This is a genomic window from Bacteroides pyogenes, from assembly GCF_014196225.1.
Classification (GTDB): domain Bacteria; phylum Bacteroidota; class Bacteroidia; order Bacteroidales; family Bacteroidaceae; genus Bacteroides; species Bacteroides pyogenes_A.
The window spans coordinates 1-57,671 of the sequence record NZ_JACIDI010000003.1 but is presented as its reverse complement, the minus strand read 5'-3'; the positions used below and the strand labels follow the sequence as shown (position 1 = coordinate 57,671).

Annotated in this window: 50 protein-coding genes and 2 tRNA genes (1 of these 52 running past the window's edge); 29 read left to right on the top strand and 23 right to left on the bottom strand. The window is 44.9% G+C overall.

Annotated features, from left to right (window positions below):
• From GGR07_RS02605 to GGR07_RS02575, 7 genes are all read left to right on the top strand, one after another.
• Positions 1–432: the 3' portion of a porin family protein gene (locus GGR07_RS02605; protein ID WP_172545195.1), read on the top strand. 141 nt of this gene lie to the left of the window's left edge; only the last 432 of its 573 coding nucleotides appear in the window; its start codon lies beyond the left edge, outside the window; the stop codon is at positions 430–432.
• 537 nt (positions 433–969) lie between these two features.
• A complete protein-coding gene (locus GGR07_RS02600; RefSeq protein ID WP_122056634.1) occupies positions 970–2,292 on the top strand; it encodes an MATE family efflux transporter in 1,323 nt (440 codons plus the stop codon).
• Between the two features lie 61 nt (positions 2,293–2,353).
• Entirely contained in the window at positions 2,354–3,676 is a 1,323-nt protein-coding gene (gene ffh / locus GGR07_RS02595; RefSeq protein WP_027326338.1) for a signal recognition particle protein, read from the top strand.
• A gap of 43 nt (positions 3,677–3,719) precedes the next feature.
• Positions 3,720–4,601, top strand: a complete 882-nt coding sequence (gene folD, locus GGR07_RS02590) for a bifunctional methylenetetrahydrofolate dehydrogenase/methenyltetrahydrofolate cyclohydrolase FolD (RefSeq protein ID WP_122056635.1) — start codon at positions 3,720–3,722, stop codon at positions 4,599–4,601.
• On the top strand, positions 4,598–5,737 hold the full coding sequence (locus GGR07_RS02585; RefSeq protein ID WP_034543201.1) for a CapA family protein: 1,140 nt from the start codon (positions 4,598–4,600) through the stop codon (positions 5,735–5,737). The genes folD and GGR07_RS02585 overlap by 4 nt, the downstream gene beginning before the upstream one ends.
• A gap of 45 nt (positions 5,738–5,782) precedes the next feature.
• Positions 5,783–5,856, top strand: a tRNA-His gene (locus GGR07_RS02580).
• Positions 5,857–5,947: 91 nt separating this feature from the next.
• Positions 5,948–6,181, top strand: a complete 234-nt coding sequence (locus GGR07_RS02575) for a PspC domain-containing protein (protein WP_021644384.1) — start codon at positions 5,948–5,950, stop codon at positions 6,179–6,181.
• 4 nt (positions 6,182–6,185) lie between these two features.
• On the opposite strand, the gene GGR07_RS02570 is transcribed toward GGR07_RS02575, so the two are convergent.
• Positions 6,186–8,201 carry a DNA polymerase III subunit gamma/tau gene (locus GGR07_RS02570; RefSeq protein WP_039972394.1) on the bottom strand — a complete coding sequence of 672 codons (2,016 nt, stop codon included), beginning with the start codon at positions 8,199–8,201 and terminating at the stop codon, positions 6,186–6,188.
• Between the two features lie 148 nt (positions 8,202–8,349).
• Between GGR07_RS02570 and GGR07_RS02565 the strand changes: the two genes are divergently transcribed.
• Entirely contained in the window at positions 8,350–8,652 is a 303-nt protein-coding gene (locus GGR07_RS02565) for an FtsB family cell division protein (RefSeq protein WP_021644382.1), read from the top strand.
• Complete coding sequence (locus tag GGR07_RS02560; protein WP_021644381.1) at positions 8,649–8,993, top strand: hypothetical protein; 345 nt, start codon at positions 8,649–8,651, stop codon at positions 8,991–8,993. Before GGR07_RS02565 ends, GGR07_RS02560 begins: the two co-directional genes overlap by 4 nt.
• A gap of 398 nt (positions 8,994–9,391) precedes the next feature.
• On the opposite strand, the gene GGR07_RS02555 is transcribed toward GGR07_RS02560, so the two are convergent.
• Both GGR07_RS02555 and GGR07_RS02550 read right to left on the bottom strand, forming a co-directional pair.
• On the bottom strand, positions 9,392–9,997 hold the full coding sequence (locus GGR07_RS02555) for an OmpH/Skp family outer membrane protein (RefSeq protein WP_034543200.1): 606 nt from the start codon (positions 9,995–9,997) through the stop codon (positions 9,392–9,394).
• Positions 9,998–10,025: 28 nt separating this feature from the next.
• Positions 10,026–10,259, bottom strand: a complete 234-nt coding sequence (locus GGR07_RS02550; RefSeq protein ID WP_034543199.1) for a hypothetical protein — start codon at positions 10,257–10,259, stop codon at positions 10,026–10,028.
• A gap of 132 nt (positions 10,260–10,391) precedes the next feature.
• Here GGR07_RS02550 and GGR07_RS02545 point away from each other — a divergent pair, with 132 nt between their 5' ends.
• The 4 genes from GGR07_RS02545 (at position 10,392) to GGR07_RS02530 (ending at position 16,318) form a co-directional block, all read left to right on the top strand.
• Positions 10,392–11,852: an aminoacyl-histidine dipeptidase gene (locus GGR07_RS02545; protein WP_122056636.1), complete on the top strand. Its 1,461-nt coding sequence runs from the start codon at positions 10,392–10,394 to the stop codon at positions 11,850–11,852.
• Between the two features lie 138 nt (positions 11,853–11,990).
• Complete coding sequence (locus GGR07_RS02540) at positions 11,991–13,025, top strand: endonuclease/exonuclease/phosphatase family protein (RefSeq protein WP_081724030.1); 1,035 nt, start codon at positions 11,991–11,993, stop codon at positions 13,023–13,025.
• A 739-nt stretch (positions 13,026–13,764) separates the two neighbouring features.
• Positions 13,765–15,582 carry an alpha-L-fucosidase gene (locus GGR07_RS02535; protein WP_034543198.1) on the top strand — a complete coding sequence of 606 codons (1,818 nt, stop codon included), beginning with the start codon at positions 13,765–13,767 and terminating at the stop codon, positions 15,580–15,582.
• A gap of 178 nt (positions 15,583–15,760) precedes the next feature.
• A complete protein-coding gene (locus GGR07_RS02530; RefSeq protein ID WP_147298162.1) occupies positions 15,761–16,318 on the top strand; it encodes a hypothetical protein in 558 nt (185 codons plus the stop codon).
• 44 nt (positions 16,319–16,362) lie between these two features.
• Here the strand turns inward: GGR07_RS02530 and GGR07_RS02525 are convergent, their stop codons facing one another.
• Both GGR07_RS02525 and GGR07_RS02520 read right to left on the bottom strand, forming a co-directional pair.
• Positions 16,363–17,097, bottom strand: coding sequence for a nucleotidyltransferase family protein (locus GGR07_RS02525; RefSeq protein ID WP_021644372.1), 735 nt, complete (start codon positions 17,095–17,097; stop codon positions 16,363–16,365).
• A gap of 2 nt (positions 17,098–17,099) precedes the next feature.
• Positions 17,100–18,530, bottom strand: a complete 1,431-nt coding sequence (locus tag GGR07_RS02520; protein WP_034543197.1) for a RapZ C-terminal domain-containing protein — start codon at positions 18,528–18,530, stop codon at positions 17,100–17,102.
• A gap of 185 nt (positions 18,531–18,715) precedes the next feature.
• On the opposite strand from GGR07_RS02520, the gene GGR07_RS02515 reads away from it, so the two are divergent.
• Positions 18,716–20,239 carry an arylsulfatase gene (locus GGR07_RS02515; protein WP_034543196.1) on the top strand — a complete coding sequence of 508 codons (1,524 nt, stop codon included), beginning with the start codon at positions 18,716–18,718 and terminating at the stop codon, positions 20,237–20,239.
• A 158-nt stretch (positions 20,240–20,397) separates the two neighbouring features.
• Here GGR07_RS02515 and fsa read toward each other — a convergent pair whose 3' ends face one another.
• The 4 genes from fsa to GGR07_RS02495 form a co-directional block, all read right to left on the bottom strand.
• Positions 20,398–21,054, bottom strand: a complete 657-nt coding sequence (fsa, locus tag GGR07_RS02510; protein ID WP_021644368.1) for a fructose-6-phosphate aldolase — start codon at positions 21,052–21,054, stop codon at positions 20,398–20,400.
• 42 nt (positions 21,055–21,096) lie between these two features.
• Positions 21,097–23,103, bottom strand: a complete 2,007-nt coding sequence (pulA, locus tag GGR07_RS02505; RefSeq protein ID WP_034543195.1) for a type I pullulanase — start codon at positions 23,101–23,103, stop codon at positions 21,097–21,099.
• A 117-nt stretch (positions 23,104–23,220) separates the two neighbouring features.
• Positions 23,221–23,787: a crossover junction endodeoxyribonuclease RuvC gene (gene ruvC, locus GGR07_RS02500; RefSeq protein WP_021644366.1), complete on the bottom strand. Its 567-nt coding sequence runs from the start codon at positions 23,785–23,787 to the stop codon at positions 23,221–23,223.
• Entirely contained in the window at positions 23,784–24,086 is a 303-nt protein-coding gene (locus GGR07_RS02495) for a DUF4286 family protein (RefSeq protein ID WP_021644365.1), read from the bottom strand. Before GGR07_RS02495 ends, ruvC begins: the two co-directional genes overlap by 4 nt.
• A gap of 84 nt (positions 24,087–24,170) precedes the next feature.
• On the opposite strand from GGR07_RS02495, the gene GGR07_RS02490 reads away from it, so the two are divergent.
• Positions 24,171–24,244 (top strand) — tRNA-Ala (locus GGR07_RS02490).
• A gap of 1,259 nt (positions 24,245–25,503) precedes the next feature.
• Here GGR07_RS02490 and GGR07_RS02485 read toward each other — a convergent pair.
• The 5 genes from GGR07_RS02485 to nusB are packed head-to-tail and all read right to left on the bottom strand — an operon-like array spanning position 25,504 to position 28,897.
• Positions 25,504–25,941, bottom strand: a complete 438-nt coding sequence (locus GGR07_RS02485; RefSeq protein WP_021644362.1) for a DUF5606 family protein — start codon at positions 25,939–25,941, stop codon at positions 25,504–25,506.
• 24 nt (positions 25,942–25,965) lie between these two features.
• Entirely contained in the window at positions 25,966–26,583 is a 618-nt protein-coding gene (gene coaE, locus GGR07_RS02480; protein WP_021644361.1) for a dephospho-CoA kinase, read from the bottom strand.
• A complete protein-coding gene (locus tag GGR07_RS02475; RefSeq protein WP_021644360.1) occupies positions 26,573–27,586 on the bottom strand; it encodes a CdaR family protein in 1,014 nt (337 codons plus the stop codon). Before GGR07_RS02475 ends, coaE begins: the two co-directional genes overlap by 11 nt.
• A gap of 24 nt (positions 27,587–27,610) precedes the next feature.
• A complete protein-coding gene (gene yajC, locus GGR07_RS02470) occupies positions 27,611–27,931 on the bottom strand; it encodes a preprotein translocase subunit YajC (protein ID WP_021644359.1) in 321 nt (106 codons plus the stop codon).
• Between the two features lie 39 nt (positions 27,932–27,970).
• On the bottom strand, positions 27,971–28,897 hold the full coding sequence (gene nusB / locus GGR07_RS02465; RefSeq protein WP_021644358.1) for a transcription antitermination factor NusB: 927 nt from the start codon (positions 28,895–28,897) through the stop codon (positions 27,971–27,973).
• Positions 28,898–29,064: 167 nt separating this feature from the next.
• Between nusB and GGR07_RS02460 the strand changes: the two genes are divergently transcribed.
• The 4 genes from GGR07_RS02460 to GGR07_RS02445 all read left to right on the top strand — a co-directional run bounded on the left by GGR07_RS02460 (position 29,065) and on the right by GGR07_RS02445 (position 31,397).
• Positions 29,065–29,436 carry a DUF3276 family protein gene (locus GGR07_RS02460; RefSeq protein WP_021644357.1) on the top strand — a complete coding sequence of 124 codons (372 nt, stop codon included), beginning with the start codon at positions 29,065–29,067 and terminating at the stop codon, positions 29,434–29,436.
• A gap of 134 nt (positions 29,437–29,570) precedes the next feature.
• On the top strand, positions 29,571–30,161 hold the full coding sequence (locus GGR07_RS02455; RefSeq protein ID WP_021644356.1) for a 50S ribosomal protein L25/general stress protein Ctc: 591 nt from the start codon (positions 29,571–29,573) through the stop codon (positions 30,159–30,161).
• Between the two features lie 130 nt (positions 30,162–30,291).
• Positions 30,292–30,858, top strand: coding sequence for an aminoacyl-tRNA hydrolase (gene pth / locus GGR07_RS02450; RefSeq protein ID WP_034543211.1), 567 nt, complete (start codon positions 30,292–30,294; stop codon positions 30,856–30,858).
• A 122-nt stretch (positions 30,859–30,980) separates the two neighbouring features.
• On the top strand, positions 30,981–31,397 hold the full coding sequence (locus tag GGR07_RS02445) for an RNA-binding S4 domain-containing protein (protein ID WP_021644354.1): 417 nt from the start codon (positions 30,981–30,983) through the stop codon (positions 31,395–31,397).
• 295 nt (positions 31,398–31,692) lie between these two features.
• Here the strand turns inward: GGR07_RS02445 and GGR07_RS02440 are convergent, their stop codons facing one another.
• From GGR07_RS02440 to GGR07_RS02425, 4 genes are all read right to left on the bottom strand, one after another.
• On the bottom strand, positions 31,693–33,945 hold the full coding sequence (locus GGR07_RS02440; RefSeq protein WP_021644353.1) for a cation:proton antiporter: 2,253 nt from the start codon (positions 33,943–33,945) through the stop codon (positions 31,693–31,695).
• A 6-nt stretch (positions 33,946–33,951) separates the two neighbouring features.
• A complete protein-coding gene (gene gcvT / locus GGR07_RS02435) occupies positions 33,952–35,037 on the bottom strand; it encodes a glycine cleavage system aminomethyltransferase GcvT (protein ID WP_021644352.1) in 1,086 nt (361 codons plus the stop codon).
• Between the two features lie 126 nt (positions 35,038–35,163).
• Entirely contained in the window at positions 35,164–36,387 is a 1,224-nt protein-coding gene (pepT, locus tag GGR07_RS02430; RefSeq protein WP_021644351.1) for a peptidase T, read from the bottom strand.
• A 116-nt stretch (positions 36,388–36,503) separates the two neighbouring features.
• Complete coding sequence (locus GGR07_RS02425; RefSeq protein ID WP_021644350.1) at positions 36,504–37,913, bottom strand: amidophosphoribosyltransferase; 1,410 nt, start codon at positions 37,911–37,913, stop codon at positions 36,504–36,506.
• A gap of 542 nt (positions 37,914–38,455) precedes the next feature.
• Between GGR07_RS02425 and GGR07_RS02415 the strand changes: the two genes are divergently transcribed.
• From GGR07_RS02415 to rsgA, 10 genes are all read left to right on the top strand, one after another.
• Positions 38,456–38,893, top strand: a complete 438-nt coding sequence (locus tag GGR07_RS02415) for a hypothetical protein (RefSeq protein ID WP_021644348.1) — start codon at positions 38,456–38,458, stop codon at positions 38,891–38,893.
• A 32-nt stretch (positions 38,894–38,925) separates the two neighbouring features.
• Positions 38,926–39,120, top strand: a complete 195-nt coding sequence (locus GGR07_RS02410) for a hypothetical protein (RefSeq protein WP_147298164.1) — start codon at positions 38,926–38,928, stop codon at positions 39,118–39,120.
• Between the two features lie 1,007 nt (positions 39,121–40,127).
• The gene (gene eno / locus GGR07_RS02405; RefSeq protein ID WP_021644344.1) at positions 40,128–41,408 is read left to right on the top strand and encodes a phosphopyruvate hydratase; all 1,281 of its coding nucleotides are present in this window, start codon (positions 40,128–40,130) and stop codon (positions 41,406–41,408) included.
• A 173-nt stretch (positions 41,409–41,581) separates the two neighbouring features.
• Positions 41,582–42,142: an RNA polymerase sigma factor gene (locus GGR07_RS02400; protein WP_021644343.1), complete on the top strand. Its 561-nt coding sequence runs from the start codon at positions 41,582–41,584 to the stop codon at positions 42,140–42,142.
• Positions 42,139–42,567: a hypothetical protein gene (locus tag GGR07_RS02395; RefSeq protein WP_021644342.1), complete on the top strand. Its 429-nt coding sequence runs from the start codon at positions 42,139–42,141 to the stop codon at positions 42,565–42,567. The genes GGR07_RS02400 and GGR07_RS02395 overlap by 4 nt, the downstream gene beginning before the upstream one ends.
• The gene (locus GGR07_RS02390; protein ID WP_021644341.1) at positions 42,564–43,643 is read left to right on the top strand and encodes a hypothetical protein; all 1,080 of its coding nucleotides are present in this window, start codon (positions 42,564–42,566) and stop codon (positions 43,641–43,643) included. The genes GGR07_RS02395 and GGR07_RS02390 overlap by 4 nt, the downstream gene beginning before the upstream one ends.
• Positions 43,644–43,827: 184 nt before the next feature.
• A complete protein-coding gene (locus tag GGR07_RS02385) occupies positions 43,828–44,352 on the top strand; it encodes a ClbS/DfsB family four-helix bundle protein (RefSeq protein WP_021644340.1) in 525 nt (174 codons plus the stop codon).
• A gap of 247 nt (positions 44,353–44,599) precedes the next feature.
• A complete protein-coding gene (locus GGR07_RS02380) occupies positions 44,600–45,511 on the top strand; it encodes a DMT family transporter (RefSeq protein ID WP_021644339.1) in 912 nt (303 codons plus the stop codon).
• Between the two features lie 53 nt (positions 45,512–45,564).
• Positions 45,565–46,125, top strand: coding sequence for a ribosome recycling factor (gene frr / locus GGR07_RS02375; protein ID WP_021644338.1), 561 nt, complete (start codon positions 45,565–45,567; stop codon positions 46,123–46,125).
• A 362-nt stretch (positions 46,126–46,487) separates the two neighbouring features.
• The gene (gene rsgA, locus GGR07_RS02370) at positions 46,488–47,420 is read left to right on the top strand and encodes a ribosome small subunit-dependent GTPase A (protein WP_021644337.1); all 933 of its coding nucleotides are present in this window, start codon (positions 46,488–46,490) and stop codon (positions 47,418–47,420) included.
• 140 nt (positions 47,421–47,560) lie between these two features.
• Here rsgA and GGR07_RS02365 read toward each other — a convergent pair whose 3' ends face one another.
• From GGR07_RS02365 to GGR07_RS02345, 5 genes are all read right to left on the bottom strand, one after another.
• Positions 47,561–49,198, bottom strand: a complete 1,638-nt coding sequence (locus tag GGR07_RS02365; RefSeq protein ID WP_021644336.1) for a fumarate hydratase — start codon at positions 49,196–49,198, stop codon at positions 47,561–47,563.
• Between the two features lie 82 nt (positions 49,199–49,280).
• Positions 49,281–51,275, bottom strand: a complete 1,995-nt coding sequence (locus tag GGR07_RS02360) for a DUF4954 family protein (RefSeq protein WP_021644335.1) — start codon at positions 51,273–51,275, stop codon at positions 49,281–49,283.
• A 60-nt stretch (positions 51,276–51,335) separates the two neighbouring features.
• The gene (gene hflX, locus GGR07_RS02355) at positions 51,336–52,595 is read right to left on the bottom strand and encodes a GTPase HflX (protein ID WP_034543194.1); all 1,260 of its coding nucleotides are present in this window, start codon (positions 52,593–52,595) and stop codon (positions 51,336–51,338) included.
• A gap of 212 nt (positions 52,596–52,807) precedes the next feature.
• On the bottom strand, positions 52,808–53,998 hold the full coding sequence (locus tag GGR07_RS02350; protein WP_021644333.1) for a RagB/SusD family nutrient uptake outer membrane protein: 1,191 nt from the start codon (positions 53,996–53,998) through the stop codon (positions 52,808–52,810).
• A 12-nt stretch (positions 53,999–54,010) separates the two neighbouring features.
• Complete coding sequence (locus GGR07_RS02345) at positions 54,011–57,085, bottom strand: SusC/RagA family TonB-linked outer membrane protein (RefSeq protein WP_183200468.1); 3,075 nt, start codon at positions 57,083–57,085, stop codon at positions 54,011–54,013.
• Positions 57,086–57,671: the final 586 nt, after the last annotated feature.

The following is a 57,671-nucleotide window of genomic DNA, read 5'->3' as shown; positions in this document are numbered from 1 at the left end:
GCAGGCATTACGATAGACTATGCGTTCACAAACGAGATCTACCTACTTGCGGGATTGGAATATACTATCAAAGGCCCTATCGTAGAGCTTAGTCCTGACGATCAACACATCAATGCGAACTACATTCAGCTTCCTCTCACCGTAGGTTATAAACTCCAGATGACAGACGAACTGGCTCTCATCATTGATGCAGGCCCTTATCTGTCTTATGGTGTGAATGGCCAAATTACTGAGGGAGACCATAAGCAGGACACATTTAGCAGCATCGCTCTGAAACGGTTCGATTGTGGAATGGTTGTCGGTGCGGCTGTCGACTTCCGGCAATTCCGTTTCGGTATGCACTGCGATTTCGGACTCATCAACATCATGCAAAAAGGCAACGATAAAGCACAGAACTGGAATCTTGGGCTTTCGACTGGTATCCGGTTTTAATCATTCACTAATATTGTTTTTGTCGACGAAAAGAGAATGCTATTCCTAAATTCGGAAAGCGACAGGGTTGACATTCGTCTACACTTTCGCCTTCAATCCGTATTGACACATTCATTCGAAACTTGAAACATCTCTGAAAGGGTTCACCACCGACATGACGGCAACAGCTGCACATTGACGATATATGCCATTCGGTTTATGTGCCGCACAACAGAAAATTGCTCTTCGACATCGGTGGGAAGGTAGAACCGACAGAAACTAACGGCAAGAAGTTCACTGTGCCGGGTAGCACGTTTACATACATAACTTTCTTCAATGCAGCCCACTTGTTCTGAACTAAAATGCCTGAAGTATAAAGGAGTGTACGGAAACCGCAGTAAAGCGGTTTCTATGCGCTCCTCTTTTAATAATACCGTCTTTGACATTGCGGATATATTCTCAGAATAAGGCAAAACAAAAAGTCAAATCGTTTTAAGGGAAACTATAATTTGAAATAAAGAGCTATCTTTGCGCATTGCCAAATAACGCTTTATACACATGTATACCAACAAACAGATCTGGAATGTCAGTTTCCCTATCTTATTGAGCCTGCTGGCCCAAAACATCATTAATGTCACCGACACCGCCTTTCTCGGACACGTAGGAGAAGTAGCCCTTGGAGCTTCGGCCATGGGAGGTCTGTTTTATATATGCGTATTTACCGTGGCTTTCGGTTTCAGCACCGGCTCGCAGATCGTCATAGCCCGGCGTAACGGAGAAGAGCGTTACACGGATGTAGGCCCGGTCATGATACAAGGCTCTATGTTCTTACTGGCGGTAGCCTTATTTCTATTCGGTTTTACCCAAGCGTTCGGAGGGGACATCATGCGCCTGCTTATCTCTTCGGAACCCATTTACGAAGGAACGATGGAATTCCTCGAGTGGCGTATCTATGGATTCTTTTTCGCGGCTGTCAACGTCATGTTTCGCGCTTTATACATCGGCATCACCCGTACCAAAGTACTTACCATCAATGCCGCAGTGATGGCGCTCATCAATGTGATACTCGACTATGCCCTGATATTCGGCAACTTCGGACTGCCCGAAATGGGCATCAAGGGAGCGGCTATTGCCTCTGTTCTGGCAGAAGCCGGCTCAGTGTGCTTCTTTCTTATGTATACTTACGCTACCGTCGATCTGAAAAGATATGGACTGAACCACCTGCGTTCGTTCAATTGGGATCTCTTGAAGAGGGTACTAAGCATCTCCTCCTTCACCATGCTCCAATATTTCTTGTCAATGGCTATCTGGTTCGTCTTTTTCGTCGCTGTGGAGCGGTTGGGACAACGCGAACTGGCTATCGCAAACATCGTGCGAAGCATTTATCTGATTCTCCTGATCCCGGTTCATGCGCTGGGCACCACCAGCAACAGTCTCGTCAGCAACACCATCGGTGCGGGAGGTGCGCAATACGTGATTCCGTTAATCAACAAAATCGGGCGGCTCTCATTCTTCATCATGCTCGGACTGGTTACGGTATCGGTTCTTTTCACACAACCGCTGCTTTCCATCTACACCAACGAGCAGGCGCTCATTGCAGAATCCGTTCCTTCGGTCTACGTCATTTGCTTTGCCATGCTCATCGCGTCGGTAGCCGGCATCGCGTTCAACGGGATTTCCGGTACAGGCAACACGCAGGCCGCTCTACTGCTCGAAGTGATTACACTGGTTGCTTATGGCGCCTACATACTCATTGTCGGCATTTGGCTCAAGGCTCCGGTGGAAATCTGCTTTACGATTGAGATATTGTACTATACGCTGTTACTGATAACCAGCTATATTTATCTCAAAAAAGCAAAATGGCAACACAAAAGGATATGAAATACAGGAGAATTTTGTACTTTTGCAGCCTGTAATTCGTCTAATTCGTAATTAAATAACTATGTTCGATAATTTAAGTGAAAGACTGGAACGGTCGTTCAAGATTCTGAAAGGTGAAGGAAAAATCACCGAGATTAACGTAGCGGAAACGCTGAAAGACGTACGCAAGGCATTGCTCGATGCCGACGTCAACTATAAGGTTGCAAAAAACTTCACCGATACGGTAAAGGAAAAAGCTCTCGGGCAGAATGTGCTTACAGCCGTGAAACCAAGCCAGCTGATGGTGAAAATCGTTCACGACGAACTGACACAACTGATGGGCGGGGAAACTGCGGAAATCAATATCGACGCGCGCCCGGCAGTCATTCTGATGTCCGGATTGCAAGGCTCGGGTAAGACCACTTTCTCGGGTAAACTGGCACGCATGTTGAAGACCAAGAAGAACCGTAAGCCGTTACTTGTAGCTTGCGACGTTTACCGTCCTGCGGCAATCGAACAGTTGCGCGTATTGTCGGAACAGATCGGTGTACCTATGTACTCGGAACCCGACAGCAAAAACCCCGTAGAAATCGCCCGGCACGCCATTCAGGAGGCAAAAGCCAAAGGATACGACCTTGTGATTGTCGATACCGCCGGACGTCTGGCTATCGACGAGCTGATGATGAACGAGATCGCCGCCATCAAACAAGCCATTAATCCCAACGAAATTCTGTTCGTGGTAGACTCCATGACCGGTCAGGATGCCGTGAATACAGCCAAAGAGTTCAATGAACGTCTCGACTTCAACGGTGTGGTATTGACGAAGCTCGACGGTGACACACGCGGCGGTGCGGCTCTTTCTATCCGCTCGGTTGTCAACAAACCGATTAAGTTTGTAGGTACGGGCGAGAAACTCGATGCCATCGACCAATTCCATCCGGCACGTATGGCCGACCGTATCTTAGGAATGGGCGACATCGTTTCACTGGTAGAACGCGCTCAGGAACAATACGATGAAGAAGAAGCGAAACGGCTGCAAAAGAAAATAGCCAAGAATCAGTTCGACTTCAACGATTTCCTCAGCCAAATCGCTCAAATCAAGAAGATGGGTAACCTGAAAGAGCTTGCATCCATGATTCCGGGTGTAGGAAAAGCCATCAAAGACATCGACATCGACGACAACGCTTTCAAGAGCATCGAAGCCATCATTCACTCCATGACTCCGTCAGAACGTTCCAATCCGGAAATACTGAACGGATCGCGTCGCGCACGTATTGCCAAAGGTAGCGGAACAAGTATTCAAGAAGTGAACCGCCTATTGAAACAGTTCGAGCAAACCCGTAAGATGATGAAGATGGTGACTGGCAGCAAAATGGGCAAAATGATGCCCAAGATGAGAAGATAACCGTACCGCAAAAAATATCCATCAACAATAAATACCTTAAAAAATGACCCTGATAGACGGAAAAGCCATTTCGGAACAAGTGAAGCGGGAAATTGCCGCCGAAGTGGCTGAAATCGTAGCACACGGCGGAAAACGTCCGCATCTGGCAGCCATCCTCGTAGGACACGACGGTGGTAGCGAAACCTATGTAGCGGCTAAGGTCAAAGCATGCGAAGCATGCGGTTTCAAGTCTTCGCTCATCCGCTACGAAAGCGATGTGACTGAAGAAGAGCTTCTTGCCAAAGTACGCGAACTGAACAAAGACAACGATGTGGACGGATTCATCGTGCAACTCCCTCTGCCCAAACACATCTCCGAGCAAAAGGTGATCGAAACCATCGATTACCGTAAAGACGTGGACGGCTTCCACCCGATCAATGTGGGACGAATGTCGATCGGATTGCCTTGTTACGTTTCGGCTACTCCGAACGGAATCCTCGAACTGCTGAAACGCTATAAGATAGAGACTTCCGGCAAGAAGTGCGTTGTGCTCGGACGCAGCAACATCGTAGGCAAACCGATGGCTGCCTTGATGATGCAAAAAACGTATCCGGGCGATGCCACGGTAACCGTATGCCACAGCCGGAGCAAAGACCTGATGAAAGAATGCCGGGAAGCAGACATCATCATCGCCGCTTTGGGACAGCCCGAATTTGTGAAAGCCGACATGGTGAAACAGGGTGCCGTAGTAATCGATGTGGGAACCACACGCGTTCCGGACACTTCCAGAAAGTCCGGATTCAAACTGACAGGCGACGTGAAGTTCGACGAAGTATCTCCGAAATGCTCATACATAACTCCGGTTCCCGGCGGTGTAGGTCCGATGACTATCGTTTCATTGATGAAGAATACACTCTTGGCCGGAAAGAAAGCCATCTACCCATGAGACATTTTTTGTTTCCGGTCCTTATACTCCTCTCCTTATCCTGCACTTCGCAATCGCAGATAAGGGGAGGTGTCGAAAATATCATCTCTTCGGATACGCTGCGACTCCTTTTTGCGGGAGACCTCATGCAGCATCAGGCTCAAATCGACGCCGCGCTTACCGATTCATCTACATACGATTATTCCCCTTGCTTTGAATATATCAAAGAAGAAGCGCACCGGGCAGACTTTGCCATCGCAAATCTGGAGGTAACCTTAGGAGGCAAGCCATACAAAGGATATCCTGCGTTCAGCGCCCCCGACGAGTTTCTACAAGCAATCCGCAATGCCGGATTCAATGTACTGGTTACCGCCAACAATCATTGTCTCGACCGCGGCAGGAAAGGATTGGAGCGGACGATACGGCAACTCGATTCTTGCGGCATACAGCATACAGGCACTTACACCGATAGGGAAGATCGCAACAAACGATCCCCTCTCCTTCTCGAAAAAAACGGTTTTCGTATCGCTTTACTCAGCTACACGTATGACACCAACGGAATTGCCGTCACATCGCCCAACATGGTGAACTATATAGACACCACGCTCATTGCCGAAGATATAGAAGCAAGCAAAACACTTAAACCGGATATAATCATTGCTTATATGCATTGGGGAACCGAATACCGATCGCTCCCCGATCCGGAACAAATCCGTCTGGCCGACTGGCTAATAGAAAAAGGAGTAAACCATGTCATCGGTTCTCATCCGCATGTCGTACAGCCGATGGAAGTGCGCACAGACAGCCTGACCAATGAGAAACATTTGATAGCTTACTCACTGGGCAATTATATCTCGAACATGTCGTTGCGAGGCACAGACGGAGGCGTGATGCTTAGAATGGAATTTATAAAAAGCGGAACCGTCCGGCTTCACGATTGCGCTTACAGTCTGGTATGGACTGCCCGTCCTGCTCTTTCAGGAAAGAAAAACTACCGGATACTCCCCGTCAATCTACCCGAAGATTCAATCCCCATGGAAGCACGTAAATCATTGAAAATCTTTGTCAATGACACTCAATCGCTTTTCAGAAGGCACAATCAGGGAATAAAAGAGTATGATTTCTATAAAAAAGTAGCAAAATCTTTTGGAGATTGAAAGAGAATAGCTATCTTTGCACCGCATTAGAGAAATGCAAACATGGTGGCTGTAGTTCAGTTGGTTAGAGCGTCAGATTGTGGTTCTGAATGTCGCCGGTTCGAGTCCGGTCTGCCACCCGATAAAGAAGTCCTGTAAACAAAAGATTTACAGGACTTTCTTGTTTTAAATAAAAAACATCCAATTAGAAATAAAAATAAGGATACCGCCATGAAAGGAAACAAGAAATTGACTCGTTCGCGAAAAGAACGCATGATAGCCGGAGTATGCGGAGGGCTGGCAGAATATTTCGGATGGGACATCAGCCTTTTAAGGGTTGTGTATGTACTGGCTACTATCTTTACCGCATTTGCAGGAACCATCGTTTATATCATTCTGTGGATCGTAATGCCTGATGAAAGATATAGCGACGGATATGGCAGCCGGATAAACGACCGTCAATGATTAATTAATACAGCTCCAGTCCGAACTCCTCTTTCAGTTGCATCAGCGACTGATTCTTCCGGGCCATCATCTGGAATTTCTCCACACGCCCTACGGGAAGAATATTTTCGGTAGAGGCGCTGACCCGTACCGTCATCACCACTTTACTGTTCTTCAGGCGTCCGCGAAGATAAGTTTGCAGTTCAGGAATCAATGCCGTAAAGTCTTTTGCGGCAATTTCATTATCCACCACCACCTCGAATGTCGTGGAATTATGAAGCAATACGGGACGGAGTACCTGCATGCGCTTCGCAATAGCTACCTGTTCCATAGGAAGACTGCCGGCATACTCCTGCCAATAGTAATTCAAATCCCTTTCATTGAAAATAAAGTCTTCTTCAGGTCCCAAATTAACTTTCTGAGCATTGACAGGAGCAACATTCACTTCCTGCTCGCGTTGCGGATTCTTGATAGACATGCCCAGACTGGATATTCTCATCTTCGGAACTTTTCGTTCTTCCTTTGCCACAGGAGAATCGATCTCTCCGACAGGAGAGGCTGCACCGGAACGGTAAACTTCCCTCCGAGGTTCCCCTACTACGGCGGGGGAGCTGTCTACGGGTATCACAACAGCCTGTACGGAAGATGCCATATGCTGTGAATCACCGGGGTGCGGTTGTTCAGAAGATGTAGAAACAGGCACTTGCGATTGAACGGGAGTTGCCTGTGCAGACATCGTAGCGGCTTGCGGACTACCGGAAGCTGCTTTCGCAGGAGACGGAGAAGCAACCTGAGATTGCCGGGAAATTACCTGATCCGATGACTCAACCGTTGTTGTCTGCTGAGCGGAAGCCGTTTGCGGCTGACCGGAACCTGTGGATCGGGATTGTGAGAATACGGGTTTTAATTGTTGCTTAGGGCTATGCCCGGCACCTGCATCGTCCCCCTCGGCGGTAAGCTGCGCAACCTGTATCAAAGTCAGTTCCACCAGCAATCGCTTATTCTTGCTGGCACGGTAATTCAAATCGCAGTCATTGCATAGCTTCATCGCACGATAAAGGAAAGGCAACGGGCATTTCCGGGCTTGCACCTGATAACGTTCGCGAATGCTCGCCCCCACTTGCAGTAAAGAAAGAGTAACAGCATCTCTGCTGACCAGCAAATCGCGAAAATGAGCTGAAAGACCGGTTATGAAATGTCCTCCGTCGAATCCCTTGTTCAACACATCGTTGAAAAGCAACAACGCACCGCTTACGTTATTCGACAAGAAACAATCGGTTAACCGGAAATAGTAGTCGTAGTCCAATACGTTCAGGTTCTCTATAACGCCTTGATACGTAATATTCCCTCCGGTAAAGCTCACTACCTGATCGAAAATAGACAATGCGTCGCGCATCCCTCCGTCAGCCTTCAGGGCAATGACATTCAACGCTTCGGGCTCGGCTGATATTCCTTCTTTCGCGGCGACATACGAAAGATGTTCCACAGTATCCTCCACGCCGATACGGTTAAAATCGTAAATCTGGCAGCGTGAAAGGATGGTCGGGAGTATCTTATGTTTCTCCGTCGTAGCAAGAATAAAAATAGCATGATGAGGCGGTTCCTCCAATGTCTTCAGAAAAGCGTTGAAAGCCGAAGTGGACAGCATATGCACCTCATCGATAATGTATACTTTGTACTTCCCGATCTGCGGCGGAATACGCACCTGCTCCACCAGCTGCCGGATATCGTCTACCGAATTGTTCGAAGCGGCATCGAGTTCATGGATGTTGTACGACCGCTGCTCGTTGAAGGATACGCACGACTCGCATTCGTTACAAGCCTCTCCTTCGGCGGTAGGGTTCATGCAGTTTATCGTTTTGGCGAAGATACGCGCGCAAGTTGTTTTTCCTACACCGCGAGGCCCGCAGAACAGATAGGCGTGAGCCAGTTTTCGGGTTGCGATCGCATTTTTCAATGTGGTAGTCAGCGCCCGCTGCCCTACCACCGATTCGAAGGTAGAGGGGCGATACTTACGGGCTGATACGATATAGTTTTCCATGTCCGGGATTCTCTCTGTTTTTTCGACTTTCTGCAAAAATACACAAAAAAGCGATAACTAATCAATGATGGAGCGATAAGTTTTAGGGTGCAAGCGATAAGTTTTTGAGTTATTAGTTTTATCTTTGCAATTAAATGAAGAAGGAATTATGGGTACATTAGTCAGCATCTGGAGTTACATACGCAGGCATAAGTATATGATTACCATCGGCATATTTGTCTGTATCATCGGGTTTCTCGATGAGAACAGCCTGTATCGCCGCCTCAAATACGAGCGGGAAATCAGCCAGCTCAAAAAGGAAATCGAAAAATACAAAGCCGAGTACGAGGAGAGCACCGAAAAGCTCAATGAGTTGCAGACCAACCCTGAGGCGATAGAGCAGATAGCCCGTGAGAAATACCTGATGAAAAAGCCGAACGAAGATATTTACGTTTTTGAGGAAACAGAATGAAACAACTTATACCCGCACTTTTTGCCGCAGGCGCCGTGATGATTCTTGTCGGAGCTGCCAGTTATATCACCCGATGGAGCTATTCACCCTACATATACACCATAGGAGCCGGGTGTTTCGCTTTAGCCCAGCTGAATACGCCCGTTAAAGGAAAAAGCGGCACACTCCGCCGGCTGCGCATCCAACAGATATTCGGAGCTTTAGCATTGCTACTGACAGGAGTATTCATGTTCTTCACGCGTGGGAACGAATGGATCGTCAGCCTCACCATTGCCGCCATACTTCAACTTTACACCGCTTTCCGCATCCCGCAAGAAGAGGAGAAAGAACGAAAAAAATAACCTTCAACCCGGAAAGACATAGGGTGGACAACCCGGAAACATCAGCCGCCGGATTTCAGCTCATGTACGCACGGTAAAGTACGCTATATATCCGCTGTATTAACCATATATACCCATCACCCATGACTATATATACTCATCACCCATGACCATATATACTCATCACCCATGACCATATATACTCATCACCCATGACCATATATACTCATCACCCATGACCATATATACTCACCACCCATGACCATATATACTCACCGCACGAGGTATATATACCCGGTGAATGATGCCTCTATAATAAGCGGATAAACGATATTCCGACTTACAGATACAATTAGAGCTGCCTCATTTTCTTGAGCCAGCTCCATGTTATTGTAAAAAAAACGTTTCTAATCCGCTTCTTATTTCTTGGCGGGCGATGAATATCTTGCGTTCAATCCGTCTACAATTTCCTGAGTAATGTTGAAAGCGCTATCGGCATATAGCAGGTTGTCGAAACCTGTATTGCTGAAAATCAGGCTGTATCCGCGAGTTTTGTTGTATTCTTTCAGAAATGCGTTGATAGAGTCGCGGAATTGCAGACTGTTCTTATTGTTCTCCTCCATCAGACCCGATTGAAGTTTGTTGCTCAATTCCTGCAAGTCCTGCTCCATTTTAGCCAGACGGTTGTATTCCTGCTGCGCCCTTTCCTGCGAAAGGAAAGCGTTATTCTCATATTTCTTTTGGAACTCCTGTTTGGCCTGTGCCAATGCATTCGCTTTCTGGTTCAGGGTCAAACGAACGTTTTCGCTCTTCTTAACCATCGCTTCATTCAGGTCGATACAGAAATTGTATTTAGCCAGCAAGCTATCCACTTCTACATAAGCAATCTTCATTCCCGAAAGACCGGTAGCAGACTGAGCCGGAGCATCTGAGGCCTGATCGCCTGCTTTGCCGGCACATTGTGAAAATAAAACGATAAACGCAAGAGCAGCCAAACCGTTCATGAGGTAGTTCATTCTATTCATAACTGTGTAAAATATTGTTTTTAATTAATTAGTTCATACTATCGTTCAAGGTCTTTTCCAACTCATCAATAGAAAAGCGCGGCTTTGTTCGTGCCTCACGATCTTGCGATTGTGCACAGCCCACTCCCTCCTTACGCAAAGCCTTGTTGCCGCTCACATGCCCGTTGGGAAACCTACCGTTCTTCGTAAAAAAGACTTTCACTCCCAGCAAAAGCAGGGAAATAGCAACTATTAACAAAGTTATCAGTATAGTCTCAAGCATTTCTATTAATTTTGTGAATGCAAAGATAGACTTTAAAGATAAATCAGTTCAGATAAGTCAATCAAATTAACCATATTTAGCAATAGGAGAAAGCCGAAAAGCTCCCTGTGGCTATAGATAAAAGAAAACTGCATGGAAAAAAAAGAATTAAAGCCGGCCGGCATATTCAAGTACTTTGAAGAGATTTGCCAAGTGCCGCGTCCTTCGAAGAAGGAAGAAAGAATGATCGCCTACCTGAAGGCGTTCGGAGTGAAACACAACCTTGAAACCAAGGTAGACGAAGCGGGCAATGTGCTGATTAAAAAGCCTGCCACTCCGGGGAAAGAGCATTTGCAAACAGTCATTATGCAATCGCATGTCGACATGGTATGCGAGAAGAACAATAATGTGGAACACGATTTCCTGACCGACCCCATTGAAACGGAGATAGACGGAGAATGGCTGAAAGCCAAAGGAACGACGCTGGGTGCCGACAACGGTATCGGTGTGGCTACGGAGCTGGCTGTTCTGGCAGACGACAGCATCGAGCATGGCCCGTTGGAATGCTTGTTTACGGTAGACGAAGAAACCGGACTGACCGGCGCCTTCGCTCTGAAAGAGGGTTTCCTGAGCGGCGATATCCTGTTGAATCTGGATTCGGAAGATGAAGGAGAACTCTTCATCGGTTGCGCAGGAGGCATCGACTCCGTAGCGGAATTCACCTATAAGGAAGTGGAGGTTCCCGCCGGATACTTCTTTTTCAAAGTAGAAGTGAAAGGTCTCAAAGGCGGTCACTCCGGAGGAGACATTCATTTGGGAAGAGGAAATGCCAACAAGATACTGAACCGCTTCCTGACGCGTGTAAGCGAAAAGCATGATTTCTACCTTTGCGAAATCAACGGAGGCAACCTGCGAAACGCCATCCCGCGCGAAGCATACGCCATCTGTGCCGTTCCGGAAGGCGCCAAGCACGACGTACGTACGGAACTGAATCTTTTCACGAGCGAAGTGGAAAACGAACTGGCGGTGACGGAACCCGACTTGAAACTGTTGTTGGAATCGGAGGCTCCCCGTCAAACAGCTATCGACCAAGACACTACCGCCCGCTTGCTGAAAGCTCTTTATGCGGTACATCACGGCGTATACGCCATGAGTCAGGATATTCCGGGACTGGTGGAAACTTCTACCAATCTGGCTTCCGTCAAAATGAAACCCGACCACACGATCCGCATCGAAACGAGTCAACGCAGCTCTATTCTCTCGGCACGCGACGATATGGCGAATACCGTACGCGCCACTTTCCGGCTGGCGGGAGCCAAAGTAACTTTCGGCGACGGATATCCGGGGTGGAAACCCAATCCGCACTCTGCCATCCTTCAGGTGGCAGCCGAATCGTACAAACGCCTGTTCGGAGAGGAAGCGAAAGTAAAAGCCATCCATGCCGGACTGGAATGCGGACTGTTCCTCGACAAATATCCTACGCTGGACATGGTTTCTTTCGGCCCGACAATGACCGGAGTACACTCTCCCGATGAGCGGTTGCACATTCCGTCGGTAGAGAAATTCTGGAAACACTTGCTGGATATTCTGGCCAATGTTCCCGCTAAGAAATAAGTAAGCAGAGAGCAATCATCAAAAAGAGAGAGAGTGTCCGGAAGGTTCTTTAACACCAAATTTACCCTTGCTACGGTTATCCGCCACAGGGTAAAATCGTTAAAAGCAGACTTTCCGCGCGCTCTTTCTTTCTTTTTTATCGCATGCTGTTGTCTTTCCCTGCCGCTGAAAGGACAAATCAAAATTCCCTTCCGGGTGATGAGTTGGAATGTGGAGAATCTTTTCGACACCCGCCATGACATGATGAAGAACGACCGTGAGTTTCTGCCCGACGCGCTTCGGAGATGGCACTACGGAAGATACAAGAAGAAACTGACGGACGTAGCCCGTACGATAACAGCTGTCGGGCAATGGAATCCGCCGGCATTGGTCGCTCTCTGCGAAGTGGAGAACGACACGGTACTGCGCGACCTGACCCGGCGCTCTCCGCTAAGGAAGTCGGGGTATCGTTACGTAATGACCCAATCGCCCGATGCACGAGGCATTGATGTAGCCCTGCTCTATCAGCGGGACAGGTTCAAACTGCTTGCTTCACGCGCCATCACCGTACCGCCTTCCAAAGGCTATCAGCCGACAAGAGACATATTGCATGTTTCCGGTTTGGTGTTGACGAACGACACGTTGGATCTGCTCATCGCACATTTTCCGTCCCGTTCGGGAGGAGTCAAAGAGTCCGAATCCTACCGGCTTCAGGTCGCCCGGAGATTGCGAAAAGAAGCCGACAGCATTCTGCGCGCACGCCAACATCCCCAACTCATAATCATGGGGGACTTCAACGACTACCCTACCGACAAGTCGATCCGGCTTATATTAGATGCCCAAGCCCCTCCGCTTGGAACGGATAACACATCCGGCACTCTTCCCTCTCCACTCAAGCTGTACCACCTGCTGGCACGTAAAGCAAAATCGCGGGACTTCGGTTCTTACAAACATCAAGGCAAGTGGGGATTGCTCGACCACATCATCGTGTCGGGAAGGCTACTCAACTCCTCTGCCGATTTCCACACAAGCGAGGAGAAAGCGGATGTTGCCCGTCTTCCTTTTCTGCTGATAAAAGACGAGAAGTACGGTGGGAAAGAACCCTACCGCACCTACAAAGGGGTGAAATATCAGGGTGGCATCAGCGACCATCTTCCTGTTTTTGCCGACTTCGAACTTATTCTTCGGGATTGATTCGCAATCAATCTCCGGCTACATGTGGAAGGCGGTATGTCCAAGCTAATACGTCTGCTCTGAAAAACATCGAATTCATTTGAGCTTTAGCATATCTTCGGGCTATTTGCATAACGGTTGGTATAGCGTTTGAAAAGGACTGGACGAGAGAAAAATACACCTGCAAAGAAGCCGTGAAAGAAGCTATAAGTGATACGTAAAGAAGTCCTAAAAGAAACTTGCTAAAGCTATAAGTGACGCAAATACAAGCTGTAAATGAAGTAAGTGCAAGCTGTAAATCAGGCAAACAGAGACTGCAAATGAGGCAAGTGAAAGCTGTAAATCAGGTAAATGAAGGCTGCAAATGAGGCAAGTGCAAGCTGTAAGTCAGGCAAACGGAGACTGTAAATGAAGCAAATGCAAGCTGTAAGTCAGGCAAACGGAGACTGTAAATGAAGCAAATGCAAGCTGTAAACGAAGCAGATGGAAGCCGTAAATGAAGCAAGTGCAAACTGTAAATCAGGCAAGTGCAAGTCGTAAGTCAGGCAAACGGAGACTGCAAATGAGGCAAGTGCAAGCTGTAAATCATCCAAACGGAGGCTGTAAACGAAGCAAGTGCAAGTTGTAAACGAAGCAGACGAAAGCTGCGAATGGAGCAAATAAAAGCTGTAAAAAGAAAAAATCAAGTAGCTCTTCCCTTCACCATGTAAATAAAAGTTTTATATTTGCGGCATCAGTAAAACCAAATAAAAATAGAATCATGAAAAAACTACTCATCGCTCTCTTTCTGTTAAGTGCTGTATCATGGATCGCACAAGCTCAAAAGAAAGAAAATTACTTCGTAAAACACGTAGAATTTCCGGCAGGGGCCACACTTCAACAAAAAGTAGACATAGCTGCCCGCCTTATTCCCACCTCTCAGCAGCTTGCCTGGCAACGTCTGGAACTGACGGCTTTCCTGCACTTCGGTATCAATACCTTTACAGGACGTGAATGGGGAAACGGGAAAGAAGATCCGGCACTTTTCAATCCTTCCGAACTGGATGCGGAACAATGGGTGCGCAGCCTGAAAGAATCGGGGTTTAAAATGGTAATTCTTACAGCGAAACATCATGATGGTTTCTGCCTTTGGCCCACCGCAACGACCCGTCACTCCGTAGCTTCATCGCCTTGGCGTGACGGCAAGGGAGACGTTGTGAAAGAACTTCGTGCGGCTTGCGATAAATATGGAATGAAGTTCGGGGTCTACCTTTCGCCGTGGGACCGGAACGCGGAATGTTACGGCGACTCCCCCCGATACAACGAATTCTTTATCCGGCAACTGACGGAGTTGCTTACCAATTACGGCGAAGTGCACGAGGTTTGGTTCGACGGAGCCAACGGCGAAGGACCGAACGGCAAGAAGCAGATCTATGATTGGGACGCTTTTTACAGAACCATCCAGCGTTTGCAACCGAAAGCCGTAATGGCGATCATGGGCGATGATGTGCGCTGGGTAGGTAATGAAAGAGGACTGGGACGTGAGACGGAGTGGAGCGCCACAGTACTGGCTCCCGGTGTGTATGCCCGTTCGGAAGAAAGCAACAAACGATTGGGCGTTTTCAGTCAGGCGAAAGATCTTGGAAGCCGCGCTATGCTTGAAAAAGCCACCGAGTTGTTCTGGTATCCTTCGGAGGTCGACGTGTCCATTCGCCCGGGATGGTTCTACCATGCCGAAGAAGATAATAAGGTGAAGTCGCTAAAGCAGTTGAACGATATTTATTTTCAGTCGGTGGGCTACAACTCTGTGCTTTTGCTGAATATACCGCCCGACCGTCGCGGATTGATTCATGAGACGGATGTGCACCGATTGAAGGAATTTGCCGCTTATCGGGACAAAGTGTTTGCCGACAATCGGGTGAAGAAAGGCAACCGCTATTGGAATGCCGAGCCCGGCAGTGAAGCGGTTTACTCTTTAAAATCGGGATCAAAAATCAATGTAGTGATGCTTCAGGAGGATATTGCCAAAGGGCAGCGTGTGGAAGCCTTTACTGTAGAAGCGTTGACTGAAGACGGATGGAAAGAAGTCGGTAGAGGTACGACGATAGGCTACAAGCGTCTGCTTCGTTTTCCGGAAGTAACGGCAACTAAATTGCGTGTGAAAATACCGGAATGCCGTTTGACTGCACACATCGAGCAAGTAGGGGCTTTCTATGCCGCACCGTTGGAAGAGGCGGCTAAACGTGAGGAGTGGAACAACTTACCGCGTGCGGAATGGAAAAAGATTACCGACTCGCCATTGACAATCGACTTGGGAAAGATTGTAGCTCTCGCCGCTTTTACATACGCTCCTTCGAATGCGGAGGCAAAACCGACGATGGCTTTCCGGTATAAATTCTATGTGAGCGTGGATGGAAGCAGTTGGACGGAAGTTCCTACGAGCGGAGAGTTTAGCAATATTATGCACAATCCGCTACCGCAAACAGTTGCTTTCGGCAAGAATGTAAAGGCGCGTTTCATCCGTTTGCAAGCCATTTCGCCCGATGCTATGCCTGCCAAGGTAGAGATGAATGAAGTCGGAGTGACATTGGCGCAGTAGATGAAGGCAAGTGAAAAGGGAATGAGTTGTCCGGAAGCTGCTTACGCAAGAATTCCTTCGCTACGGTTAAATCTTCGCAAAGTAGAATGTTAGGTATAGGCGCTTTCGGCTTCTCCTATTATCATCTTATTTTTATTTCTGATAATCATATTTTTAGTAAATATAAACAATAATGAAGATGAAGCTACTTCCTGTTGTTCTATTTTTTAGCTTAAGCAGCCTGATGTATGGACAGAACAAATACAGTCATATTCATTTTGATAAGCTGACCGAGATACAAGGAACGGAGTATGTCGTTGCGAGAGTTGAAGAACAGGGGAAACTACCGAAAGTTACCGAGAAATCTCTGCTTTTTATCAATACGAAGAATGGGGATTCGCACCATGTCATTTTTGATAAGAAAGCCTATATTGGAGAAGCTATTCAGGTCAAAATAGACAGCTTGGGAATTAATTTAATTCTCATTCCGACCAAAACCGTCGATTTAGACGGGAAAAAAGGTATAGGATGGAATGACCCTATGCAAATAATAGCTTTATCAACCGATGGAAAAAAGAAGAAACAACTAACGGATGATAACTTCTTTGTCAGAAATTGGACTGTAAACAAGGAAACCGGAAGGGCTGTTATTGTTGGATATAAAGACACGAACAACAATAAGAAGTATGATAAGACCGATCAAAGTGAGATTCAAATCTATGATTTACACACATTGGAGTTGGTACACAATCTCTGAACGTTTAGGTAAAGACCGTCTCTATATGGGTTTTGGAGATAAAATTACATAAAACTTTCAGCCTGCAATAAAGTTTCCGGTTTACCGATATCCAACAGCCGCAGATTATTCATCAAGCAACCCCGATAATCAGCCTGCCGACAAGTAGAAAGATAGAAGTCTATGATTGAAAACTTCCCTTCCCAACGAGGATCATCCATCAGTGAAAAGACAGAAGGGGAAAGGATATGAATGCCGCTGAAAGCGTACTCCCGATATATGCCGGAATCATAACAGATTCCCTCCGGCTTCAATTCGCCGGTGTTTTTGTTTGTCCAGCCACAGAGACGGTCTTCAGCATCGAAAAGCAGATAACGGGATGTTTTGCGGCTGCTGGCAAGCAAAGTGGCCTCTCCTCCATGCTTCAGATGAAAGCCGTAAAGTTCCTGCAAATCGATATCCGACAGAATATCTACATTATGAACCAGAAACGGTTCATCGGAATGTCCGAAGAAACGGCGCGCTTTCTTGATTCCTCCACCCGTATCGAGCAAGAAATCCCGTTCGTCGGATATATGGATGGTGATACCGAAATTCCTGTTGGCACGAAGAAAGTCTATAATTTGTTCGCCGAAATGATGGATATTCACAACTTGTTCGGTAAAACCCGCCGCTTTCAGTTTTAAGATAACATGTTCGAGCATAGGGCGACCGGCAACAGGAACAAGCGCCTTGGGCATCGTATTCGTGAGCGGTTTAAGCCGCGTTCCCATGCCGGCGGCAAAAATCATGGCTTTCATAATCAGACGGCGGCTTCAAAAGTTTGTTCTATATTCTGCTCACGATGCATCAGTTCCACCTTCACCCCGAATTTACGGTTCAGATGTTCCGCCAAATGTTGGGCAGAATATACAGAACGGTGCTGTCCGCCCGTGCAACCGAAGCAAATGGAAAGATGTGTAAATCCGCGCTCCATGTAGCGTTTTACCGAAGCGTCGACCAGTGCACAAGCGTGTTCGAGGAAGCCGACAATCTCTCCGTCTTCTTCGAGAAAGCGGATAACAGGCTCGTCCAAACCGGTAAACGGTTTGTAGCGTTCATACTTGCCGGGATTGTTCACCGCGCGACAATCGAACACAAAGCCTCCGCCGTTGCCTGTGGGATCGTTCGGAATCCCCTTTTTGTAAGCAAAGCTCATCACTCTTACCGTAAGCTGGCGTTTCTTTAAATCATCGGTAAACTGTTTCAGCCAGGTCAGTTCCCTAAGCACCCGGCAAAGGTAAGGATATTCGGGATACTCCTCTTTCAACAGTTCCCGCAAATTCTCGATAGCGTATGGCACACTCTGAATAAAGTGGGGCTTCTTCTCGAAATACCCTCTAAAGCCGTAAGCTCCCAACACCTGCAATGTACGGAAAAGGACAAAATGACGGAGCTGACTGTAAAAATAGGCCTCATCGATCGGTTTATATTTACGCAGCGCTTCCAGATATTCTTCCAACAATTCACGACGGAGACTTTCGGGATAACGTGCCTTGGCCTGCCACAAAAAAGAGGCTACATCATAATAAAACGGCCCTTTGCGCCCTCCCTGAAAGTCGATGAGCCAAGGCTCTCCTTCCCTCAACATCACGTTTCGGCTTTGAAAGTCGCGATACATGAATGTGGCGGAAGAACTGCGCAACAGCACATCGCTCATCTTCTGAAAGTCGTCTTCGAGCCTGTCTTCCTGAAACTCCATCCCGGTAGCCTTGAGGAAACAGTATTTGAAATAATTCAAATCCCACAGAATGGAACGTTGGTTGAATTCCGGCTGAGGATAGCAACGGGAAAAGTCGAAACCATCGGCCCCGACAAACTGGATGACAGGAAGGAGGCGAACGGTTTTACGCAGCATTTCTTTCTCTTCTTCGGAGAAAACACTGGTCAGACGCCCTTTTTCGATAGCGTTGAAAAGCAACACATCGCCCAAGTCTTCTTGCAGATAGCAGAACTTGTCGTCCGACATGCAATAGACCTCAGGGACAGGGATGCCCGCCTTACGAAAATGGTCTGCCATATACAGAAAAGAGTCGTTCTCTTCGATAGAGGTTCCATAAACCCCGATCAGCGTACGGTCGCCTTTCAGGCGGAAGTAGCGACGGTTGGAGCCGGACGAGGGCAACTCGGTGATGGTTTCGGCAGACGCGCCCGTGTATGTTTGATATAACTTTTGCAAATCTTCGGTAATCATTCTTTTGTCTTTTTTTACGATTTCACCATATTTCTTACAAAGAAAACCATTTATATTTAAAATTCATACCCTTTCGAGCAAAGAAAAAGTAAATAACCCGCCAAGGTTGTGAATAATTCAACGGAGAATCGTATTTTTGTCGCAGACAACCTGAAAAGGAATCACACTTTAAAAACACAAATAACATGAATTACCAATCAATCTGTCTTACGGGAAGCACGCTGCTTCTCTCATCGCTCTTCGCCTACGGACAAACCAAAGAGAAACCCAACATCATTTTTATTCTTTGCGACGACATGGGTTACGGAGACTTGGGGTGTTACGGACAACCATTCATCCGGACACCGCATTTGGACAACATGGCAAAAGAAGGGATGCTATTCACCCAGGCTTATGCCGGAAGCCCGGTCAGCGCGCCATCACGGGCAGCTTTCATGACAGGGCAACACATCGGTCATTGCGAAGTGAGAGGCAACAAGGAGTATTGGACGAACTCACCTACCGTAATGTATGGTGAAAACAAAGAATACGCTGTAGTGGGGCAACACCCCTACGACCCCGATCACATCGTGTTACCCGAAATCATGAAAGACAACGGATATACCACCGGGATGTTCGGCAAATGGGCAGGAGGCTACGAAGGTTCTGTCTCCACTCCCGACAAACGGGGAATCGACGAGTATTACGGATACATCTGCCAGTTTCAGGCTCACTCCTATTATCCCAATTTTCTGAACAGATACAGCAAAGCTCTGGGCGATACGGGTGTGGTTCGTGTTGTAATGGATGAAAACATCCGTTATCCGATGACGGGTCCCGATTATTTCAAACGTACGCAATATTCGGCGGACCTGATCCACCAAAAAGCCTTGGAGTGGTTGGACAGCCAAAACGGCGAACAACCGTTTTTCGGCATATTTACTTACACCTTACCCCATGCGGAGCTGGTGCAACCGGAAGACTCCATTCTGAACGAATATAAAGCGAAGTTCCATCCGGACAAGGACTTTAAAGGAGCCGAAGCCTCGAGATACCACGCCGTCACGCATACGCATGCGCAATTCGCCGGAATGATTACCCGCCTCGATTATTACGTAGGCGAAGTATTGAAAAAGCTGAAAGAAAAAGGGTTGGATGAAAACACATTGGTTATCTTTTCGAGCGATAACGGACCTCATGAAGAAGGAGGAGCCGATCCGGAGTTCTTCGGCAGAGACGGCAAGCTGAGAGGACTTAAACGCCAATGCCACGAAGGAGGTATCCGTGTTCCTTTCATTGCCCGCTGGCCGGGACGTGTGCCCGAAGGCACGGTAAACGACCATATCTGTGCTTTCTACGACCTGATGCCCACATTCTGCGAATTGGCGGGAGTGAAAGATTATCAAAAGAAGTACGCAAACAAAAAAGGCGGAAAGACATACTTCGACGGCATCTCTTTCGCACCGACCTTGCAAGGAAAGAAAAAGCAGAAGAAACACGACTTTCTGTATTGGGAATTCAACGAAACAGATCAGATAGCCGTCAGGATGGGTGATTGGAAATTATTGGTAAAGAAAGGCAAGCCTTCGCTTTACAACTTGGCTACAGACATCCACGAAGATTCCGATGTGGCCGCGCGGTATCCGAAAATGGTAAAGAAAATGATAAAGATTGTTTTCGAACAACACACGCCTAATCCGCACTTCCACGTAACTTTGCCGAAGATGTAAGAAAAGCCCTTTTCTACGGCATCAAAAAAAGAAATATCGGCATCGAAGAACAAACGCGCCGGGAATCCGCATTCGACATATCGAATCTCTTTTTTCCCAGTCTGCCGGCTCTTCGATGCCGATGTTTTGAATAAAGACGCTGTAAAAAAGCAACCGTCTTATCCGTTCACTTTCTTATAGTCTTCCAAAAACTTCTTCAGTCCGGAATCCGTCAACGGATGATTCAGCAGACCCTTGATTGCACTTAGCGGACAAGTAGCCACATCGGCTCCCACCTCCACACACTCCACGATATGCTTCGTGTGACGAATGGAAGCTGCCAGCACCTGCGTCTCGTATCCGTAATAACGGTACATCTCTACGATATCCGCAACCAATGCGATGCCATCCTCAGAGATGTCGTCCAACCGGCCGACGAAAGGCGAAACATAAGTGGCTCCGGCTTTTGCGGCAAGCAAAGCCTGACCTTTGGAGAATACCAACGTGCAATTGGTCCGAATACCTTTCGCCGTAAAGTGCTTGATAGCTTTAATACCATCGGCAATACAGGGAACCTTGACTACGATATGCGGATTGAGGGCAGCAAGTTCCTCTCCCTCGCGAATCATGCCTTCATAATCGGTGGCAATGACTTCCGCGCTGACGTCGCCTTTCACAATCTCGCAGATCTTCACATAATGATCGCGTTGATTCTGAACGCCCTTGATTCCTTCTTTAGCCATCAACGAAGGGTTGGTGGTCACTCCGTCCAATACTCCGAGGTCGTATGCCTCTCTGATTTGCTCCAAGTTGGCTGTGTCGATAAAAAACTTCATAACTTCACTAAATTTATATGGTTAACTGTTTTTGAAATAAAGTCATCTGTACATAATCCAAGCCGATCGCGGCGGGATGCTTATCTTCTCCCCGTTGAAAACGCCCAATCCGCGAAGATCGATCGTGCCATCCCTGCAAACAACGGTATACTTTCCTGCGGGAACCTCCACTTCCGCAAAAGAATCGCGCGCATTGAAGGCTACCACAATCTCCTTCCACGAGTCTCCGTTCGCATGTTCTTTGAGGCGGAAAGCAATCAAGTTGCTTCCCTCGACCGGAAGGAACTCCAGATGTTTCCGCACCTTCTCGGCATCACCCATACGGAAAGCCGAGTGAGACTTTCGCAGCTCGATCAGCCGTTTATAATAAGTATATACATCTTCATGGACAGTCTTGCGCCTCCAGTCGATGGCGTTTACCGCATCGGGGCTTTTATAACTGTTTTCCACCCCCTGTTTGTCGCGCATCACCTCTTCTCCGGCATAAATAAAAGGAATGCCTTGCGACGTAAATACGACTGTCTGGGCCAGTTTATCCAAACGGGCCAACTGTTCGAGGCTGATATCGGGCATCGTCGCCTTCAGCCGATCGGTCAGGCACAGTCCGTCGTGACACGAAACATAACCGATCATCTGTACAGGCTGCTCCGCCCATGCTTCACGGCTGTAGTTCACCGCGTTGCAGTCTACCTGCGGATGCCGAACGGCGCCTGCAATACCGAACTTGACGCTCATCTCCCCTCCCGGAAGTCCGGCAAGGAATGCTCCTTTATGCTTGTCGCCGATGGGACCGCACAAGCCATCGCGCAATTCATCGGAAAAGACCGCGATACCCGGCATGCGGGAGACATTACTCTTCATAGCCAAAGAGTCTGCGGGATACTCCGGAGTTTCCGCCGCCCATCCTTCGCCGTAGATACAAATCGCAGGGTCGACGGCATCGACCGCCTTGCGTATTTCGTTCATCGTCTCGATGTCGTGAATCCCCATCAAGTCGAACCGGAAGCCGTCAATGTGATACTCGTTTATCCAATAAAGCACGGATTCTATCATGAACTTGCGCATCATAGGCCGCTCGCTGGCAGTCTCGTTGCCGCAGCCCGAACCGTTTGCCGGCTTTCCGTCCTTTTTATGCCGGTAGAAATAGCCCGGCACCGTACGCTCAAAGTTACTTTCGGCCGTATTGAACGTATGGTTATATACCACATCCATAATCACTCCGATACCGGCCTTGTGCAACGACTGCACCATTTGCTTGAACTCTTTAATGCGAACTTCGGGACGGTACGGATCGGTCGAATAAGAACCTTCGGGCACATTGTAGTTTTGCGGGTCATACCCCCAGTTATACCGGTTGTCCTCCGTCTTGCTTTCATCGATAGACGCATAATCGAACGAAGGGAGCAGATGAACGTGCGTGACTCCCAGCTCCTTCAGATGGTCGATACCGGTAGACAGACCGTCGGGATTGGTTGTTCCGCGCTCGGTCAGAGCCAAATATTTTCCCCGATGCTTAATTCCCGAAGTGGAATCGATGGAAAAGTCGCGATGGTGCATCTCATAGATAATCATATCCGCAGGAGACTTCAGCAAAGGACGGCGGTCGGCTTCCCATCCTTCGGGATTGGTAGTCCGGAGGTCGATAATAGCCGCGCGTTTGCCGTTTACTCCCACAGCCCTCGCATTGATGCCCGGAGTATCGCCCTGCCACTTATCCTTTATCTTCACGTTAAACGTATAGAATTTCCCCATCAAGTCGCTGTTCACCCTTGCCTGCCAAGTGCCATCCGCTTGCGGTTGCATCTTCACCGTCTGAAAAGCATGTCCGCCTTCGCCCGCCTCGTACAGCATCACCCGTACTTCGTCCGCCGTAGGCGCCCAAAGCGTGAAATCGGTTTGTGCCGGCGTATACTCCATCTCGATGAGGCTTCCCGCACGAACCGGGTAAAGTTCGTAAGAATCATACTCCTTTTTCGCAGGAGAACAACTCATTATCGTCGTCGCCATAGTCACTCCCAATATCGCTAAATAATTTGTTCCTTTCTTCATTTCCACACTCTCTTTCTGTTTCTGATGAGTCTTTGTCTATTGCCTATCCCGTCCATCGGCCTCGCCCCAACCGTTCATGCCCGAAAATCATCTTGTCCGCCCGCTCCATCGGCAGGTTCACTTCACCCGGTCGGGATTCTTCGCAATAAAGTCCTTCCATCCATGGTAACCTTTTTCCACAACCGGCCGCCCCATTTGCAGGAAGTGACAATAAGCAGCCGCCAACGCATCGGTGGCATCCGTAAAAGCGGGCATATCCGCCTTCGGCAAATGCAACATCCGTTGCAACATATCCGCCACTTGCTCTTTCGATGCCTGTCCGTTTCCGGTAATCGCCATCTTAATCTTCAGCGGCGCGTATTCGGCTATGGGGATGTCGCGGCTCAAAGCCACCGCCATCGCTACGCCTTGCGCCCGTCCCAGCTTCAACATCGACTGCACATTCTTTCCGAAGAAAGGAGCTTCGATAGCCAGTTCGTCGGGCAGATAACTTTCGATAATGCTCAACACGCGCTCGTGGATGTGCCGCAACTTGAGATAATGATTGGCAAACTTACGCAAGTCGATGACTCCCATTGCAATCATTTCGGGTTTTGTCCCTGTCACTCTCAGCACCCCGTAACCCATGATTGTGGTGCCCGGGTCAATCCCCAAAATTATCTTTTCTTTTACCGGCTGAATCACTCTACCACCTCCATTAATGTAGGAAACCCTATCACCTTATCTTTAAAAATCTTCGTCAGTTCGCCGTTCAAACGCGCTCCCTGCTCCAAATGCCAGCGATGCAGCAATCCGCTGTTTTCCACTTCCCATTGAAGAGAATAACTGCTTCCTTCGTCACGATGGCTCAATATCCGGCAAAGGCGGGGACTCTTCAACGCTCCGTGAGCCTCTATTTCAGGTATATAACTCTCTTTTATCCAAATCAGGAAATTATCGTGCGCATCATCTTCCACCTGAAAAGTCGTATTATAAATCAACATTTCTACTTTTTTGAAATTTTATTTTCGCAAACATAGCAAATATTTCAGAATATAGCATTATATTTGCGCCATCAAAAAAGAAAAGGGGCGTTAGCTCATCTGGCTAGAGCGTAACACTGGCAGTGTTAAGGTGATCGGTTCGAGTCCGATACGCTCCACAAACTTTAGTGAAATCAGACGGTCGCCATGCAGCGAGAGTTCAATAAGAGAACTGTTCAAAAAAACTCTCTGCATATTCACGCCGCTTCATCTTCTCCAACTCTTTTATTCCCCTATTTTCCGATAACAATATGCGAATTCGAACGGAACCATAGCCGTCAGAAACGGAACTTTCATAGTTCGTTTTGTTTCATCGGTGGGAAACCAAAGTTTCCCCGTGGGGAAACAAAAGTTTCATCAGCGGGAAACAAAAGTTTCCCCAGTGGGAAACTAAAGCTTCATCAGTGGAAAACAAAATCTCCATCAGCAGCAAACAAAAGCTCTATTAGCAGCAGACAAAATCTCCATCAGTAAGAAACAAAGGCTCTATCAGCAGCAAACAAAAGCTCTATCAGCACCAAACAAAAGCTCTATCAGCACCAAACAAAGGCTCTATCAGTGGAAAACAAAAGCTCTATTAGCAGCAAACAAAGGCTCTATTAGCACCAAACAAAGGCTCTATCAGCAACAAACAAAGGCTCTATCAGCAACAAACAAAGAGATAAATAATTGACCATCAAATTTGGAGCCCCCAATATTTATATTTCCTTTCTTGCATACTTCTAAAAAAAGTTCTAATTTTAAGACCTGTTGAGATGTTCACAACAGACTTGAGAATACTGCTTTTATGTGAAAATACTGATACATCATTAACAGAAAACGAAAAAATAAGATATGATGATTTCCGTATCTGTCAATAATACTCATTTCCGGAACAAGTAATTATGAAAAACAATGCTTGGCATAAAATTATGAAATTATTCCTATACTGGAGTTTTTTCGGGATTGTAACAACGTTTCATGGCACTTTTTTCATTCTGATCACAATCGTTTTAGGACTCATAATTATTGGGTTAACAATAAAACAGTTGTTTCTAAAAAGAAAAACCAACAACACACTTTTCAATGATGATGATAAGTTATAAGGTGATTGGTAAAGACGACCGGAGACGTTGAAACGTACTTTTTCAGACTTACGAAAGGAACGGCTGTAAGACAAGGAGATACGTTTAAGAAACAAGTATCTTGGATTTTGCAGATATGAGGACAGTGTTCCGGTCAGTGTGTCCGGTAAAACGGATTTTCAAAGATATACATACAGACGAGGCGCGCCCACCTCTATGGACACGCCTCGCAGTTGTTGATACGAAAGAGAAGATATTTCTTCCCGCAATGAGAAAGATAAAAAACGATACGGGAAATCTCAGCACCTCCCGCCTTACTCTGCCGCTTCCTCTTCAGGAGCAGACTCTTCTTTTTCTTTCAGTTCGAAATCGGTAATACCGTTGGTAACCAAAATATTGTACCACGATATCAGCTTTTTGATATCTCCCGTGTACACCCGGTCACGATCGAAATCGGGCAATACTTCCGCCAAATATTCGCGCAGCTGCTCCGAAGTGGCTTTCTTCTGGTCGACAGAAGCCACAGCTCCGTTTTCTTTCTCCTTCATGGCGCTCAACACATTGGCCAAAGGAACTTCCTCCGTAGTGGTATACATGGCTATATCCGCCAAAGAGATAATTTTTTCAGTCCCGTAAGCGGGAAATCGTTTTTTATCTGCGCTGATCGATTCGACAATCAACATATTTTTTCCTTGCGAAACAAGTTTGTATAATCCCGGTTTGCCCGAGATAGACAAGATAGTCTTCAACATAGTATATTCCTTTTTGTTTATTATTTATTTTTTTGCGGAGCAAAGGTAATGATTATTTTCAGATAGCAAAGAAATAAGCTCCAAAACCTGCGGTATGAGAGGGGTCTCACCATCATTCGTTATCACGAAATCCGCCTGCTTCCTCTTGAGTTCATCGCACATCTGCGAATCGATACGGGCGACGACCTGCTCTCGGGACAATCCGTCGCGTTTCATGGCGCGCGCAATCCTTGCTTCCGGCGGAGCATACACCATCACCACAAAATCCACTTCGCTCTTAAAACCGGCTTCCAGAAGAATGGCTGCTTCCATAGCGACAACAGTTTTTTCACCTTCGTATGAAGAAGCCCACCTGATGAAATCTTCCTTCACGCGAGGATGAACAATGCGGTTCACTCCTTCGGCATGATTCGGTTTTGCGAATAAATAAGATGCCAACAAAGAACGGTTCAATTCTCCGTTTCGAAGAATATCCTGACCGATCAATTCTGATAATTGCCGATGAACGGTATGGTCTGTAGCAATAATCCGCTTCGCTTCCGTATCCGAATCATACACAGGAATTCCCATTATTCTTAGCAATCGGGAAACCACACTCTTTCCACTGCCGATGCCACCTGTAAGTCCTATTTTAGTAACCATCGGAAGAGAGTTGTTCGATCAGGAAATCAACTTGTTCGGGTACGATACGGATTTGAGCGATTCCTTCCGGATACGATTTCAACTTCACTTTATATTTATCTGAACCCGAATTCAACAAATCCTCGTAAGAAACATTAATCATAAAGTCGGTAGAGTCGATACTCCGAAAACGTTTCAAACCGACTTGGAAAGTAACTTGAACCTTCGACGGGAAGGCACGGAACACTTTGTCGGCAGGGAAGTTTACTCCGCGCAAAGGCACTTCAACCGTTTTTTCGGTGTACATATCCACCGGAAACGTCACTTCAACCGTACCGGGAATAAACTTAGCCCCTTTCACAGGCGCCAATGAGAGCTTGCGACTGGTGGTATCCGAGATATTCTCGATCTCGTCCTCCCGCGTATAAGCTGCCGTAATGGTATCCAACACTTCCACAGGTGCATAGACCGACACCGAATCGGGATTATAAATCGTATCGGAAATATAATGTTGAACTCCTGCCGTCACTTTCCCGCGGAAGCGAACCGGCACCAGTTTAGCCTTGCCTACCGAATAAATATAATCCAGCGTATCGGGTTTTATCGAAAGTACTTTTGTAGAAACAGCCAATTGATTGAGTATTTTCTTTTCAAATTCAGACGCATAAATCTTAATATGGTTGTTACGCATTTTATAATCCTGAAAATTCAGATTTATGGGGAAAAAACTCTGCCCCAGCATATAATTCAAAAGCACCGTCCCTTTGTCTCTCAACTTTATGCGAAGTTCGGAAGAAGGCTCGGAGGTCAGCACGACATCGTTCGGCACGTTTTTCATCTGAATAGGGATAGAAAACTCCTTTTCGTAATCATTATTCAAAGTTTGAATCAGCCAAAACGCGGATGCTATCAAGAAGAAAAACAAAAAAATTAAGAACTCCCCACTTGCGTCGCTAAGCAGGAAATCCTTAATTTTTCTGGATGTTTTTAAATACAAATACTTTATTTTCCTACGATCGAACATAGGCTTTTATTTACAAGAGAGAGATTACTTAGACTGAGTGTTGACAGCCGAAGCATCAGCGAAAATAGAATTCTTGTCTATCTTGATCTTTACATTCGAAGCTATTTCAAGCACCACATAGTCATCGGTAATTTCCTTGATGATACCATGAATTCCGCCGGCAGTAATCACCTGCTGATTCACCTGAAGGGCCTTACGGAAATTCGCTATTTCTTTCTGCTTCTTATTTTGAGGACGGATCATAAAAAAATACATGATAACAAACATGGCTATCAGCATAATCCACATCATGCTTCCACCTCCTGCTCCGGCAGGAGCTTGCATTAAGACGATCAATAAGTTCATAAATTATCAGTTTTAGTTTCTATTATATAAACAAAGGTATCAGTTTTTGATTAACTTTCCCTCTTTTTTCAATTGATTAACTATTCCGTCCAGAGTGCCATTGATAAAACTGCCGCTCTTCAATGTGCTGTAAAGTTTGGCAATCTCCACATACTCATTCAACGAAACGCTGACGGGGATATTGGGGAAACTCAATATTTCCGCCAAAGCTGTCTGCATAATGACAATATCCATAAAAGCGATACGGTCTAAGTCCCAGTTCTTCGTATTCTCGCTGATAAGATGGCGGTAATAGTCGGAATTCAACAAAGTACGGCGAAACAAACGGCGTGCGAACTCTTGATCTTCTTCATCCTTAAATTCCGGAAGCAACTCCTGATCGGCGCCGTTTTTAGGGTCGAAACGTTTGATTGTTTTTAGCACAAACGTATCCACAATTTCTTTATCGTCATTCCAGTATAAGCTTTGGTCTTCCAACAACTGGTCAAGAGATTCATTATTGAAAATACAGGTTTTATAGAGCTTTCTCCACAGTTCGCGGTCGACTTCATAAGAATGGTCGTCCGAAGCCATATATTCCTTATACACATCCGTCTCCACTATTTTCTCATAAAGTTCCTTGATAAACCCCTGATCGTTTGTCCACGTCCTCTTCTGGCTGTTGACAAACTCGATCAGTTGTTTATTGACTTCTAACTGTGCAACAAATTTGTTATCGACAAACCTCGTATTGGGATGCAGTTCTTCTTTGGTGGGTGCTAATTTAGCTTTTGCCGCATCTATGCGTTTCTGTGCGTACTCCGTCAATGCTATCATCAGCATAAGCAAATAATTATAAAGGTCGTATGCCTTCGAAAGGCTGAAGAATAACTCCTTCTCCGCTGAGTCTAAATTTTTGCTACCATTCTGATAATAGGCATATACAATCTGTATAATTTTAAGACGAATAAGAACTCTGTTGATCATAATTCAATTAATACTGTTATTTTGAACTGCAAAAGTAGATATTTTTAGTGATTTTCCATTATGAAATCACATTTTTTTAATGCTGCGTTTCATTCTCTACCCGTTTTCTTTTGACAGTTTAAAAAAAATATCCAATTTTGAGGCCGATTATAAACGGACCGAAATTTATGGAAGATTTAAAAAAGAAAATGAATGCTGACATGAACGACAAGGAGATTGTTTTTTCCAAGTCTATTAAAGCCGGGAAACGTATTTATTATCTTGATGTAAAGAAGAATCGCAAAGATGAAATGTTTCTGGCTATTACTGAGAGTAAGAAGATAGTGACGGGAGAAGGTGACGAGTCACAGGTAAGCTTCGAAAAACACAAGATTTTCTTATATAAAGAAGATTTCTCGAAGTTCATGTCCGGTTTGGCAGAGGTTATCGAATTCATCAATCTTCGACAAGAAGGAGAAGAAGAGATAGCAGAAAGTCCGAAAAAAGAGGTACAGAGTGGAGAACTTGACAATGAAATAAAGATCGATATCGACTTTTAAAACGCCTATCCTTTGATATTTCAAAAAGAAGCCGTATTTTTGCACCGCTTTTTGCACATCGTGTGATAATCCACATCGTGTGATGGTGAATTAAGCAAACTAACTTAATTTAGAGTAACACAAAAAAATTAGAAATGAAATCTATTGAAGTAAAAGGAACTGCAAGAGCTATTGCAGAACGCTCTTCGGAACAAGCAAGAGCTTTGAAGGAAATTCGTAAAAACGGCGGTGTACCTTGCGTACTTTACGGGAAGGGAGAAACCGTTCATTTCACAGTAGCCAACGAAGGGCTTCGCAATCTGGTTTACACTCCGCACATCTATGTCGTAAACTTGGATATCGACGGCGAAAAGGTAAACGCCATTCTGAAAGACATTCAATTCCATCCTGTAAAAGACAACATTCTGCACGTAGACTTCTATCAAATCGACGAAGTTAAGCCTATCGTCATTGAAGTGCCCGTACAATTGGAAGGTTTGGCAGAAGGTGTGAAAGCCGGTGGTAAATTGGCTTTGCAAATGCGCAAAATCAAAGTGAAGGCTCCATACAAAGCAATTCCTGAGAAGTTGACAATCAACGTTTCTCACCTGGGACTGGGTAAAACCATCAAAGTGGGCGAACTGAGCTTCGAAGGCTTGGAACTGATGAGCGCAAAAGACGCGGTAGTATGTGCCGTTAAGCTGACTCGTGCAGCAAGAGGAGCCGCAGCCGCTGCAAGCAAGTAATCTGAGAGAATTCTTGTAAAAATCATAGTAAGACGCAAATCGATGCAGATTAAAGCAGATGTTTATTCTGCATTAGTCTGCATTGATTTGCGTTTTTTCTTTATCCCGAATAAACAGCAAAAGACTAATGATCAAATATCTGATTGTAGGACTGGGAAATATTGGCCCCGAGTATCATGAGACTCGCCACAACATAGGTTTTATGACGGTGGACGCATTAGCGAAAGCCAACAATGCTGCTCCTTTCGTTGACAAACGATACGGATTCACAACTTCCTTTTCAATCAAAGGCCGACTGCTCATCCTTCTTAAACCCTCTACCTTTATGAACCTGAGTGGCTTGGCACTTCGTTACTGGATGCAGAAAGAAAATATTCCTTTGGAGAACGTGCTGGTCGTGGTAGACGACATAGCGTTGCCCTTCGGCTCTCTCCGGCTTAAAGGAAAAGGAAGCGATGCCGGGCACAACGGCCTGAAACATATTGCAGCGACCTTAGGTACTCAAAATTATGCCCGGTTGCGCTTCGGTATCGGGAATGGTTTTCTCAAGGGCGGACAAGTGGATTATGTACTGGGACATTTCAGCGATGAGGACCGGAAGATAATGGATGAAAGGCTGGCAGAAGCCGGAGAAATCATCAAGAGCTTTTGTCTGGCCGGCATAAACATCACGATGAACCAATTTAACAAGAAATAATGACAGACCTCGATAAGGGGTTTCGGGGACATTCGAGCAGGAGGACAAGAGCCCGCAAAAAATAACGGAGACGCTCTATCAGACAACCTACTGTAAGAGTCTTTAATCATTTTAACCAAGAGATGGCAGAAGCAAGAATTGACAAATGGATGTGGGCGGTACGCATTTTCAAAACGCGCACCATTGCCGCCGAAGCATGTAAAAAAGGACGTGTTTCAATGAACGGATCGCAAATCAAACCTTCGCGGATGATTAAACCCGGCGATATTATCCAAGTCAGGAAACCGCCTGTAACCTATTCGTTTAAAGTATTACAGCCCATTGAAAAAAGGGTTGGCGCCAAACTTGTGCCCGAAATGATGGAAAACGTCACCACACCCGATCAATACGAATTGTTGGAAATGAGTAAGATCAGCGGATTCGTTGATCGCGCACGAGGAACCGGACGACCGACTAAGAAAGACCGCCGCAGCCTGGACGAGTTCACGACACCGGAATTTATGGACGAATTCGATTTCGACTTTGATTTCGATGAATAACCGAACAATCGGCTCCGGTAACCGGGGTAGTACATCCCATTTCTCCAAGAGAATACGATAATCCGCATTTTCCAGCCATAGTTCGTCCATCATCAAACATTCCAAAAAGATATCAGAAAGATATATCGGAGAAACATCCCCTCCGGAAGTTTACAGGCTGTTCTTGAACCTCTCCGGATTGCGCTGCAAAACGTTCAAGACAGATCGATATTCTGTCGACATCGAGTAAGAAATCAATATGCGGAAAATCAACAGTCTTATTTTTTATTCTGTATAAATTCTAACGGATTCTCCCTTATTTGTGCAAGAATAACCTATATATATCTTCTTTTTCACCCACTACCCAAACCACATCGCCTCGCTCGAAGGGAGCGTTTACGTCGGGGCTCATAAGTACTCCGTCCTCACTTTCCACGCCGGCAACCAAACAACGGAACTTATCGCGTATCCCCGAATTCCGAACAGTTTTACCCAAGAAAATGGAGTTTTCGTCAATTAAAAGCTGCTTCAACACCATTTCACTTTTTTCATACACATCAGTATCGATGGCCGCCCCGCGAGACATCGCTTCGCTAAATACATTTAGCAATTCGTCGGTACCTATCACTTGGATTTTATCGAAAGGGAAAAGGCGAACCGAGCCTCCCGGAATATTTATTCTCCTTTTTCCACGAAGTATTGAAACAATATGAATACCGTATTTCTTACCCAAATTCAAGTCTGTCAGCATTTTCCCCGCCCAAGGCGATTCACCCGGTATTTCCATATCTGCCAGATGCAGATCGTGCGACAGTAAGTGTCCTGCGTAAGCCGGCTTCTTTTCTCCTAAATATTCGGCGCGTATCTCTCTGGAACGCAGATTCTGGAAAAATCGCCGTTCAATCAATATAGACTGCTTTTTCAACTGCCTCGACCATATCATAAGCAAAACCGCCAGTACGGTAACACCGATCATCAACCCGACAGATGCCTTAAACAGACCTGCTATGACAAAAGCGACAAACAAAGCTGCTATCACCACCCTAATAACAATGGTAGCGATAAGAGGCGCCCGATTGGCCCGATTGTCATGCCACAAAGTCGTAAACTCGACCGAACGGTTTTTCTTTACCATAATGGCACGCAGGAAAGGCGAAATACAAAGAATAATAAAAAATGCTCCCAAGAGCGAAGCCCAAAAGTGAGGTAAGCTATTCTTAAACAATGGAATAACAAAACGGAAAGAAAGGGTAATAATGGAAATGCTGACAATGGAATAAACCACCGTAATACGTGTCATCGCCAAGAGCAAGCTTTTCCACAGACTTTCATGATTGAGTACGGTTTGCGCCCCTGGAGAGTAACGCTTCAACATTCTTTGCCAAGATACCGGCAAATGGGTATCAATGAAAGTAGAGACCGGATCGGCTATACGAATCATGTATGGAGTAAGAAATGTGGTAATGACAGAAACTGCAACTACCACAGGATACAGAAAGTCACTCGTTACTTGTAAAGAAACCCCAAGAGAAGCAATAATAAAAGCAAACTCCCCGATCTGGGTTAAACTGAAGCCGCACTGCATAGCTGTCTTCAGAGGCTTCCCTGATAAAATTACTCCCAACGTTCCGAAGATGGCTTGTCCCAGAATCACTGCAACAGTTATCACAAAAATAGGTAACGCATATTTTATGATCATTTCCGGATCTACCATCATTCCAACAGAAACAAAGAAAATAGCGCCGAAAAGATCTTTCACGGGCTTTACCAACCGTTCGATAGACTCCGCTTCAATCGTTTCGGCCAAAATAGACCCCATGATGAACGCCCCGAAGGCTGCAGAGAATCCGGTATGTGCAGCCAACACCACCATACCGAAGCAAAGCGCCAACGATGTAATCAGCAGAGTCTCCTCACTCATCAGCTTTCTGGCACGCCTTAAGAGTAAAGGAATAAGATAAATGCCAACAACAAACCATAATATAAGGAAAAATACCAGTTTTGCAACACTTTCCAGCATTTCAGTACCTTCAAAATGTTGGCTGGCCGCCATTGTAGAAAGCATCACCATCAAAACGATAGCCAGAATATCTTCCAAAATCAGAATCCCCAGAACAAGCCCCGTAAACTGCTTTTTTCTCAATCCCAAATCATCAAAGGCCTTGTATATAATAGTAGTGGAAGACATCGCAATCATGCCGCCCAGAAAAAGACAATCCATGCGATGCCAACCAAAGCCCATTCCCACACCGATACCCAGAAAAATCATGCAGAAGATAATCGTACAGGCGGCTATGATAGCAGAGCCGCCTACTTTGACAATCTTTTTAAAACTAAACTCCAGACCGAGAGCGAACAGCAAAAATATAACACCGATATCCGCCCATATCTTGATATTCGCAGTATCCATTACTGAAGGCGTAAAAGGCATATGAGGACTTGCCAGAAAACCAGCGACCACGTACCCCAACACCAAGGGTTGTTTCAACTTTTTAAACAGCAATGTCATGACCCCTGCGCATATTAAGATCAGCGCAAGATCGGCTATGAGTGCAGGCAAATGAGACATATAGTTTTATTTTCTGAAAGGAGGCTTCACTACTACTACTTTTAATTTCCGGCCACGCAGGTCAATGCAGAGTTCTGTTCCCGCCTTACTGTATTCGGGCTTCACATAGCCCAGTCCGATTCCTATTTTCCGGGTCGGAGACATGGTTCCGGAGGTTACGACTCCGATTTTATCCCCTTCGGCATTTACCAAATCGTAATCTTTACGAGGGATTCCGCGATCGATCATTTCGAACCCGACAAGCTTGCGCGCAACTCCTTCTGCTTTCTGTTTCTCCAGCATCGGGCGATTGATAAAATTCTTGCCTTCCACAAACTTTGTGATCCAACCCAATCCGGCTTCTATCGGCGAAGTGGTGTCATCCAGATCGTTGCCGTACAGACAGAATCCCATTTCGAGGCGCAATGTGTCGCGGCAACCCAAGCCTACGGGTTTTATGCCATACTCTTCGCCGGCTTCAAAAACAGCATTCCATATTTTATCGGCAGCATCGGGATAGAAGTATAGTTCAAAACCTCCCGCGCCCGTATATCCGGTATTGGAAACGATCACATTCTTCTCTCCGGCAAATTCGACTACCTTGAACGTGTAATAAGGTATGGATGCCAAGTCAACGTCCGTCAGTTTTTGCAAAGCCAGAATTGCCTTAGGACCCTGCACAGCAAGTTGCGCCATGCGATCCGAAGCGTTTTCCAGCTCCGCGCCCTCCGTATTATGAGCAACGCACCAATCCCAGTCTTTCCGGATATTGGCGGCATTCACCACCAACATATACTTCTCCGGCTCGTACTGGTACACCAGCAAGTCGTCTACGATTCCGCCTTTATCATTGGGGAAACATGTATATTGCACCTTGCCGGACGCAAGGGCGGAAACATCGTTCGATGTAATCTTCTGCAGGAAAGCCAGCGCATTCGGTCCTTTCACCCAAAACTCTCCCATATGCGACACATCAAACACGCCTACGTCCTGACAAACCGTCAAATGTTCGTCGATGATACCGGAATATTCGATAGGCATGTTGTAGCCTGCAAATTCGTGCATTTTTGCGCCGAGCGCAATATGCTTCTCTGTAAACGGAGTGATTTTCATGATTTAAGTTTTTTAATTTTTGATTTTTAAGTTTATCTCATTGTTGCCAGGTATCTTTATTACCGGCAAACAAACGGAACGCTGCCCCGAAACGCCGGAAAGCATCCCGTCCTACATTGTTCGCTATCAGCGGGCAGCTACCAGTTCGGCTATTTTCACGATCACTGCCATTGCTTTTTCCATGCTTTGCACGGGAATGAATTCGTAGCGCCCGTGAAAGTTCAGCCCCCCGGCAAAAATATTCGGACAAGGCAAACCTTTGAAAGAAAGTTGGGCGCCGTCCGTACCTCCCCGGATCGGTTTCACGTTCGGCCTCACACCAACCGCCTCCATCGCCGCGAAAGCGACATCGATGATGTGCATCACCGGCTCAATCTTCTCGCGCATATTATAATACTGGTCGCGCATCTCCAGAGTAGCCGTTGCTTCTCCGTACTCGGCATTGATCCGGGCAACGAATCGCTCCATTTCTTTCTTGCGATGTTCGAACTTATCACGGTCGTGGTCGCGGATAATATAACTTACCGTACTTTGTTCCACTTCGCCCTGAACACCGATGAGATGATAAAATCCTTCATAACCGGAAGTATGTTCGGGAGCTTCCTGCGCAGGCACCATCTCAATGAAACGCTGGGCGATCCGGATGGAGTTGATCATCTTGTTTTTTGCATAACCGGGATGTACGTTACGTCCTTGAAAGACTATTTTAGCAGAGGCGGCATTGAAGTTTTCGAACTCCAACTCCCCTACTTCACCGCCATCCATCGTATACGCCCATTCGCAACCGAACTTTTCCACATCGAACTTATGCGCACCCAAACCGATTTCTTCATCGGGATTAAAACCGACACGTATTTTCCCGTGTTTAATCTCCGGATGTTCCTTCAGAAACTCCATAGCCGATATGATTTCGGCAATTCCCGCTTTATCGTCGGCTCCGAGCAGCGTTTTGCCATCGGTCACAATCAAATCCTCTCCCTTATGGGCAAGCAATTCGGGGAACTGCGCAGGAGAAAGAACGATATTCCCTTCTGCGGAAAGAAGAATATCGGTGCCGTCATAGTTTTCGACAATGCGCGGAGAAACATCCTTGCCCGTCATGTCAGGGCTGGTATCCATGTGAGAAATAAATCCGATGACAGGAACTTCTTTCTCAATGTTGGAGGGCAGAGTGGCAAACAGATAGCCGTGTTCATCCAGCGTTATTTCTTCCAGGCCCAAAGACTCCAGTTCGGCTTTCAGATATTCGGCAAACACCATTTGCTTGGGCGTACTGGGAGTAACGCCAGTCGACTCGTCAGACTGCGTATCGAAGCTTACATACTTTAAAAATCTATCTACTAATTTCATATGATTTACTAATTAACAATTAATCGCTTACAATATTTTACAATGGCGTAAAGTTAATAAAAGAGCCGTGAACTGACAAGCAATTCACGGCTCTTTTTTTATAATGAGGGCTCTTGCTAAAAGTAGCTGCTGCCGTCGAAACAGTGTGTGCATACTTTGCATTTAGGAAGGCCTATTGCTTCTATCAAAGTTTCCAATGTATTGAACTTTAATGTAGTAAGTCCGAACCGCTCTGCGATAATATCCACCATTCTTTTATATTCAGGTGAATCGGTCGTTACATATTTCTCAAGATTTTTGTTCTCGTCTCCTTCCAGCTCTTTGATTATCCGGCGCGTAATCAGTTCCAGCGCATTCTTCGAAGCCGTAAATCCCAAGAACGGGCAAGCATATATCAAAGGCGGGCAGGCAATGCGCATGTGAATTTCTTTCGCTCCGCAATCGTACAACACCTTAACGTTATCGTGCAACTGTGTTCCCCGAACGATGGAGTCGTCGCAAAACAGCAAACGTTTGCCCTGCAACATCGAGCGATTCGGTATGAGTTTCATTTTGGCCACAAGCGATCGGAGTTCCTGAGTCCCCGGCGTAAAGCTGCGGGGCCACGTAGGTGTATATTTCGAGATGGCCCGATGATACGGGATACCTTTTCCTTCGGCATATCCCAGCGCCATACCGACTCCGGAATCGGGAATGCCGCAAGCGCAATCCACCTCCGATTCGTCTTTTTTCCCCATCTTTACGCCGCTGTTGAAACGTACCTCTTCCACATTAATTCCTTCATAGCATGAAGTAGGAAAGCCGTAATACACCCAAAGGAAAGAACAAATCTGCATTTCCTCTCCGGGCTTTCGGAGTTGCTCCACGCGATCGGAATAAAGACGGACAATCTCTCCCGGTCCCAGAAACTTCTCTATTTCATAGTCGAGATTCGGGAAACAGGTCGACTCGCTGGAAGCGGCATACGCCCCTTCTTTCTTTCCGACTACGACGGGCGTGCGCCCCAAGCGGTCGCGGGCTGCGATCACGCTGCCGTCTTCGGTCAGTAGAAGCATGGAGCACGAGCCTTTGATGTGCTTGAAAACATTCTCGATGCCTTCTACGAAAGTTTTCCCCTGAATGATGAGCAAAGCTACCAGTTCCGTAGGATTGGTATTTCCCATACTCAGCTCCGCAAAGTGCATGTTCTTCTTCAGCAACTCCTCTTCCAGTTCCGCAAGATTGGCTATTTTGGCCACAGTAACAATGGCGAATCGTCCCAGATGAGAGTTGATAACGATAGGTTGCGCGTCTGTGTCACTAATGATACCGATGCCGGCATTCCCTTTAAATTCGGAGAGTTCTCCTTCAAACTTAGAACGAAAATACGAACTTTCCAGATTATGAATGGAGCGGATAAATCCCTGTTCCTCACTATACGTTGCAAGTCCTCCCCGCTTGGTTCCCAGATGCGAATTATAATCTGTGCCGTAAAATAAATCAGTCACGCAGTTTTTTTTCGAGACTGTTCCGAAAAAACCTCCCATGTTGTTTGTCCCTCTTGGTTATATTTTCAATATCCTCGTAAAATGATATTTTTTTAAAAAAAGATGGTGCAAAAGTATAAAAAAGAAATTGTCCTGTAAAAAAGTAATCCGCGAAGTTTCAGATTTTTCGCTCAGTTTTTTCACATCAAAGAAAAGAAATAAAGAATTTAGCATCAAAATGGAAGAAAAACCAAATATTTACGTACGTTTTCTTGCAAATTTCTAGAAAAAATCCTATTTTCGAGATCTATATAAGAAGTGTAGCAATGTAGATGATATTTTTTTGTTGCATCGAGTATCATTAAAGTTTGAATATTAATCAATAGTAGAAAAAATATGAGGAGCACTCAAAAAACTGATCATAGCAATGGCAAACCTCTTCGGTTTGGTCGATGAGGATATCTATGATGTTATGATTAACAGATCGGATGAGATGAACCATATCTACGATATTTGCAAATTAAAACTAGCAGGTTGAACTTGCGAAACTTGAATCAATAAAGGACTAAATCTTTTATTTCTATATTGTTTAATTCAAATTTATGCATCATAAAAAGAAAATGTTATTATTGCTCTTAATTACAGTTTGTTGTGCTTGTGATAACTCTGAGCATTCAATTTTGGATAATGTTCAACTTGAAGTGAATAGCATTGCTCAAATGTTTCAAACTTTCAATGATTCTCTTCTCAACGCACCCCATTCTTCAACTGATTATGTCTCAACTAGAGGTTTCTGGGATTCATTTAAAAAAGCGTTAATTGTTACCGGGGCTGACATTGCGGGTGCAGGTTCAGGTATTTCGGCAACGAAAGAAATTGCAGGATTAATAGGGATAGCGACTGGAGGTACAGGTGGGGTTGTTGCCTGTGCTGTAGGAGGAATTATATGCGGAGCAGGTGCTTCTTTTGCTGCTTTTGATGCTGTTGCCAATAAAGCCTCTATATCAAACTTTTCTTCTAGATTACTTATATTAAATTGAACTTTCCTGAAAAATTCAAATATATTAATATTATGGGCGGCTTACATAATTCAATCTTAGAATATACAAATGAAACTCCAGCTATCATTACGAGATGCTCAACAACGACCAATCCGGCAATACAGCTGGACAATGAAACTCTTTTGGTACAAGAAAGCCTTCAAACTACTACAAATGTAGTTTCTAATGATTATCAGAAAATGGAAAGTGCAGTATTAAAAAAATGAGCAGTTTTCTCAATTATGTGACAATGTTATGAATGAAGTCTCGACCTCTTATGTTAATAATACATTTGAAAGTAGTACTCTTTTTGAAGGTACTAATACATTATTAACTGAAAGCGAAAAAATTATTATGATTTATATACAGAAATATATAATACTTATCCTAGCAATATAAATGAAGTAATTTTTATTGCAAATAGTTATATTAAATAGAGAGGTTGGAAAATTTAACGGATACAGAAAAAGAAAAACTATATATGATGATTTCTGTATCTGTTAATAGTGCCTATTTCTGGAACAAGTAAGTAACTCTTATGAAAGACAATGTTTGGCATAGAATTATGAAATTATTCCTATACTGGAGTTTTTTGGGGATTATAACAACGTTTCATGGTACTTTTTTCATTGTAATAACAATAGTTTTAGGTTTCATAATTATTGGATTAACAATCAAACAGTTGTTTCTAAAAAGAAAAAACTAACAATGGTTCTTCTTCAAGTTGGCACTATAAAATCTTTTGTGTAAATGGGAAATACTGCCGTTAAGAATGACACATTGCTCCTCGCACTGCAACAGCTTACTCTTTTTATAGTAAAAGTTATTCGTCTGCCGATCGTATCCCATTCGTCTTTCGTCTGTGTTTTATTCGTCTGCCGAATGGGAGACGAATAAAACACAGACGAAAGACGAATGAATTGTTTAAGGAAACGTCTTGATTTTACTAATGCAACGAAAAAAAACAGCGCCCGGAGCAAATCGGGTTGATAAAAGAGCGACACCTTTCTTTACCCGCCGTAAATTATCAACCGCTCGAAAACAAGCCTCAAAGTCAGTTTTGTGGTAAAGCAACCTTTAAGACGAAAACAAAAACTCTCTTTTACCGTTATTTATATAGCCGGCTAACCATATATAATGAAAGCGAACGAAGACAATACCTATTTATAGTGATTTGCGCCTCGCTGTTTAGTCCGTACTTTTGCAAGAAGTTTTATTAAAAACAATAGAAACGATGAAAATAGAAAAGATTGTAGCCCGGGAGATTCTCGATTCGAGAGGCAATCCCACAGTAGAAGTGGATGTAATGTTGGAATGCGGTGTGATGGGACGCGCGTCTGTACCTTCAGGTGCTTCCACAGGTGAACATGAAGCGCTGGAACTCCGCGACGGCGACAAAGACCGTTATTGCGGAAAAGGCGTACAAAAAGCGGTTGAAAACGTGAATAAACTGATTGCTCCGAAACTGGCGGGGATGTCGTCACTCAACCAACGCGCCATCGACCATGCCATGCTGGCTCTGGACGGAACGCCGACGAAATCGAACTTGGGAGCCAACGCCATTCTCGGTGTATCTTTGGCAGTAGCCAAGGCCGCCGCCAACTATCTGGACATTCCTCTTTACCGTTACATCGGCGGAACGAACACATACGTAATGCCTGTTCCGATGATGAATATCATCAACGGAGGTTCGCACAGCGACGCTCCCATCGCCTTTCAGGAGTTTATGATTCGCCCTGTAGGCGCTTCTTCTTTCAAAGAAGGGCTGAGAATGGGCGCCGAAGTTTTCCATGCCTTGAAGAAAGTGTTGAAAGACCGCGGACTGAGTACGGCCGTAGGTGATGAAGGTGGCTTCGCTCCCGAACTGGAAGGAACAGAAGATGCCCTGAACTCTATTCTCGCCGCTATCAAAGCTGCCGGATACGAACCGGGCAAAGACATCATGATCGGTATGGACTGCGCTTCTTCGGAATTCTACAAAGACGGCATCTACGATTACACCAAGTTTGAAGGCGCCAAAGGCAAAAAACGCACGGCAGAGGAACAAATCGACTTCCTTGAAGAACTGATCAACAAGTATCCCATCGACTCCATCGAAGACGGCATGAGCGAAAATGACTGGGACGGATGGAAGAAACTGACAGAGCGCATCGGCGACCGTTGTCAGTTGGTGGGCGATGACCTGTTCGTAACCAATGTGGACTTCCTGGCAAAGGGTATTGAAAAAGGTTGTGCCAACTCTATCCTTATCAAAGTAAACCAGATCGGTTCGCTGACAGAAACGCTGGATGCCATCGACATGGCTCACCGCCACGGCTATACGTCCGTCACTTCGCACCGTTCCGGCGAAACCGAAGACGCTACGATTGCCGATATCGCCGTAGCAACCAACAGCGGACAAATCAAGACCGGTTCGCTGAGCCGTTCAGACCGTATGGCGAAATACAATCAATTGCTCCGCATCGAAGAAGAACTCGGCGATTTAGCCGTGTACGGATATAAGAGAATCAAGTAAATCCGCTTCTCTGCACATTAGAAGAAGATAAATCTATCGATTATATTTCTTCAGACTGCCTCCTGTCAAAAAAGACAGAGGCAGTTTTTTTATATATTTCGTATATTTGAGCGTTCTACAATCGACCTGTCGCGTTTTACCGCGTATCATATAATAGAGAAGAACAAAAAACGATGAATCAGGAAAAAATACAAGAGCTGATAGACCGTGGGAGAAAAGGAGACAAAAAAGCATTCGCTTGTTTGGTTGCCAAATACCAAGCATTGGTATTCCGGTTTGCTTTCCGGTTACTTTGCAACGAAGAAGAAGCCAGAGACGCCGTACAAGAGACTTTCATAAAAGTATGGCTCGCTTTGAAAACATACGACAGAGCATACCGATTTTCCACTTGGATCTATAAAATAGCTTCCAACACCTGCTATGATCGCTTACGTTCATACCATCGTTTTCCCATAGAACCGGAACATTCTTTTGCCTCCGTTACAAACATGCCATCGGGCGATGACATCGAGGAAAACCTCCACAACCGACAATTGAAAGAGCTCATTTTGCGATACACCGGCGAGTTGCCTCCCCGGCAAAGACAAATTTTCATTCTGCGCGACGTCGAAGAACTCGAAGTGCAGGAAGTAGAAGCTATCACCGGACTATCTGCCGAAAAGATAAAAAGCAATTTATATCTGGCTCGGAAAAATATACGCGAAAAAATGAATCAACTATCTATGGACATATGAAAGAGAAAAAAGAACAATATGAAATCTGGCTGTCCGAAATCAGAAACAGACAGCCTGTGGTAAAGAATCCGGAGGAGCTGATAAAAAGTATTTCCGACGCTATTTCCCGCACAGATGAGAAAAGCAGGAAGCGGAAACTCTTTCTTACCGCAAGTTGGATAGCGAGCATAGCCGCAACACTATTGATATTGCTGTTTGTCCATGGCGTTTGCTTCCCTCCGCTCTCGCTCGATATAGAGAAGCAATGCATACAAAACTACAGGAGAAGCAATCCGGACATTTCTCTACCGACCAATTGGCAACAAATGAAACTTGTGGAAAAAAACTCTTACCTGTGGGAGCGATATGCACAGCAACACAAACTGCGCGAAACACAGAAAAAAATCTTTTTAAAAGAAAACCGTTTAAAACAGGAGGACAGATGAAAACGAATATTCTTATCACAGCTACATTGTTATGCCTTATGGTTTCATGCGACAGTCACTATCGGATGGTTTCACGAATTGCGGGCGACGGAAGCATGTATAGAGAGGTGTACACACATACCGATTCGGTTCGCCAAACAAAAGAAGGGTTCCACAATCCATTTCTGTTTCAAACAGGAGCCGATTGGCAAGTAGAAGATTTGGATTCCGGTATTGTACTCGATTTTTGGGGAGCACAAGAGAAATTGAATATAAAAGCATATAGAAAAATCTCCGCAGTAAACGGACAATGCTTTTCCGTATCTAAGGACAAAGAATATGCGTATCCATTGGCAGTTCCGCAAGAACAACTAAAAAAAAGATTCAAATGGTTTTATACCTATTATACATATACAGCTACCTACAAAGAACTTCCCGACAAAGGCCCGGTTCCTCTCGACAACTATTTGAACAAAGCGGAACAAACTTTATGGCTTCGAGGAGACAATACATTCTATACCAATTTAAACGGCATGGAAGCAAACGAGCATTTGAGCCATATCGAATCGAAGTTCATGGCATGGTATATCCGAAACCTTTATGAAATCAGTAGTGAAGTCATTCGTCACTTCGCGCTCGCCCAAAACGATACCACATATACGCATCAATGGGAAAAGCTGAAAGAAGTTGTTTACAAAAAGCATCTGGAAGGAGTAGATCAGTTGGAAAAAACAGCACCTGAAGCAATATGTGGTTTTCTCGATCAAACCTGCCAAACAGACTATTTCTCCCGACTTTATAAAGCCAAACAAGAAGAAATAGAGACAACGTATGAAAAAAGAATCGGTTTCATCAATGTCTTCTATCACAATATACGATTCGAGCTAATCATGCCCGGCAAGCTTATTTCCTCCAATGCCGGGATTATAGACAAAGATACGGCTGCCTGGCGAGTAAACGCTTTCCGCCTTTTGGCAGGTGATTATATGCTTACAGCCAAGTCGAGAGTGGTTAACTATTGGGCATTCGGGATTACATTACTTATAATACTGGCAGCCTTAGGTGTTTTCATAACATTATACAGGCGGTGCACATAAAAAGGCAGTTTAAGGAAGAAAGGGAGAAAAACAGCGCAGCCGAACAATGAATTATTGGGAATAATACGTAACTTTGCCATAATCCGATGCGGAAGAGTCTTTAATCGTAACCAAAAACCGCTCTTTTCCGAAAAAGGAAACCGATACATAAATGACAAGAGCCAAACCTATAAAATAAGAAATTATGGCACGCCCGACAACAAAAGAGCAACTGCTGCAAAGCAGCAAAACCAATTTCGATAAGCTCTTCAGCCTTATCGACTCCATGACACAAGAAGAGAGGATGCTCACATTCTCTTTCGAAGACAGAGACCGAAACATTCGCGACGTTTTGGTTCACCTTTACGAATGGCATCAACTACTGATCAACTGGATAAATTCCAACTTGGCAGGGAAAAATACCGCTTTTCTGCCTACGCCCTACAATTGGAAAACATATCCTCAAATGAATATCGCTTTCTGGGAGAAGCATCAGAAAACACCTCTGAACAAAGCCACTGAGATGCTATTAGAAAGCCACACCCGGGTAATGGCTCTGATGGAAGATTTTACAAACGAAGAGTTGTTTACCAATAAATATTTTTCCTGGACGGGTACAACCAGTCTCGGCAGCTATTGCGTATCGGCTACTTCCAGCCATTACGACTGGGCGATAAAGAAGGTCAAGAAGCATTACAAAGAATTGCCTTCACGTTCCTCTAAGCGGTAAAGCGTACCTTTGCGGACTTTCGGGATATACTTAAGGGAACCCTCCTTTTGCCATACATGCAGGACCGTCTGACAAGTCTCCAGTTAACAAATTCACTCTTCTCACAAAAACGGTTGTGGCGAGAGTGAATTCCGTTTTCGGCAATTTATTGTTGAATTGATACAAGCAAAATCGCTAAACATTTGTTTATCATAGCCAAACTACGTACCTTTGCGGACTTTTTATATTTCATAAAGCAGAAAAAACAATGAACAACAGAACCAAGGGCTTTATTTACGGAGCAATCGCCGCAGCCAGCTACGGTATGAATCCGCTTTTTACACTCCCCCTATACGCAGCCGGCATGAGCGTAGACAGCGTACTATTCTATCGCTATTTATTAGCCGCCATCGTATTGGCTGTTTTGATGAAACTCCAACATCAATCTTTCGCCATTAAAAAGAATGACATCCTGCCATTGGTCATCATGGGATTTCTTTTTTCTTTTTCCTCTCTGTTCTTATTTATGAGCTACAAGCACATGGATGCCGGAATTGCCTCAACCATATTGTTTGTTTACCCGGTCATGGTAGCGGTAATCATGGGACTGTTTTTTAAAGAGAAGATTTCGGGCATTACAGTCTTTTCCATCATGCTGGCATTGTCGGGCATCGGTTTATTGTACCAAGGAGACGGGGAAAAGCCTTTATCCACTGTCGGCATCATTTTTGTTCTGCTTTCTTCGCTCTCTTACGCCATATATATTATAGGAGTGAATCGCTCTACCCTAAAACAAATGCCGACAGCCAAACTTACGTTCTACGCCCTCCTTTTCGGCTTGTCGGTATATATTGTGCGCTTGAACTTCTGCACGGAGCTTCAGGCTATTCCGTCCGCATGGCTATGGGGAGACATATTCGCCCTGGCTATTCTGCCCACTGCCGTCTCGTTGGTATGCACGGCAATGGCTGTTCATTATATCGGCTCTACACCGACTGCCATATTGGGCGCATTGGAGCCTGTGACGGCCTTGTTTTTCGGCGTGCTCCTCTTCAACGAGAAACTTACTCCCCGGTTAATCATCGGCATTGCGATGATTATAACTGCCGTAACCCTCATCATCATCGGCAAGCCGGTCATAAAAAAGATGAGTGTGCTGTTGCAGATAAGCAAAAAATAATATACTTTTGCTAATCATTCAATCGAATAGCAACTTAAAAGATCAAAAAAGATATGGTAGACGTAAAAACTTGCCTTGACCATGCACAAGAAAAGATGGACATGGCCATTATGTATCTCGAAGAAGCGCTTGCACATATCCGTGCCGGCAAAGCAAGTACCCGACTATTGGATGGTATCCGGGTAGACTCTTACGGAAGTATGGTACCCATCAGCAATGTAGCAGCCGTTACTACTCCGGATGCCCGCAGCATTGCCATCAAACCTTGGGATAAAAGCATGTTCCGTGTGATCGAAAAAGCCATCATCGACTCCGATCTCGGCATCATGCCCGAAAACAACGGAGAGATTATCCGCATCGGTATTCCTCCTTTGACTGAAGAACGCCGCAAACAATTGGCAAAACAATGCAAAGGAGAGGGTGAAACGGCGAAAGTCAGTGTCCGGAATGCCCGCCGCGACAGCATCGACTCTCTGAAAAAAGCTGTAAAAGACGGATTGGCGGAAGACGAACAAAAAAACGCGGAAGCCAAGCTTCAGAAAATCCACGATAAGTATATCAAGCAGATAGAGGATATGCTTGCGGAGAAAGACAAAGAAATCATGACTGTGTAAAAGCAGACTTCAGAAAAAAGAAATGGAGAGTTAAGAGCTGACTGCGCTATTAATGCCGCACTCCTTCTCAACTCTCCATTTTTCTAAGATACAATCGAATCACAGCTAAACGAGCCGGTAGACGTCCGAACTCTCCGGAAGCATCAGATTGAACGGAAATTCCCACTTCACGAGCAGGCCAATCAGAAGCCAAGTGATGGAAAACGTTTTTTCTTAAAATTACGGATTGCCAGACCAATGTTCTATCCACTGCCAAGCACATAGCTTCTTCGACAGCCCTCACTGGATTGGCAGAAAACGGTTCAAAAGAAGAAACTGTATCTACCGATCTTATAATCGAACAATAAATAACTAACCGAAGCATGAAGGGATTAGTAATCAGGAACACGGGAAGTTGGTATCAGGTGAAAACCGATGACGGGCGAACCATTGAATGTAAAATCAAAGGTAACTTTCGCCTGAAAGGGATTCGCAGTACAAACCCTGTGGCTGTGGGAGATCGTGTCCGGATTGCAGTCAACCGGGAAGGAACAGCCTATATCCATGAGATAGAAGACCGTAAAAACTATATCATCCGGCGGTCTTCCAACCTCTCCAAACAATCGCATATTCTGGCGGCCAACCTCGACCAGTGCATGCTTATCGTAACGGTGAACTACCCTGAAACATCCACGACTTTCATCGATCGGTTTCTCGCATCCGCCGAAGCTTACCGGATTCCCGTGAAGCTTATATTCAACAAGATAGATGCCTATAACGATGACGAGTTGCATTATCTCGACGCACTCGCCAATTTATACGGCGGGATAGGCTATCCCTGTTTTCGGATTTCGGCCGTGGAAGGTAGCGGAATTGAGACCATAAAGAAAGAATTGGCAGGTAAAATCACTCTTTTTTCAGGACACTCCGGGGTGGGTAAATCTACACTGATCAACGCCATACTGCCCGAAGTGAGTTTGAAAACCGGAGAAATCTCCGCCTATCATAAAAAAGGCATGCACACTACTACTTTCTCCGAAATGTTTCCTGTAGACGAAGGAGGTTACATTATCGATACTCCGGGAATCAAGGGATTCGGAACATTCGATATGGAAGAAGAAGAAATAGGGCATTACTTTCCCGAAATATTCAAAGCATCCGCCCACTGTAAATACGGCAACTGTTCCCATCGGCACGAACCGGGATGTGCCGTGCGGCAGGCAATAGAACAGCACCTCATCAGCGAGTCCCGCTACACCTCTTACTTGAGTATGCTGGAAGACAAAGAAGAAGGCAAATATCGTGCAGCCTACTAAACCCTCTTTTTTTCCAAAGTGCCGGTGACCGATATTCATATAGAAAAGAACAAAGGGATACTTGTGCACAAGGCGACAAATCCCCCTTCGTATTACAATTATTTTTTATCAGCGAATGCTACTTGATAAGTTTTTTTCTTTTACTGCTTTGAGCAACGCGGCTTTATCTGTTTAAAAAAATCGTTTCCTTTGTCATCAACCAAGATAAATGCCGGGAAGTCCTCCACTTCAATTTTCCAGATAGCCTCCATACCCAGCTCGGGGTATTCCATACACTCAATGCTCTTGATATTATTCTGAGCCAGAATGGCAGCGGGTCCGCCGATCGATCCCAGATAAAATCCGCCGTATTTCAGGCAAGCGTCGGTTACCTGCTGGCTGCGGTTGCCTTTTGCCAACATAATCAAGCTCCCTCCATGGCTTTGGAAAAGTCCGACATACGAGTCCATACGCCCCGCAGTGGTGGGGCCCATAGACCCGCAAGCCATACCGGAAGGAGTTTTAGCCGGACCGGCATAATAGATCGGATGGTCCTTAATATACTGCGGCAAGTCCTCACCACGGTCCAAACGTTCTTTCAGCTTAGCATGAGCAATATCACGACCGACAATAATCGTACCGTTCAACGACAAACGGGTAGCTACCGGATATTTAGTCAATTCTTTCAGTATCTCCTGCAGCGGACGGTTCAGATCGATCTTCACGGCATCACCTTCACCGGCATTGCGAAGTTCGACCGGAATCAGATTGCCCGGGTTGGAATCCAGTTTTTCAATCCAGATACCATTTTTGTCGATCTTACATCTGATGTTCCGGTCGGCCGAACAAGAAACACCCAATCCCACCGGACAAGAAGCTCCATGACGCGGCAAACGAATGATACGAACATCATGAGCCAGGTATTTCCCGCCGAATTGAGCGCCCAGCCCGATCTTATGAGCCTCTTCCAATACCTGCTTTTCCAGTTCGATATCTCGGAAAGCACGTCCGAACTCATTTCCGGTAGTCGGCAAATTGTCGTAGAAACGAGTGGAGGCAAGTTTTACCGTCAGCAAGTTCTTCTCGGCCGACGTTCCGCCGATAACAAACGCGATATGATAAGGGGGACAGGCAGCCGTCCCTAACGTTTTCATCTTCTCTACCAAAAACGGTACCAATGTGGCAGAATTCAAGATCGCTTTTGTTTCCTGATACAAGTATGTTTTATTGGCCGAACCGCCACCTTTGGTTACACAAAGAAACTCATACTCCATCCCTTCTGTAGCTTCGATGTCGATTTGTGCGGGCAAATTACACTTCGTATTCACCTCATCATACATGTTCAACGGTGCGTTTTGCGAATAACGCAAGTTTTCTTCGGTATAAGTCTTGTAGACTCCCAACGAAAGGGCCTCTTCGTCACAATAGCCTGTCCATACCTGCTGCCCTTTTTCCCCGTGAATAATGGCAGTACCGGTATCCTGGCAGAAAGGAAGTACCCCTTTTGCCGCTACTTCCGCATTACGCAAGAAAGTCAGCGCAACGTATTTGTCATTATCGCTGGCTTCCGGATCGCTCAAAATCTTGGCCACTTGTTCGTTGTGCGAACGACGAAGCATAAAAGACACATCGCGGAAAGCGGCATTGGCCATTGCCGTCAGGCCTTCTTTCTCAATTTTCAAAACAGGTTTCCCTTCAAACTCGCTTACCGACACATAGTCTTTTGTAAGCAGATAGTACTCGGTCGTATCTTTCCCTTTCTCGAACATGGGCTGATACTTAAACGGAGGTGTTGCCATAAGCTTTTTTATTACGTAAAGTTAGTTAGTGACACAAAGGTAATGATTAAGAATGATTCATCAACAGAAGAAGCCGTTTTTTTCATGCGTTGGCAATAGCGGAGATCCGCCGGATCAGTTCATCGCCCAATGCCGTTTTCTCTTCAATGTGCTCTAATACGGCTTTTACAAACGGGTTGCTCTCAAAGTCTCCACGTACCTGTTCAAAATCCATCTTCATTTCATCCCGGGATCCATCAGCTCCAAATCCGGTCATGGAAGAAAGAGAAAACTCCTTACGTGCATCATCATACACCATATGGTCTAACCCGACGACAGACTCTTTCCAAGTTTTCACAATGGCGATTATATCTTCAGCCGTTATCTTGTCCGGATCCACCCCATAGAACTCCTGTATCTTATGATATGCCCAAGTCCATTCATAAGTATAATAGTTTTCATGCATTTTTGCAAAACTATTATTGATCGATTTCAAACGATTGATAGAGCCATCCTCTATACCATCAAGCAAACGGTCTATTTCACTTTTAGGAGCTATCAACCCCGAGATATCCACCCATTCGCCCATACCGATTTGCGTATCCGGTTTCAGACGCCGGCGGATCTCTTCATCAGTTCGAAAGTTCATTCCTTCCAAGCGTTTAATAATTGAGTTTCCGAGAAACTTATGAATCGCTATTTCGTACAACCTAATTCCATTGTTCAAAGAAGAATTCTTAATTTTGGCGCTCTGAAAAGAATAAATCTCGGATGTTTCGCCCGAAACACGTTTCAACTCTTTCAGGATAGCGCGTCCTTTGAACATTTTTTGGATTGTATAAGGACTCAGCAGGTTATAATTAATGTGATCCAAACAATTCGGATCTTTCCGATTATCCCGTTTCGGCCATTTCTGAGCATCGCGGATAGTACCCACACTTCTCAAATTCACTCCGGGAACCAAATAAGTTGTATTTTGTTGTTCAATCAAATATGAGAAAGGAAGATTGGAAGTGTCGGCATGATTCACATGGCGTCCCATCACCAATGAGAAAGCCCCCACACGTGCCGGCCACAAAATGTACGAATCAGAAGTTGTCTTCGCTCCTCTTTCCATTGTACCCTGATGAATAGGGCCCAATTTATACATATGATTGCTCTGATTTGATCCCGAACCTGCGTTCATAAAGGAGAACATCCCGGCAATGAGCAAAGTGGACTTATGATGTGTCACGGTAAAAGGACCGGCAAAAATAGCGCACGCCTCACCGTTTTCCCCTTGGCAGTTACTAAAGAATAAAGAATCTGAAGCCGAATAATTATGCCCCAACTTGCAAGCTTGTCCTACAAAACAACGAGTTAACATCGTCCCATCGTCCACATCGGAACCGGAAGAAATAATAAAATCGTCGCAAATCACTCCATGCCCCAAATGCACGGGAGCTGTTACGTTACTGTTGATACTTCCGTTGGAAAGACGGCTGGTTCCGCAAATATGGCAATAATCACCTATCCGGACATTTTTTATCGATCCGGCATTTACAATCATTACATGGTTGCCTATGCTACCTACGGTCGAAGCATGCTTATTAGAATAATAGTCCGTAATTGCTTTCATACGGTTAATCAACTCCGGACGATGCCGGTAAAGCGCTAGAATATATGCCTGATGCGCCGACAGCTTATCATTGATCAAAACTTCCCGCCCTCCTGTTTCGTTGAGTACCGACACTTCCACCCCATTACCGAAAGTGCTTACTCCGTCTACCAGAATGATATCTACATTTTCGATAAACGTGTCATTGCCAATCTCATAATTGGCAATATAATTTTGTATATTCTCAATGCAGCAGTTGTCTCCCACCGTTACATTATGCAACGTAACATGCCGTAATCCCGAATGTTTCCTAATACCTCCGGGCAATGTAAAATCCGCATCAAATACGCCTAATTTTACTTCTCCGGAGAAACGGGTATGATGCACATACTCACCATTGAATCCATTGGCTACCAAAACTTTTCCCCAATCATCAGCCAGACATGATTGACTCTTTAACTGAAGAACTTCATCTTCAGTCAACCTGCGATAATCTTTCATAACGGATATATAATGTATGGATACGCCGTTCTCCCATTCACATGAGCGACCTATCAATTATTACTCTTCCTCGTCGTAAATCTGATAAAGAAAATCGTTATAGGGATATTTCTGAACGTGCAATTCTTTCACTCTTTTGTAAACAACACTTTTCAGTTCATCTATATGGATTCTGTCACGGGCGGAAATAAAAAGGCAGCTATCCTCCATTTTAGCCATCCATGTCTTCATCAGATCTTCGAGTGTTAAGTTTTCTTTTGTCGGGGGGGTAAGGTCGTCAGGAGCTTTTTCTATATAAGTATAAGCATCTATCTTGTTAAAAACGAGAATCATAGGCTTTCCGCCACCTCCGATGTCAGCCAAAGTTTTATTCACAATCTCAATTTGCTCCTCAAATCCGGGGTGCGAAATATCTACCACATGCACAAGCAGGTCGGCCTCCCTCACCTCATCCAATGTAGATTTAAAAGAATCCACTAAGTCAGTCGGCAGTTTACGAATAAAGCCTACCGTATCGGACAATAGGAAAGGAAGGTTATCGATAATCACTTTGCGCACGGTGGTATCCAGTGTAGCAAACAACTTATTCTCAGCAAAAACTTCGCTCTTCGACAGCAGATTCATCATAGTAGATTTGCCTACATTGGTATAGCCTACCAATGCCACACGAATCATCCGTCCGCGATTTTTACGTTGCGTGGCTTTTTGTTTGTCTATTTCTACCAAACGCTCTTTCAGCAACGACATACGGTTTAAGATAATACGGCGGTCCATCTCAAGCTGTGTTTCACCCGGTCCGCGCAAACCGACAGAACCTCCTTTCCCGCTACCGCTACCCGATCCGCCGCTCTGGCGTTCCAAGTGCGTCCATAAACGCTGCAAGCGCGGCAACATATATTTATATTGCGCCAACTCCACTTGAGTTTTGGCATTTGCCGTTTGTGCGCGCATGGCGAATATATCAAGAATCAGCGAAGTCCTATCGAGAATTTTTACTTTCAGTTCAGCTTCAATATTACGAATTTGTTTCGCTGAAAGTTCGTCATCGAAAATGACCATCCCTACTTCCCGCTCCTCTTCCTCCTCGTTAAGTATATATTGCTTTATCTCATCCAGTTTTCCTTTTCCCACATAAGTCACCGAATTAGCTGTCGGCAACCTTTGCGTAAATCTTTTCACCACCTCAGCTCCGGCCGTTTCGGCAAGGAAAGCCAATTCGTCCAGATATTCATTCGTCTTACGTTCGTCTTGTGTCTGGGTGATAAGCCCCACCAGCACGGCGGTCTCCACTTTAGCTTCGGATATTACAAATTCTTTCATTCGTTCTTTCTGATTATATAAATAAGCAAAGCCCTTGTCAGCAAGCTGTGGCCTACACCACATCATCACCTGAAATTCACAGACCGACAACAGAAAATGCTAAATTTCAGACAAAAGTATAGAAATTCAGCGATAAAAACAAATAGCTCATTAAACGACAAAACGGGCTAATCTCAAATCAGAGACAGCCCGTTTCTATCATATGTTAAAATTTACTTTAATAGAGGATTGGATTGCACGGCTCTTTCAGGATAGGGAAGAACATATTTTTCACCTTCAAGCTTCAGGTCCTGCCATCTGGTCCATTCGAAAGACATTTCCAGACGACGTTCTTCGGCCAATGTCAACGATGATTTTCGAGCCTTCTGAAACTCAGCCAGACGGGCGTTATTACCCGCCTCTGCAGAAATCAGATACATTTCGGCAATACGCGACACCAACAAATCCGAATTATCATCAGTTTTATATTTTTTAGAGTAAATATAGCCACCATTGGCGTCTTTTCCCTCAAAGTCAAATAAAACTTTTCGCGTATCACCATCCTTCACAAGAGCTGTTACAGCGTCGGCGGCAGCAAAGCAGTTCCAGTTTTTAGCCATCGGACTCATAATCCATCCCCAGCTACCTACTTCTTCCGCTTTTGTTCCGATAAACATAAAGATAACCTCACTCGAACGTTCCAACGGATTCTCAGCCAGCGAAAACTTTCCGGTAGCAATGACCTCTTCTGCTTCTTTAGCAGCCTGTTGCAAATTACCGGCTATTCTATAAACACGTGCCAACATAGCCGTTGCAGCTTCTTTAGTTGGAAACTGTTGAGAAAGAGTCACATTATTTTTATCAAATGCACGACAATGCTCTTTGGCAAACTTCAGGTCGTTAATAATAAAGTTCAAAACTTCTTCTTTAGACGAGGGAGCAATGGGTTTTCTGTCATAGTTTTCATCAATCAATGGAACCCGTTCAAACAAATCAAAAAGCCTTAAGTAAGTATAAGCCCTACATACCCGCGCCTTACCCTTTTGGTCGTCAGTTGCAGTAGGAACCTTCAATATCGTATTGGCACGATCGATACCGGCATAATAATCTGCATAATAGTAACTCAGCAAAATGTCAGATGCCGGAACGGTATGCTCATACAAAAAGCGCACCTGAAACCATTGAAACTTTACGGGTTTATAGTTGTCGGCCATTATTTCCGTATTCATGATACTGAAATAGCCATAACCATTCGGATGCCGAACTTTTTTATAAAGTCCGTTCAATAAGCGATCTACATCTTGTTGAGACAAAGGTGCGTTTGCAGAAAGCGAAGCCTGGGATGGGATATCCAATTTCTGCTCGCACGAAGCGATGGTACTTATTAATGCCAACGCATATATGATGTTTTTTATCTTTTTCATAAATGATCTTTTTTAGAATGTAAGATTTAATCCAAAAACAACAGACTTGGTATTAGGCAGACCACCCAAATCTACACCGGCCTGAACCTTCATTCCGTCTGAAACGTCTTGGCTGTTTTCCGCTGTCTGGTCTACGTAAGAGGTTTCCGGGTCTCCGGTAGAGTAAGGCGTAAACGTGAATAAGTTACGTCCTTGCACATACACGCGTAATGATTTGATAAACCCAAGTTTTAAAGCTTTGATCGATTTCAAGTCATACCCCAATGTGATTTCAGAAATTCTCAGATAATCTGCTTTTTCCAAGAAGCGAGATGAATGCTCCATATTCCAGGCAGAAATAGCTGCCGACATGTGAGGACGTGGAATGTTGGTTGATGTATTCTCCGGTGTCCAATAGCCAAGCATCTCTTTATACATGTTGTAAGAATAAGAAGGAGCACCTGTAGCCCCACCGTTCAATGCATCTTTTTTATAGAAAGCATACACCCGTTTGCCAATCGAATATTGACCGCTGAGGGCAAAATCGAATCCTTTGTAATCCAGCCTCGTATTGAAGCCGCCATAAACAGGAGCAATACCTCCGCCAAACACTTTCTTGTCAGCATCGTCTATCTTACCATCTTGATTCTGATCTACATAGATCATATCTCCCGGCAACACGACTTTCCCGTCTTTCCCGTCTTTATCTTTATAAACATATTTTTCCTTAGCCACTCCCTGAGCTTCGTACAAAGTAAATGAACCCAGACTTTCCCCTTCTTTTACGATAGAAACAAATCCTGTAGTATATTGTCCGGCTTCGGTTCCTATGCTGATAACTTTATTTTTATTGTAAGAGAAATTGGCTCCCACGGTCCACTTGAGTTCCTTACGGTCAAAAATATTGGCATCTACTGTCAGCTCAAAACCTTTGTTAGAGATATTACCAACATTAGCCATCATTGTCCTGAAGCCCGACTCTTGAGGTACATTTATGCGGTTGAGCAGAGACTCGGTCCTCTTGTCATAGTAATCAAACCCGATACTGACTCTATCCAATAACTTCATGTCGAATCCGATATTTACAGAACGTCCTTTTTCCCAAGTCAAATCAGGATTAAAAATATCGGTAGCAGCAAGTCCCGGCTGCAAGTTATAATTCTCTCCCCCAACTATCAGATTTTGTCCGGATGCATAAGACACACCAGACTGATTACCGGTATAGCCGAAAGAAGCTCTCAGCTTCAAGTCTGTAACCACTTTTTTATTGAAAAAGTCCTCATTAGATATTGTCCAACCGGCAGAAATCGCGGGGAAATAGCCTGCATTATTTTCTTTGGTAAATTTAGAAGAGGCATCACGACGTATAGACATCATCAAATGGTATTTTTCATCCCAATTCAACTGCAAACGAGTGAAATAAGATTCAATAGCCATTGATTTGATATAGCTGCGTCCTTTGTTAATCTCTCCGGCAGATACGAGCCAGCGCAAGTCGTCCGATGGAAATTTCTCTCCTGCTACATAGGAATCTTCATAATCCCAGTTCTGGAAAGAATGTCCCAACAAGAAATTTAATTTCAATCTTTCATTAAAGAAACTATCGCTATAAGTAATCGTGTTCTCAATTTGATAATCCCTATCATTGTCAGTGCCGTAGTAGCCATACCCGGTCGGCTGCCCATCGCCATTCAATCCGCGACGTGTGTTGGGCGCATCGTACCTATTATAGCGTCTATTACGAATAGTTCCACTATATGCAGAGCGCCATACAAGTCCCTCGAATGGAGTAACGTTTAAGTAAAGGTTTCCTCCTGTGTTTTGCCAGATATTGGTTACCTGACGTTGGAATCCGAACAAAGGATTTACAAAATTATAGTCAATAATCTTCCCATTTTCATCTGTCGGCGGTACATCAGGACGTGCCTGCAAAGCCTTTGAGTAGGGCTGATAAATATTGTTATCGTCAGCAAATGGTTTGGATTTTGAGTAAGTGAAGTTAGCATTCAAGCCAACCGTTACATACTTATTGATTTTTTGCTCCAAATTGGCGCGTAATCTGGCAGCTGTATAAGAATCTTGTTTTACTATACCGTCCTGCATAAACAAGTTTCCCGATAAATAAGCCTTAGTTGTTTCTCCACCACTTGTTACACTTATTTGGTGATTTTGAATACTTGCGTTATCACGCAACACAAGCTTTAACCAGTCAATATCGTGACGACTTTCAGGAAGCGGAGTCAGCGTAGTGGGATCTTTAGGTCCATCCAACAGACCCGCAGCAATATCTTTCTCATAATTGATACGAGAAGCATCCATAACTTTCTTGTACTCAGCTGCATTCAACAATTTTGGTTTCTTGATAATGTTTTGTATCCCGTAATAACTATTCACATTAACCGTAGTAGGCTGACTATAATTTCCTTTCTTTGTTTCAATCAGCACCACACCATTAGATGCTCGCGAGCCATATATAGCAGTCGAAGCAGCATCTTTCAAGACACTGATGCTACGGATATCCTGAGGAGCCACGTTGTTCATATTGTCTTGTGGAACTCCATCGATCACATATAGTACATCATTGGATGCTCTTAGAGATCCATTGCCACGCAAACTGATTTGAGTACCATCTCCGGCACGCCCACCTGTACTAACTACTTGTAAACCGGCAGTCTTACCCTGCAATGCCTGACCAACAGAAAGCACCGGCTCATTCTTAATTTTTTCAGCAGATACCGTAGCCACAGCTCCCGTCAAATCTTTTTTGGAGGTTACTCCATAGCCCACTACAACCAGTTCATCCAACATCTTAGAGTCTGGCTTAAGTATCACTTTCACTGTTGGTTTAATTACCACCTCCTGTGTCTGCATACCCACATACGAAACCTGCAAAGTCTTTGCGGAACTTGGTACATTGGGCAAAGTAAAATTACCATTCATATCAGTAATCGTACCTTGAGAAGTACCTTTTACTAATACGGAGGCACCAACAACTGGCTGCCCATCTTCTTCGGAAATCACAACACCTGTGACCTTCTGTGTCTGGGCAGTTACCAGGCCTATACCTACAAAAAGGCAAGCCAACAACAGCATTAATTTTCTTTTCATAAATTCTCTCTTAAAGTTAAACCTTACATTAATTGTTTCTTTACTCTAACAAAATGCAAATATATTAATAAAAATGAAACAAACAATTTTTTTAATAAAAAAAGGTTGATATTGTAGCAAAATGATATATTAAAACAATATTATATGTTTTATAGCACATTTATTATTTGCAAATGAAATCATTCACCTTGTAACTTATGACATTATGAATAATCAAAACGAATAAATTATTCCTGAATATGCAGATTTATGAATAGAAAAATAGTTATATTTATTTATTTTGATATTACAATAGGTTTTGGTGATAAAAAAGTGCATTTAAAGTAAATGCTTGTAAAATATAGAAAAACTCTCTCTCTTTCAATATTACCAACAATTATCAATATACATTGTATCGCTTCAAAGCCTGCGGGAAGAATTTTGTCCTTAATATCGCAGATCAATTTCTAATTTAGGTTTTAAGTATCTATCATATACAATACTTCGGTAATTTTTTACCGAAAAATTAAAAGTCAAACAATAGAACCGGCAAAAGTCGGTTCGAAAACACTAAAGAGGTCATTGAAATGTTGTCAAAACGAATGGT

Coding starts and splice junctions, on each gene's coding strand:
- GGR07_RS02600 (WP_122056634.1), top strand. CDS start 970: ATGTATACCAACAAACAGATCTGGAATGTCAGTTTCCCTATCTTATTG.
- ffh (WP_027326338.1), top strand. CDS start 2,354: ATGTTCGATAATTTAAGTGAAAGACTGGAACGGTCGTTCAAGATTCTG.
- folD (WP_122056635.1), top strand. CDS start 3,720: ATGACCCTGATAGACGGAAAAGCCATTTCGGAACAAGTGAAGCGGGAA.
- GGR07_RS02585 (WP_034543201.1), top strand. CDS start 4,598: ATGAGACATTTTTTGTTTCCGGTCCTTATACTCCTCTCCTTATCCTGC.
- GGR07_RS02575 (WP_021644384.1), top strand. CDS start 5,948: ATGAAAGGAAACAAGAAATTGACTCGTTCGCGAAAAGAACGCATGATA.
- GGR07_RS02570 (WP_039972394.1), bottom strand. CDS start 8,201: ATGGAAAACTATATCGTATCAGCCCGTAAGTATCGCCCCTCTACCTTC.
- GGR07_RS02565 (WP_021644382.1), top strand. CDS start 8,350: ATGGGTACATTAGTCAGCATCTGGAGTTACATACGCAGGCATAAGTAT.
- GGR07_RS02560 (WP_021644381.1), top strand. CDS start 8,649: ATGAAACAACTTATACCCGCACTTTTTGCCGCAGGCGCCGTGATGATT.
- GGR07_RS02555 (WP_034543200.1), bottom strand. CDS start 9,997: ATGAATAGAATGAACTACCTCATGAACGGTTTGGCTGCTCTTGCGTTT.
- GGR07_RS02550 (WP_034543199.1), bottom strand. CDS start 10,259: ATGCTTGAGACTATACTGATAACTTTGTTAATAGTTGCTATTTCCCTG.
- GGR07_RS02545 (WP_122056636.1), top strand. CDS start 10,392: ATGGAAAAAAAAGAATTAAAGCCGGCCGGCATATTCAAGTACTTTGAA.
- GGR07_RS02535 (WP_034543198.1), top strand. CDS start 13,765: ATGAAAAAACTACTCATCGCTCTCTTTCTGTTAAGTGCTGTATCATGG.
- GGR07_RS02530 (WP_147298162.1), top strand. CDS start 15,761: ATGAAGCTACTTCCTGTTGTTCTATTTTTTAGCTTAAGCAGCCTGATG.
- GGR07_RS02525 (WP_021644372.1), bottom strand. CDS start 17,097: ATGAAAGCCATGATTTTTGCCGCCGGCATGGGAACGCGGCTTAAACCG.
- GGR07_RS02520 (WP_034543197.1), bottom strand. CDS start 18,530: ATGATTACCGAAGATTTGCAAAAGTTATATCAAACATACACGGGCGCG.
- GGR07_RS02515 (WP_034543196.1), top strand. CDS start 18,716: ATGAATTACCAATCAATCTGTCTTACGGGAAGCACGCTGCTTCTCTCA.
- fsa (WP_021644368.1), bottom strand. CDS start 21,054: ATGAAGTTTTTTATCGACACAGCCAACTTGGAGCAAATCAGAGAGGCA.
- pulA (WP_034543195.1), bottom strand. CDS start 23,103: ATGAAGAAAGGAACAAATTATTTAGCGATATTGGGAGTGACTATGGCG.
- GGR07_RS02495 (WP_021644365.1), bottom strand. CDS start 24,086: ATGTTGATTTATAATACGACTTTTCAGGTGGAAGATGATGCGCACGAT.
- GGR07_RS02485 (WP_021644362.1), bottom strand. CDS start 25,941: ATGTTGAAGACTATCTTGTCTATCTCGGGCAAACCGGGATTATACAAA.
- coaE (WP_021644361.1), bottom strand. CDS start 26,583: ATGGTTACTAAAATAGGACTTACAGGTGGCATCGGCAGTGGAAAGAGT.
- GGR07_RS02475 (WP_021644360.1), bottom strand. CDS start 27,586: ATGTTCGATCGTAGGAAAATAAAGTATTTGTATTTAAAAACATCCAGA.
- yajC (WP_021644359.1), bottom strand. CDS start 27,931: ATGAACTTATTGATCGTCTTAATGCAAGCTCCTGCCGGAGCAGGAGGT.
- nusB (WP_021644358.1), bottom strand. CDS start 28,897: ATGATCAACAGAGTTCTTATTCGTCTTAAAATTATACAGATTGTATAT.
- GGR07_RS02460 (WP_021644357.1), top strand. CDS start 29,065: ATGGAAGATTTAAAAAAGAAAATGAATGCTGACATGAACGACAAGGAG.
- GGR07_RS02455 (WP_021644356.1), top strand. CDS start 29,571: ATGAAATCTATTGAAGTAAAAGGAACTGCAAGAGCTATTGCAGAACGC.
- GGR07_RS02445 (WP_021644354.1), top strand. CDS start 30,981: ATGGCAGAAGCAAGAATTGACAAATGGATGTGGGCGGTACGCATTTTC.
- GGR07_RS02440 (WP_021644353.1), bottom strand. CDS start 33,945: ATGTCTCATTTGCCTGCACTCATAGCCGATCTTGCGCTGATCTTAATA.
- gcvT (WP_021644352.1), bottom strand. CDS start 35,037: ATGAAAATCACTCCGTTTACAGAGAAGCATATTGCGCTCGGCGCAAAA.
- pepT (WP_021644351.1), bottom strand. CDS start 36,387: ATGAAATTAGTAGATAGATTTTTAAAGTATGTAAGCTTCGATACGCAG.
- GGR07_RS02425 (WP_021644350.1), bottom strand. CDS start 37,913: ATGGGAGGTTTTTTCGGAACAGTCTCGAAAAAAAACTGCGTGACTGAT.
- GGR07_RS02415 (WP_021644348.1), top strand. CDS start 38,456: ATGCATCATAAAAAGAAAATGTTATTATTGCTCTTAATTACAGTTTGT.
- GGR07_RS02410 (WP_147298164.1), top strand. CDS start 38,926: ATGGGCGGCTTACATAATTCAATCTTAGAATATACAAATGAAACTCCA.
- eno (WP_021644344.1), top strand. CDS start 40,128: ATGAAAATAGAAAAGATTGTAGCCCGGGAGATTCTCGATTCGAGAGGC.
- GGR07_RS02400 (WP_021644343.1), top strand. CDS start 41,582: ATGAATCAGGAAAAAATACAAGAGCTGATAGACCGTGGGAGAAAAGGA.
- GGR07_RS02395 (WP_021644342.1), top strand. CDS start 42,139: ATGAAAGAGAAAAAAGAACAATATGAAATCTGGCTGTCCGAAATCAGA.
- GGR07_RS02390 (WP_021644341.1), top strand. CDS start 42,564: ATGAAAACGAATATTCTTATCACAGCTACATTGTTATGCCTTATGGTT.
- GGR07_RS02385 (WP_021644340.1), top strand. CDS start 43,828: ATGGCACGCCCGACAACAAAAGAGCAACTGCTGCAAAGCAGCAAAACC.
- GGR07_RS02380 (WP_021644339.1), top strand. CDS start 44,600: ATGAACAACAGAACCAAGGGCTTTATTTACGGAGCAATCGCCGCAGCC.
- frr (WP_021644338.1), top strand. CDS start 45,565: ATGGTAGACGTAAAAACTTGCCTTGACCATGCACAAGAAAAGATGGAC.
- rsgA (WP_021644337.1), top strand. CDS start 46,488: ATGAAGGGATTAGTAATCAGGAACACGGGAAGTTGGTATCAGGTGAAA.
- GGR07_RS02365 (WP_021644336.1), bottom strand. CDS start 49,198: ATGGCAACACCTCCGTTTAAGTATCAGCCCATGTTCGAGAAAGGGAAA.
- GGR07_RS02360 (WP_021644335.1), bottom strand. CDS start 51,275: ATGAAAGATTATCGCAGGTTGACTGAAGATGAAGTTCTTCAGTTAAAG.
- hflX (WP_034543194.1), bottom strand. CDS start 52,595: ATGAAAGAATTTGTAATATCCGAAGCTAAAGTGGAGACCGCCGTGCTG.
- GGR07_RS02350 (WP_021644333.1), bottom strand. CDS start 53,998: ATGAAAAAGATAAAAAACATCATATATGCGTTGGCATTAATAAGTACC.
- GGR07_RS02345 (WP_183200468.1), bottom strand. CDS start 57,085: ATGAAAAGAAAATTAATGCTGTTGTTGGCTTGCCTTTTTGTAGGTATA.